This window comes from uncultured Desulfovibrio sp. (assembly GCF_944324525.1).
GTDB lineage: Bacteria > Desulfobacterota > Desulfovibrionia > Desulfovibrionales > Desulfovibrionaceae > Desulfovibrio.
The window spans coordinates 1-48900 of record NZ_CALUWS010000021.1; the positions used below are offsets into that span (position 1 = coordinate 1).

Genomic DNA, 48900 nt, shown 5'->3' on the forward strand with positions numbered 1-48900 from the left:
GTCTTCGCAAACAAATCCTAACCTGCTTGGCGAGCTGCTTCCATTTTTAAATGTGCGAAACTTTCTGTACGTTATCGGGGAGGCTCCCCTGACATGAACAAAACGGCAGCCGTCATCTCTGACGGCTGCCGTTTTCTTGCATGGTGGGCCCACCAGGCTTCGAACCTGGGACCTGCCGGTTATGAGCCGGAGGCTCTACCAACTGAGCTATAGGCCCGCGTGGCGCACTATAGCCGCAAGCCGGGCCGCGGGTCAAGCGCGCGATATGGCCTTACATGGCGTTGCCGCACTGCAGCAGACGGATCTGCTCGTCCATGGCCTTCCTGAGCGGCGCGGGCAGTCCCATGATGTCCACGTTGAGGAAGCCGCGTACGATGGTGGCCGCCGCTTCGTCTTCGTCCAGACCGCGGGCCATGAGGTACTCGATCTCTTCCTGCGCGATCTTGCCCACCGCCGCCTCGTGGGAGAGCTCCACGCCGTCCTGATTGCTGTCCAGCTCGGGGATGGCGTGCATGCGGCCGTTGCCGAGGATGAGGCCCTTGCATTCCAGATGGCCCTTGACGGGCGTGGCCCCCGCGCCGATGAAGCCGCGATTGATGATGGTGCCGCCCGTGGTCACCGCGCGGGAGATGATCTCGCCGCGCGTGTGCGGGGCATTGAGCTCGATGCGGTTGCCGCTGTCCACATGGGAGCCTTCGGGCGCCACGATGACCGAATCGAAGCGGGCCACGGCCCCTTCTCCGGCCAGGGTGATGCCGGGATACATCTGCAGATCCCCCACGGGCTTGAGCAGGATGTAATTGTTCTGGAAGACGCCCCCGGCTTCCACACGTCCGGCGGAGCGCGGCCGCACGGTGGTGCTCTCGCCCCAGTTGTGGATCATGGTGAAGGTCAGCTTGCCGCCCTTCTCCACATAATATTCCGTTATGCCGAGGTGGGCGGAGTGCTCCGCGTCATGGGCCGTGGCGCAGCCGCCCAGGACGTGCAGCTCCGCGCCTTCCTCCACGATGACGATGTTATGGATGCTCTGGCCCGCGCCGTGGCCCTTGATGAACATGCAGGACTGCACAGGCTCGGTCAGCTTGACGCCCTTGGTCACCCGCATGAAGTAGCCGCCGTTGCAGTGCTCGCGCGTGAGGCGGGTGAATTCGTCCTTTTCGGGATCGAGCAGACGCCAGTAGTGCTGGGGCAGGCCGTCGTACTTGGCGAGCGCGGCGCGGATGTCCATGAGTTCGAGGCCCTCATGGCGCGTGCCGCAATGCACGTCCGCATGGTTGAGCTGCATGAAGGTGCCGCTGACCTGCTTGTCCTGCACGTCGATGCCGGCAAGGACGAGGCGCTCGCGGTCCTGCGCGGACAGGGCCGTCAGGTCCTGGATGGGGGCGGCATGCTCGCCGCCGGTGAAGTTGAAGCGGGAAAGATCGACTGTGCTCATATCAGCGGGGCCTCCATGATCTTGCCGTAGCTGTCGCCGGCAAGGCAGCGCAGGCATTCCTGATAGCCGTGATTGGCGATGTGGTCGAGGATGACGCGCGGCCGGGCTTCGCAGCAGAGCTTGCCATGATACATGACCTGCCCGCGGTCGGCGTTGACGTACTCCAGAATGTGCCCGGTATGGGTGATGATGAGCCCGCTGGTGGTGCGGTTGCGGCTGCGCTCGCGCAGGGTGGCGCTACAGCAGGCGGGCACGCCGTCCAGCAGTTCGCGGACGGTATGGCCGACCAGCGCCATATTTTCCAGGTCCACGCCGGACTCCGGTTCGTCGAAGAGCAGCAGGCGCGGCTGCTGGGCCATGAGCTGGAGCAGTTCGGAACGCTTGATCTCGCCGCCGGAGAAGCCCGCGTTGACGTCACGGTCGAGGAAGGTGTCGAAGTGGACGCGTTTGGCCATCTGCGTGATGTCCATTTCCCGTCCGCGGCCGCAGAGCTCCACCATGCGGCGGGTGGGCAGGCCGTGGATGGTGGGCGGCCGCTGGAAGGACATGCCGATGCCCAGACGCGCCCGCTCGTGCATGGGGGCGTGGGTGATGTCCTTGCCGTCAAAGATGATGCTGCCCCGCGTCACTTCATAACCGGAAAAGCCCATGAGCGTCATGAGCAGGGTGGTCTTTCCCGAGCCGTTGGGGCCGAACAGGATAAAGGTTTCGCCGGATTCGATGGTCAGGTCGATGCCGCGCAGGACGGGCGTACCGTGCACCGAAACATGCAGATCTCGTATTTCGAGCATGTTCATCCTCAAGCTTGAGACGGGCGCCCGCAGGCGCTGTTGGCTGGCGGCAGTTCCGGCGAAGCGGCCGGGACGCGCCGGGAAAACGAAAGGTCTCCGGCCGGTGGCGGCGGGCAGCCGTCCATCCGGGCCAGGGGATGCCGATGCGCCACAGACGGCCATCGGGCCCGCGCATAATCGCAGACTTGTTCCGCGCTGTCCAGCCCGGCCGGACAATTTCCGCCGGGGCAAAGCTTGCGCCGGGCAGGGCAAGCGGCTAGTATCCCCCAGCAAGAGAACGCGCCGCGGCGCATGAGGAGGTTTGCATGTACATCATTACCGGGGGCGCGGGCTTCATCGGCAGCGCCATGCTGTGGCAGCTCAATCAGCAGGGCATCGACGACGTGGTGCTGGTGGATCATCTGGGCACGGACGACAAATGGCGCAATCTGGTCAAGCTGACCTATGCCGACTACATCCACCGGGAGCGTTTCCGCGACCTTCTCCTGCGTGATGCCCTGCCGTGGAAGGTGGAGGCCATCATCCACCTCGGCGCCTGCTCCGACACCACGGAGGCCGACGGCGACTTCCTCATGGAGAACAACTTCCAGTTCAGCCGGGACATCTGCCGTTATGCCCTGGCCAAGGGCGCGCGCTTCATCCATGCCAGTTCCGCCGCCACCTACGGCGACGGCTCGCTGGGTTTCAGCGACGATCCCGACCTGCTGCCGAAGCTGCGGCCGCTCAACCTCTATGCCTATTCCAAGCACCTGTTCGACCTCTGGCTGGTGCGCCACGGGCTGGAGAAGGAGGTGGCGAGCCTCAAGTTCTTCAATGTCTACGGCCCCAACGAATACCACAAGGGCGAGATGCGCAGCGTCGCCTGCAAGGCCTACAAGCAGATCACCAAGCATGGCGATCTGGAACTTTTCCGTTCCACCAGTCCGGATATCTCCGACGGCGAGCAGAAGCGGGACTTCGTCTACGTCAAGGACTGCACGGCCCTCATGAGCTGGCTGCTGGAGAACCGCCACGTCAACGGCATCCACAACGTGGGCAGCGGCCGGGCCCGCAGCTTCAACGATCTGGGCCGAGCCGTGTTCAGCGCCATGCAGCGCTCCTGCCGCATCACCTATGTGGACATGCCGCGCATGCTGCACGGCAAGTATCAGAACTTCACCCAGGCGGACATGAACTGGCTGGACAAGGTGGGCTGCCCCCTCAAGATGACCAGCCTCGAGGACGGCGTGACGGATTTCGTGCAGAATTACCTGTCGCAGCCCGACCCCTATCTTTAGGGCCTGTTGAAACGAATTTTACAAACAATTTTAATGGGTAAAAAAGAAAATCGTTCACGTTCCATTTGTCTTTGGGGCGGGGACGCCTCGTGTTCCTGACGCTTCCCACGGTAAAAGCACGCTGGGGAAGAGATGGAGGCTTGAGGGGAAGGATGACGAGAACGCCTTTTCTCGCTTCCTGCGAAAAGACTGGCCCCTCCCGTGCCGGCGGCGATCCGACGGGCGGCCGGAGGCCGTGTCCGTTAGGCGACGAAGGAGCCTTACGGACATCGACAGCAGAGCGCGACCGAAAGGCGGCCCGGAGGGCCGTGCCCGTTAAGGTCAGGACTCATTATCAGGCAATATGTTCTGACTGAGATATTTTTATAACTTGTTGTAAAATAAATACTTATTTTTATAATCTGAGGTTTTTTGTTTCCAATTACTTTTACCCAAGTAGCGGGTTTTGGGGAAGATGGGGGAGTGTGAGGGGGAAGAAACCCCTTTTTGCCGCGAGCAAAAGGGGTTTCTTCCCCCTCACAAAAGAGTAATGAGTCCTGAGCCTAGGCGACGAAGGAGCCTTACGGACATCGACAGCAGAGCGCGGGGGTCCCCTTCCCCCAACAAACAGCGAAGAGTGTCGACAGGCCGCATGGTTTGGAACGCTTGCCTTCCAAACCATGCGGCCTGTCGTTGTGCGGAAAAAGCGCCGTCACTCCGCTCATGTCGGGCCGGGCGACTTGTACCGCCGCCTCGTGTCCCGCCTTTTCACCGGCAAAACGTTCTATGCGTCCTTGCGGGCAACCACGGTCAGGGTCAGCCCTCTACCGAGACTTTCCGCCACCCTGTCGATGACGGGCGTAAAGAGGGTGCGGTCAAACCAGCAGACGGCTCGGGTCAATGCGGAAGGTCTGCCGCGCAGCATGCCGCAAAATTCGGGCCGGCGGCCGGGGGCTCTGTGCTGGGCGACGATATCGGCCAGCGGTTCGCCGGCAAGGCGTTTGAGCAGAAAGACCAGCAGCCCCCTGTGGCTGCCCGTGAAGATCTTCTGGTCGAAGCAGTGCCGGACAGGCTGCATGCCGTATTCCCGCAGCAGCCGGTCGAAGCTGCGGGGCGTGAAGAGGTTGAGGTGACGGGGGATGTCGTCCCCCTGCATATAACGGCCGGGGATGCTGTCAAAATTGGTGACAAGGGCGATGAAGATGCCGCCGGGCTTGAGCATGCGGGATATGTTGCGCATGGTGTCCCGCAGATCGTAGACATGCTCCATGACGGCCCAGGCCGTGATGACGTCAAAGGAGTTGTCGTCGTAGAGCCCGGCAAGGTCGCCGCCGTACTGGATGGGAAGGCCGCTCTGGTTGCTGAGCGATGTCGTCCAGTCGTATCCGTGGGCGGTCCAGCCCTGTTGCTGCGCATAAGCCACGAATTCCCCGCCGGCGCAGCCAAGGTCAAGCAGCCGTCCGCCCGCGGCCTGCCCCGCATGGGCGCGGACAAGCTCCATCTTGTGGCGCAGGGGGGCCTCCTGTCCCGAGCTGTCGTGGTTGGTGGCGTAGAAAGTGGGCGGATAGAAGGTACGCAGAGCGGCTTCCGTCGGTCTGTCCAGGATGTAGCCCATGCCGCACGTCCTGCAGCGGACGATGGTAAAGACATGCGGTGAGCAGCAGAACCGCAGATCGGGACGCCGGAAGGCGAGGGAATAGTCGTCGCTCCGGCAGACAGGGCAGAGGGCATGCTCCACGTTCAGGGGGGCTTCGCTCATCATGTCGGCTCCATGTCGTCCATGTCGTTTATTTTTTGTCAGCGCAAAGGTCTTGCGCCGTGTCCCGCTTCGCCCCGAATGGGGGAAACGACGAACGCCTGTCCTTAGAGCGTTTCCAGTTTGAAACGCTTTGCGTTCCAAACCCTACGACCCGTAGAGTGTCAACACAAATTTTACAAATGATTTTGATAGATAAACTAAATAAGCCATGCACGCTCCGCTTGCCTTTGGGACAGGGTTGCCTCGTGTCCCTGATCCTTCCCCCAAAAACAAGCAGCGAATAGTGTTAACAGGCCTAAAAAATCAAGCCGGCCCGTGTGGCTGAGGGGATGCACCGGCGATACCACTGGCAGCCGCGAACCATGCTGTTCCCCTGGTTGTACAGAGCAAGGCGCTGCGGGTCCTGCTCAGGGATAAACTGGCGGCTGAAGAAGGGATAGAAGAACAGCCGCATCTTGTTTTCTTCAGCTTCCGGATCGGCAAGATAATCCAGGATCTGCTGGCAGCGTTTGGCGGGGGAATACTGTTCCGCAAGATAGCGGGGGCCTTCGGCGGCAAGCTGGTTCCGGCGGCGCTGGTCGAGGATGAGCTGGGCCAGCGTTTCCGGAGCGCTTTCCGTCCGCAGGGTGACGACGGGCGCACTCATGAAGCCGTCGATATCGTTGTGCCGCCACCAGCGATCGCGCAATTCCTCGAAGCTGCCGGAAAAGCCCAGGAGGCGCATGGTCATGGCGGCGTAACGGTCAAAGAGCTTTCGCGCGTGCGTTATGCCGTAGTCGGCCACCACGCAGCCCGCCGCCAGGGCTTCGTATACGCTTCGGCCGCTGTACTGCATGGAGTTGCAAAAGATGTCCGCTGAAGCGAACTCTTTAGCCATTTCCCCGTGGGGGATGCCCTGGATCATCTTGAAGCCGAACTGTAGTCCCAGACTACGCAGCGCCTCAAGCGTTTGCAGGAGGGGGACGGTTCCTTTGGCGGCCGTTTTGGAAGGCGCATGCAGGATGACCGGGACCTGGCGTTGCGGAGGATGCGGCAGCGGATCTTCCGGCGCCGCATACAGCCAGCCGCCGGAAACCATGCTGGGGCGCAGGCCCATGCGGGCCACGCCGATGAGCAGGTCGGCATAGCGCTCGGCCATGCGGAGATAGTTCAAACGCTGCTGCAGACTTGCCAGGTCTTTCGCCAGATAGCCGGTGGCGGTGGCCATTTCATCTTCCTTGCCGGCCTGTTCTTCCACTTCCGGTTCACGGATCTCCGAGCCGCAAAAGCGAACGACGATCTTCTTGCCGAGCTTTTTCAGCTCGGGCAGGTCGCTGGCATCTTCCCGGAAACTGTTCCAGATGAACATGCAGACGTCGGCTTCCAGCGCCTTTTGCCAAGCGTGTCGCCGCACATTCGTCGCATAGGCTCTACGTTCCTGCTCCGTGGCCTGGCGGCGGGCGAAGCGGGTATTCACGACATGGGCGATGTTCAGGTCCACGGCGTCGCTCGTGATGGCGCTCGATGACTCCGTGACGCAAAAGACTTCGTGCCCCAATGCCCTGAAGCCGGCGCCGTAGTCGGACATCAGGCTGCCGGTATTCTGCATGCCGATAAATATTTTCATAAGCGAACTCCTGCGCTTCGGTAACTTCTGCGGATCTTGCGGAGCCTGCCGGCCCCGGCAGCGCGAAAACCGCCGCGCCTGCGGGCATCGGCCCTACGAGGTCTGTCCGCCGCGGGAGGTCGCCTCGATGAAGAAGGCCCCTACCTGCTGCAGGCCGCGCGGGTTGCCGCCGGCACGGATCCGGGCGTCAAGCTGCCGCATGAGCGAATGCGGCGCGAAAAAGCCGAGCAGGACACGGGCGCGCCTGCCTTCCTCCGGGTCGAGGGCGGCAAATGTCGTGACGGGGAGACCGTCGACGACCGTCTGCCCCAGGGCCGGGGAATCGTCGATGAAGCCGCGTACCGGCAGACCTTTGCCGGCAAGGATGGTGCGGATGTGCCTGCCGAGCCAGCCCGCTCCATAAATATAGATGGGCTCGCCCGCAGCCGCGGACATGTCCTGCCTGTCCAGGAAGGCAAAGAAGGCCTGGAGCTCTTCTTCGTTTTCCAGCGCGCACTTGATGGCGTTCTGTCCCTGTACGCCGGCCTTATGGCATTTCTGACAGAAGGGGAAGTCCTGCTTCAGGCGGTGGATCTCTTCGGCCGTCAGATCAAGAAAGTCGCCGACTTGGCCGAATGCGTGATAGGTGGCGAAATTGCAGCAATAGATCTTTGCCGCATAGTTGATGAAAAGGATGCTTTCCTGATTGTGGCAGACGCCCGAGGAGAAGGCCGGGGTGGGGACGACCCGCCAGAAGTCCCGCGTCAGCAGGCGCGACAGGAGGGGCGCGGCTTCGGCGGGCGGGGTGTATTCCCTGCCGGACGTGACGGCTTCCAGAATGTCCCCGTAGGGGAAATAGGTCGCGGGAAAGCTCCTGAACTGGAAGCCGAGGTTTTCGGCAAATTCCTGCATGAGCAGCTCTTCTTCCGCGTTGTCGTTATAGCGCAGGAACTTGACGTAAACCTTTCCGTCATGCCGCATTTCCGCCATGCGGCGCATGTTGCTTTTGACGATCTCCATATGGCCCCGGGCATGCCCCTTTATGTAGGTCTCCTGCGTAAAGGCGTCGAGGGAGATGTCCAGACGTTCCAGCGCCGGATGTTCGATGATGGGGGCAAGGTCCCGCTGCGTGTTGAGGTTCGTGCTGATCTCCACGGTCAGGCCCTGTTCCGCGGCGGCATCCAGCACGCCGGGCAGGTCGGGGTGCAACAGGGGCTCGCTGAGGCAATAGAGCGGTATGCGGGGATTGCCGTAATCTCTGGCGATCTTGGCAAAGACGCGGCGGCAGAAGTCCACAGGGGCATAGCGCAGCTTGCCTGTCCGGGAGATGTGTTCCGCCGGGCAGGACTGGCAACTCAGGTTGCATTGATCCACGATGGAAAAGGTGATCATATCATACGAAGGCATATCAGTTCCCCTGGTTTTTCAAGAAGGCGGCACGCTGCCGGATGCTTTTTTCCAGCCGGCTCACAAGATCGTCAAAGCCCAGATGTTTTGCCATGACGTTGGCCTTGATCAGGTTGAGCATCTTCATTTCCTGCACATGGACGCCGGGATGCCGCTGCTTGTAGGCGGCAACCGCATCCCGTACGCCGCCGCCCATGTAATGGGCAAGGGCCGCCCGTACGCGCGGGTGATGCGGAAGGAAATATTCCTGCTTGACGTACTCCCGGCCGTTGAGCGGAGAGACGTGCTGCGACGTCTGCGCCGGATAGCGGGGATTCATGAAGGCAAAGGAGCCGGGATAGGACTGGATGAACATGTTCATGACGGCGATGCCGTTCATTTCCTGCACGTCGACAAGCCGTTCGAGGTTCAGGCGCACGTCTTCGGGCTCGGCTTCCGGGACGCAGACCATGAAGTTGACGCCGGACTCGATATCCAGACTGTCGGCCGCTCGCAGCAAGTCCATGATGATGGGATCGTTATAGCCCTTTTTGTGCATGATGGGCGTCAGGAGCATGTTTTCCGAAAAGTTTTCCACGCCGAAACTGATCCGGTGGAAGCCGGCGGCCTTCATCAGGCGGAGGATCTCCATGTCCGGCCGCCGTGTCTTCAGATCGAGGAAATCCACGACGCGGGACTGGCAGAAAAAGGCCATCTGCTGCGGCAGCCTGCCGCGCTGTTTGAGATCGACGACCCGGCGGCAGAATTCCCGCGTGAAGCGCTTGGGGCTTGTGAAGTCGTCGTCATGGATATTGAAAAAGGAGATGCCGTATGTGGAGTGGTAAAAATCGACAAGGTCGATGACCTCATCCACGCTCAGGCCGAAGGAGGCGCAGCCCTTGCCGTACACCTGCTCAAGAAAGTTGGAGGAACTGCAGTAGCCGCAACGGTTGGGGCATTTGTGCGAGGTGAAGAGACGCCAGGCCTTGAAGGCCCGGTAGCGGGAGCTCTCCACGCCTTTTTCCGGCTCCTGCCCGGACAGGGAGGGCAGCCATGCCGCCGGGATGCCCATTTCCTTGGCCGAGGTATAGTTCAGTTCCCTGAAGAGTTCCGCGGTGAGCGGCTGCGCGGGATTTTCCTGTATGTTCGCGCCGTTGCGCCACGTCAGCCCCGGGACGTCCGTAAGGTCGGGGACGCCGCCCGCCGCCTTTTCGAGGCTTTGGGCAAGCTTGAGCATGGGAAGTTCGCCGTAGCCGCGGATAACGCCGTCAAAGCCCAGATCGAGCCAGAACGCGGCCGCGCGGCTGGGCGCCTGCCCCCCCGCGCAGGTGAAGGCCCCGCACGCGGCGGCGGCCTTCCAGTAGGGAAGGAAGGTCTGCAGCTCCTTCTCAAGGAAGACGTATGTGCTGCTCAAGCCGATAAGGGCGTATTCGCCGCGCTCCGCCCGGGCAAGATATTCCTTGTCGTCGTCAAGGCCGATCTCGCAGATGTCGCAGCGCACACCATGATGCCGCAGATAATGCGCGATTCTGTGCAGGCCCAGATTGCGGGACTGGGTCTCCACCTGTTCCTCATGGACAGCCAGCAAAAGGACAGCCATATTCATCTCACCTCATGTACGGGATATTCCCGTCGGAAAAAGCGGTCGGCGTGCGCGCCATGCCGGCGCAATGCCATGCCGCGTCCAGAGCAGGGTAAGATCTCCCCGCTTCCTCTGCAATATGTTCCGCGCCGTTACGCCGCCGCGGTTGCCCGTCGTTCCCGGCGAACGGGGACCGCCCGCGTCTCACGCTTCCCGCGCGGGGGCCGACGCATCCGCCCGACGGCCCGACAGGAGCCTCGTCCAGGCCCGCATGACGCCGTCCGCGGAAAACTCCCGGGGAAATACGCGCATATTTTCCCGAAATGCCCGCTGCACATCGGCATCAAGGATGCGCAGCATGGCGTCCGTCAGGGCCGTCTGATCATTGACGGGCACAAGAAAACCGTTCTGTCCCTGCCGGATGATCTCCGAGGGGCCGGTGAGGCAGTCTGTGGCGATCATCGGGCAGCGTTCCGCCAGAGCTTCGAGCAGAACATTGGGGAAACCTTCAAATTCGGATGGATGGACGATGGCGCGCGCCTGCCGCAGCCAGGGACGCACATCCGCCACATGCCCGAGGAACGTCGTCCGCTTTTCCAGGTGCAGCTGTCGGCAAAGCTCGCGAAGTGGCTGCTCCAGTTCGCCGCTTCCGGCAAGATAAAGATGGAGCCGCGGAAAGCGGGAGAGCGTTTCGGCAAAGGCGCGCAGCAGCATGTCATGGCGTTTTTCCGGAGCCAGCCGGCCGATGGCGAGAAAAAAATCCTGTCCTTCGGGAAGGGGGATGGCCTGGGGCGGAGCCGCCTGGGGGAGGCAGGCGTTGGGGAGGGCATGACATTTTGCCGGCCCCACCATGCCGTTTCCCCAGTGCTGCCGGGTGTATTCGGTCTGCACGACCAGCGCGTCCGCCAGAGGATAGCTTTGCCGGCGTAAGGCTTCGTCATGTTCGCCCAGAAAGAGGGCGGGCGGATAGGTGCGCTCGCTGATGACGACACGGCACGGCAGGCCCTGCGCGGCAAACAGACAGCGCATGTTCATGCGGGCCAGGAAACTGAGCACGGGCAGGCGTTCCACGCCTTCTTCACGCAGGATGCGCAGGAAAACCTGTCGCAGCGCGCCGACGTTACGGGACTCCTGCGGCCAGGGATCGAGCCGGGGAAAAGGCGCGTCCGGCACGTCGTCAAGCAGGGTGCGCCGGACGGCGGGGTGCAGGGGAAAGTCCCGGGGCGAGGCATGGAAGGTGACCAGATGGACATGGACGCCGCGCTCAGCCCACCAGCCCGCCATATGGGCCATGACCTTTTCGGCCCCTCCCTCGTACAGGCGGGGGATGCACAACGCTGCTGCCCGGGGCAGTTCGGAAGACGATCCCATGCCGGCCCCCTTATGCGGCATGACGCGTGCGGCCGCGCTCAAGCGGCGTCAGCCGTGCGCCCGGTTTGGGACGCTTTTCGAACGGGGACGGCCGCGCAGCCGTCGCGGCGTCAGGACGGCATTCCCGGCGTGCCAAGCGGATGACGGCCCTACGGGCTGTGGCGCAAGCCAGGGTAAACGGCTCTGGAGAAGGCGCGGAGCGATGGTACGGCATCCTGGCCCGCCTCATATCCGCTTCTCCGCCTGCCCGGCGACGGCGGGAGCGGCCTGTGGCGGCGTGTAGCCGGGGCTCTTTGCTTCTGTGAGGCCGGCAAGGGCGCTCCATTTTTCCATGACCCGATTTATATTGCAGTAGTCGCGCACCTTGAGGGCTTCCCTGCCGAGGGCGCTGGCCTTTTCGGGGTTGTCCAGCAGGAAGTTGAGCCGGCTTGTCAGCCCCGCGATCTCTCCCACAGGCAGCAGGATGCCGTTGACCCCGTCCTGGATGAGGTAGGCCGGGCCGGAAGGGCAGTCATAGCTGATGACCGGCCGGGCAAGGGACATGGCTTCGATGAGCGCGTTGGGAAAGCCCTCGAAGCGCGACGGCAGCACGAAAAGACTTGCCCTGCGGACGATGGCGTGCGGATTATGGATGAAGCCCGGCATGAAGACGCGCCCGGCAAGCCCCAGTTCTTCCGCCTGTCGGGTCAGGGCGGCGCGTTCCGGCCCTTCCCCGAGGATGACCAGTTTCACGTCGGGGTGGCGCGCAAAGACGGGAGGCAGCGCCTGAAAGAGCAGGTCGAACCCCTTCTGCCGGTGCAGGCGGCCCACGCAGCAGATGAATTTTTCAGGAAGCCAGTCCGGCAGGGGCGAATCGACCGCCAGCGGCAGGACCGGATTATGGATCACATGTATCTTGTGGGCGGGCATGAAACGTTCGGCCCACTGGGTCTTGACGTTTTCGGTCAGGACGGTCAGGGCGTCGGCCCACGGATAGCACAGGCGCATGCAGAAGCGGCGGATCAGGGAATAGTTCTGAGTGCGCGGATCGATGCGCTCGGCGATGATCACCCGCTTGCCCAGGCCGCGGGTGGCCAGCAGGATCGGCACGTTGCTGCGGTCCATAAAGCTGATGACGACATCGTGCCCCTGCTTGATGATGGCCCGGCGCAGACGGCGGATGCTCCACGGATAGCCGTTGCGGCTGAAGAGACTGTGCGGGCAGGCCAGCGTTATCCGGCGGACGCGGCCGTCCAGCGGATAGGCATCCAGCCGGGAAGGGACGGAAGTGATGATGCTGACCGCCACCCCTCGCTCCACCCAGAAGTTCGCCATGGTGGTAAGGACCCGTTCGGCGCCTCCACCCATAAGCGAGCGGATGACGCATGTGACACCTTTTGCCTGCATAACCCCTTCCACATCTGAAATATTCTGGTCAACGCGTCGGGTTGTAGTCAAAGAACGCGCCCGGCGTCAACCGGCGTCTTAACCCGAACAAGCATCCTGTCGGCGTTTCCCGCAAAAACATTAGGTCTGCAGAATTACGGCAGAAATATACGCAAGCCGGCATATCCCACCACATGCTCCATGTCGCCGGAAACGTCGTTTGGCTTTTCGTCAGCATGACGGCAGCGTAATTTTTGAAGAAAGGTATCGGGGATACCGTTCGCAATGGTACGGTATCCCCGCCCTGATGAAAGCATATGGGAGCAAGTATCGTTTAGGGGAAAAATGCTATTTGCCAATTGGAAGGAATGCAAAAAATATATGCTTATTTTCTGAGCTTGGCATCAATCGTTTCATAAAACTGCTGAACTAGCTCAGCGGTATGTGTATCATGGTCAAAAACGACCGGTTGGCAGAATTTATCTTCTTGTGTTACGATTTGAAGGGATAAGTTGTATTCATTATTCAATTCTTGAACTTCAGAAGTATAGTTTTGAAGTAGATAATGCACTACGGATTTATAAAAAGGCTTCAGCTTCTCTCTCTCTCTCTCTCTCTCTCTTGAATACATTCGTGGGAAATTGGTGAAAACTTTTGCCATATTCCCAATGATTTTTGCAAAAAAGAATTCCTGCTTTTCCGAGAAGTCGCAATGGGCATGGATCTTGTTCGTTATGCCTCGGACTATCTCTGTTTCAAAATAGCTGATCGATGCATTGACGCTTTGAGATATTTCCGAATGGCGAGTCCCCAATATCTGAGAGAACCTTTCAAGAAGTTTCTTTTTTAAGGCGTCATAATGGAGTACGGTTATTTCGATGCCTTTATTTTTTTTAAAATTTTTTAAGGCAAGAAATGGGCAGTTCAAAGAGAATTTGAAATCGCCAAATGTCGAGAATATGTTCAAATCCTTTTTCTCAATGACATATTCGGGAAAGCTGTATCTATATCCAAAATAAACGTTTTGCTTCCATAAGGAAAAGAAATAGTCATAAAGATTCCTAAATACAAGGATGACGTGCAGTTTGATATTGTTGCGCGAAAATGCGTCGCACAAAAAATTTATATGCTCAGGATAGCATTTTGTAAAAGCTTCATAACTGATAAACATCTTGTCGGCATTTGAAAATAAATTTTGTATGTAGCTATCAATGGCGGGTGAAAAATTATAGGTTAAACGCAGCAAATCAGCTCCATTTCCTGAGTAAGTATTCGATGTTTCAGAATACAAGCAATTGCTGAAAGGAGGAAATGCAAAACCAGCTTCGGCAAGAAAATGGGGATTCATGCCATACATGGTCTGGATCGCTGTGGTTCCTGTCTTTGGCGAGCCGATATGAAGATAAGCCGTTTTCATATGCACCTCTCACATCTTGTTTGGATTGTTATGTCTTATTTGGAAAAACCGTTGATTCTTTTGATGGACAAGAAGAAGATCTCAACGGCCAGTTACGGCAGAAATATGCGCAAGCCGGCATAGCCCACCACATGCTCCATGTCGCCGGAGATGCTGCCCGAGGTATCGTGCAGGGTCTGCTCCACCAGCGGCGGCGTCTTGCCCGTCAGCTGGCGGAGCGCGTAAAGGGCCAGCGCCAGCGGGGCCGCGCCGCACATGCTGATACCCTCCCGCTGCGTGATGTGCAGCAGGCCGTCGGGATCGCAGGCAAGGGCATGGCGCAGGGCCATGTCGTCCTTTTGCAGGGTGCGGTGCTGGTCCTCGTAATGGTTCATGTCCGAGCTCACCACGAGGGCGACCTGCGGCATATCGTCGCCATCCCCTTCAGGGGAAGCCGGCAGGAGGCGGCCGGCGAGCAGGCGGGCCAGATCGCGTCCGGCCTGATGGAGCACCTCCCGCTGCCGCGTGCCCACGCAGACCGGCACGATGCGGAAAGGCTCCGGTTGATGAACCTGCAGGAAGGGCAGGATCACCTCCAGCGCATGTTCACGCAGATGGGCATGGGTATCGGCTTCAAAGACGGTCGCTCCTTCGCAAAGGGCGGCGGCCAGACCGGCATCCACGGTGACCGGCCCCAGCGGCGTGAGCCAGGCGCCGTCCGGCCAGACGGACAGGGGTCGGCCCATGCCCGTATGGTTGGGACAGAGCAGGATGAGCGTACGGGGCAGGCGCATGCCCGCCAGCGTGGCCCCGATGATCTGCCCGCAGAAGGCATGCCCGGCGTGCGGCAGCATGAGCGCGACAGGCGTGGTGTGCCGGGGGGCGGGCAGGGCGCGTGCGCCGGCGTCCAGAAAATGGAGCACCTCCTGCCGCAGGTCCTCCGGGCCATCGGGATAAAAGCGGCCGGCGACCACCGGCTGACGGATATGCATGGGACCTCCCAGTGCGAAAAGCGCCTGGACAGGAGGTCGCGGCCCCCTGTCCGGGCTGTTCATAGGTGAGCGTTGTTTCCGTGTGGAGCGCTTCGCGCTCCACTCCGTTCGGCCTGGCGTTTCGCGGAAAAAAGCGATTTTTCCGTTTACGTTGGGCCGGGCGGCGCTGCGCGGCCGCCTCGCGTTATAAAGGCAAAACGCTCTACTTGTCGATGCCGCCCATGAGGAAGAGGTGGGTCTCCATGTAGTCGTTGAGGCCTTCGCGGCTGCCTTCGCGGCCCATGCCGCTGAATTTCACGCCGCCGAAGGGCGTTTCCGCGGCGGCAAGGGTCACGTCGTTGATGCCGACCATGCCGTACTGCAGGGACTCGGCCACGCGCCAGACGCGGCCCAGATCCCGGGAGAAGAGGTAGGAGGCCAGACCGAAGCAGGTGTCGTTGGCCAGGGAGATGGCTTCCTCTTCCGTGTCGAAGGGCATGATGGCGGCCACGGGGCCGAAGATCTCTTCCTTGAAGATGCGCATCTCACGGGTCAGGCCCGTAAGCAGGGTCGGCTCGTAGAAGCGCGGGCCCATGCTGTGCGGTTTGCCGCCGGCCAGCAGGGTGGCCCCCTTGCTCAGGGCGTCCTGCACAAGGCCGTCCACGCGGCGGACGGCTTCCTCATTGATGAGGGGGCCGATGGTCACGCCCGCGTCCAGACCGTTGCCCACGCGGAAGGCGTCCACCTTTTCCTTGAGGCCGCGCACGAAGGCGTCGTGGATGCCGCGCTGCACCAGAAAACGATTGGCGCAGATGCAGGTCTGGCCCGCATTGCGGAATTTGCTGCCCACAGCGCCGGCCACGGCGGCGTCCAGCTGCGCGTCGTCAAAGACGATGAAGGGCGCATTGCCGCCCAGCTCCAGCGAAAGACGCTTGAGGGTGGGCGCGCAGTCCGCGGCGAGCTGCTGGCCCACGGAGGTCGAGCCGGTGAAGCTCAGCTTGCGGACCACAGGGCTTTGCGTGATCTCCTTGCCGATGACGCCCGCATCGCCGGTGACCACGTTGATGACCCCGGCCGGGATGCCCGCCCGGCGGGAAAGTTCGGCCAGGGCCAGGGCGCAGTAGGGCGTTGCGCTGGCGGGCTTGACCACCAGGGTGCAGCCGGCGGCGATGGCCGGAGCGGCCTTGCGGGGCAGCATGGAGGAGGGGAAGTTCCAGGGCGTGATGACGCCCACCACGCCGATGGGCTGCTTTTGCGTCAGCGGCCGCACGCCGGCGCGCGGGGCGGGAACGACATCGCCGTAGGCGCGGCGGATCTCTTCGGCAAACCAGGGGAAATAGCTGGCCCCCTGCAGGATCTCCCCACGGGCCTCGGCCAGGGGTTTGCCCTGTTCCAGGGTCAGGATGCGGCAGAGGTCGTCGATGTGTTCCTCGATAAGCTCGCCCCAGCGGCGCAGTTTTGCCCCGCGTTCCTGCAGGGGCACCTTGCGCCAGACGGCAAAGGCGGCTTCCGCCGCGGCGATGGCGGCGCGGGCGTCGTTGGCCGTGCAGCGCGGCACGCTTCCCAGCTCTTCACCCGTAGCGGGGTTGATGACCGCCAGCGTGGCGCCGTTTTCGGCATCCTGCCACTGGCCGTTGATGTAGGCCTGGTGGCGCAACAGGTCGGGGTCCTTCAGATGTTTGGGCATATGGCCTCCTTTATGTGTTGTGCCGCCTGTGCGGCGAAAAATCGGGGCGGGAGGAAGTCGCGGGTTTTGCGGCGATGTAAAAGCCGTAGCTCACCGACGCGCCGTATTGCCGGAACAGGCTGATTTCCGCCCGCTCTTCCTCGACGATGTGGCGGGCTTCCGGTGAAGGGTGGGCGGCCAGGAATTCGGAAAAACGGGCTTCGAGCGGGTCGTAATAGTTTTCAGTCCAACATGATGCAGGCAGGGGGAAATAGCCGAGAGGCTCGTAACCAGCCGCTTCAAGGGTGCGCAATTTGTCCGCAGCCGTTCCCATCTCTCCATAGGCGGCATCCCAGTGGCGTTCAAGCGCTTCGGGCCGACACTCGTGCAGCCAGGTGATCTCGGAGACGGCTAGGATGCCGCCCGGCCTGAGCAGGGACAGCCACGTCCGTACGCCACTGGCAAAGCCCATGTTGTAGATGGCGCCTTCAGACCAGATCAGATCGAGCGAAGCCGGCGTAATGGGCGGGCAGTGCATATCAGCAAGGCAACGCCGTATACGGCGAGCCACGCCGAGGGCCTGCGCCCGCTCGCCAAGGCGTTGCAGGAAGGAGGGCAGAAAATCCAGCGCAAGGATGCTGGCCCGTGGTAGAGCCTGCGCCAGCACGAGCGTGGAGGCCCCAGTGCCGCAGCCTATATCGGCCACGCGCAGAGGGGCATCCGGAGACAGCCGGGTGAGGGAAAGAGCGAGCCGTGTGGCCTCCTCGCTGCCAGGTCCCTGTCGCTGGGCGTCCTGATGCAGTTCTGCCAGAAGGGCGAGTTCCGTCTTCATGGGACCAAGACTCCGCACCCCCTAAAACAACTGCACGCCGCCGCACCAGTGATGCCGGACGCGGCCCCGCATCTCTTCGCCGAGGAAGGGGGTGTTGGCGCTCTTGGAATGCAGGGTCTCCGGGCTCACCGTCCATGTCTCTTCAGGGTCGAAGAGGAAGAAGTCCGCCGGGTCTCCGGGCTCGAAGCGGTTGCAGGGCAGGCCGAAGATCTCGGCCGGGCCATAGCACCAGCGCTGATGCAGGAGGGCTTCGTCCCAGATGCCTTCACGCACCAGCCGCCAGGTCAGCGGCAGGGCAAGGTCGAGACCGGTAAAGCCCTTGGGGGCCTCGTCCAGCGTGCGTTCCTTTTCATGCAGGGCATGCGGGGCGTGGTCGGTGCTGAGCACGCCGAGGATGCCGTCCCGCACGGCCTGGCGCAGGGCCTCCCGGTCTTCGGGGCGGCGCAGGGGCGGGCTGACCTTGGCATTGGCGTTGTAGCCGCGCAGGGCGCTTTCATCGAGCATGAGATAATGCGGGCAGGTCTCGGCCGTCACCTTGACGCCGCGCGCCTGGGCCCAGCGGAGCACGTCCACGGAAAGGGCCGAGGAGACATGGGAGATGTGCACGGGGATGCCCAGATATTCCGACAGCATGACATCACGGGCGATCTGCACGGCCTCACCGGCGGCGGGCTGTCCCTTGACGCCGAGCTCGCCGCTGACTTCCCCTTCGTTCATGACCCAGCCGCGGGCCAGATCCGGATCTTCGCAATGGTCCATGACCACCATACCGAGGTCCGCGGCGTATTCCATGACGCGGCGCATCATCTCGGCGCTGCTCACCGGACAGCCGTCATTGGAGACGGCCACGCAGCCGGCTTCCTTCAGTTCGCCCAGCGGGGCCAGCTCCTGCCCGGCAAGCCCCACGGTGGCGGCGGCCACGGGATAGAGGCGCGGCCCGTGGGGCCAGGCGGCGCGGGCCTTTTCCAGCATGCAGCGGGTGACGGCGGCCGTATCGTTGACGGGGCGGGTGTTGGCCATGCACATGACCGCGCCGAAGCCGCCATGCGCGGCGGCGGCCAGCCCGGTCGTCACGTCTTCCTTGTATTCGTAGCCGGGGTCCCGGAAATGGGCATGGACATCGATAAAGCTCGGCATGAGCAGCAGGCCGCCGGCATCGAAGGTGTCGCAGCCGTCCGGGGGCGGCTGGTGTCCGGCGGGAGTCATGGTGAGTATGCGGCCGTCCCGGACGAGAAGGTCCACCGGGGCGTCAAGATGACGGGCATTTTTGAGGCAGAGGGTCATGACTAGTCTCCGTGCTTGGGGGCGGCGGCCCCTTCGTTGCGGGTGGCCAGAAGATAGAGCACGGCCATGCGGGTGGCCACGCCGGAGGATACCTGATCGAGAACGCGGCTGTGCGGGCCGTCCGCCACGGCGTCGGCGATCTCCAGTCCGCGGTTCATGGGGCCGGGATGGAGCACCAGCGCGTCCGGCCTGGCCTTGTCGAGCCGGGCGGGCGTCAGGCAGAAGCGGCGGGAATACTCGGTGAGATCCGGCAGCAGGCCGGCCTGCTGCCGTTCGAGCTGCAGGCGCAGGCACATGACGGCGTCGCTGTCGCGCACGGCGGCATCCGGATCGGCAACGACCTCCGCCGGCCAGTTGTGGACGCCCGCCGGCAGCAGGGTGCGCGGGGCGCAGAGGCGGACGCGCGCGCCCAGCAGGGTCAGCAACTGCACATTGGAGCGGGCCACGCGGCTGTGGGCGATGTCGCCGAGGATGGTCACCACGCGGCCGCTGAAGTCCGTGCCCCAGTGGCTGCGCAGGGTCAGGCTGTCCAGCAGGGCCTGGGTGGGATGAGCATGCCAGCCGTCGCCGCCGTTGACGATGCCGCAGGGCAGGCGCTCGGCGAGGAAGCGGGCCGCGCCGCTGCTGGGGTGGCGGATGACGATGACGTCCGGGCTCATGGCCTGCAGGGTGAGGGCCGTATCCTTGAGGCTTTCCCCCTTGTTGAGGCTGGAGCCGGACTTGGCAAGGGAGTAGGTGTCCGCGGAGAGGCGCTTGCCCGCCACGTCGAAGGAGGTCTTGGTGCGGGTGCTGTTCTCCACGAAAAAGAGGATCACGGTCTTTCCCTTGAGCGTGGGAACCTTTTTGACGGGACGCTGGTTGATCTCCTGAAAGCTGGCGGCCACATCGAGGATGTGGAGGACATCCTCACGGCTGAGCTGGGAGATGTCCAGCAGGTCCTTGTGCGTCCACTGATAGCGATTGTCGTTCATGGCAGTGTGGGGCTGAGGTCAAAAAAAGCCCCGCTCGCGCGGGGATGTGACAGATAAAAAGCAGGCGTTCCGTCAGGATGCGGACACGGGAAAATCAGCGAAAAAGGGACGGTCGCGCGCTTCATAGCGCAACGCTAGACCGGCGCGCCCGCTTTGTAAAGGAGAAAATGCCCGGTTGACGCTGACCCGCCCTTTGACTAGGGTCAGGCTGCGTGCTCACGCCATATGGGGAACGTCCTTCGCGGTGTGCCGCGGCTCTTCCCCTGACCCTGGAGACCTCATGAAACTTGTACAGACATATAATCGCAAACTGGCCGAATCCGTCTGGTGGAACCTGCTCTGGCTCACCGTCGGCGCGCTGCTGGTGACCATCTGCATCCAGTCCGTGGCCACGCCGCACAATTTCGTGGCCGGGGGCATCCTCGGCATGGCCTATCTGGTCTGGCACTGGACGGGCACGCTGGATCTGCTGCTCTGGTATCTGCTCCTGTCCGTGCCCATCTGGGTCTGGGGCTGGTTCTTCGTGGGACGGCGCTTCCTCCTCTATACGGCTTACGGCACCATCTGCACCACGGTCTTCGGCATGTTCCTCACCGTGCAGATCCCGCTGCAGACCGAAGTGTATGCGGCGGTCATCGCCGGCGTGCTGCACGGCGCGGGCATGGGCATCATGCTGCGCACCCTGGGCAGCAGCGGCGGTACGGACATCATCGCCGTGGCGCTCAAGCAGCGCTGGAACGTGCCTATCGGGCAATTCTCCTTCGGGGTCAACGCCGTGGTCTACCTGCTGGCGGGCTTCAGCCTGAACCTTGACCTTATCGTGGCCTCCGTGCTGATGATGTTCATCTCGGCCAACACGCTGGAGTATGTGCTCGGCATGTTCAACCGGCGCAAGCTCGTGCTCGTCATCTCCGAACGCGGCGAGGAGATCAGCGAGGCCATCCTGGTGACCGAACGTTTCGGCGTGACGCTCATGCGCGGCAAGGGGGCCTATTCCGGCGCGGACAAGGAGATTCTGCTGACCGTGACCAACAACGTGGTGCTCAAGCGGCTGGAAAACCTGGTGTACACCATCGACCCCGGCGCGCTCTTCATCGTGGAGAATACGTTCTATGTGTCCGGCGGGCAGTTTGCCCGGCGGGACAGATAAGGCGGGCATCGCCTGTGTGCCGGGAGCTGTCGGGCCGTTTCCCGCGTGTGCCGAAACCCTCTTGCCGGATCGCATGAGGAGGTTTTATGTCCGACTGCCTTGTTATCCGTGCGCGAACTCTCGTGAGCATGGCAGGGGAGGCCCCCGCGCGCGGCGAACAGCTTTTTGCGCCCCTGCGCAAGCTGGATGACGCGGCCCTCGTCCTTGCGGACGGCCGGGTGGAAGAGGTCGTGAGCTGGAAACGCTGCTCGCCGCCCGCCGGAGCCGTGGTGCGCGATCTGGGGGACGTCTGCCTGGCCCCGGCCGTCATCAATGCCCACTGCCATCTGCAGCTCTCGCATCTGGCCGGCAAGACGCGCTGGGGGGATGGCTTCAGCGCCTGGCTGGAAAGCCTCATCGCCCATTTGCGGGAACCGCTGTCCGTCGAAGCCGTCACCGAGGCCTGCGAGGACATGGCCGCGCGCGGCACGGGGCATGTGGGGGATTTTGCCGGAGAGGGACTGGCCCTCGTGGATGCCGCGGCCCGGCGGGCCGGTCTGGGCATCACGCACTTTTGCGAATGGTTCGGCATGGATGCGCCGTTCATCGACGCCGTACGCCCCTGGCCGCCGCGCTGCCGCGCCGCGCTGGAGCAGGATGACGACCGCCCGGTGGCGGATGTTTCCGTGCCGCTGGAGGCCCGTTGCGCCCCGGCGGGACATGCCCTGTATTCCACCGCGCCGGACGTGCTGCGCGATGCCCGGCAGTGGTGCGCGGCAAAGGGGCGGGTCTTTGCCCTGCATCTTGCCGAATCCCCCGAGGAGACGGAACTCCTGGTGAGCGGGAGCGGCCCGCTGGCCGAACTCTATGCGGGCATCGTGCTGCCGGATGACTGGCAGGCTCCGGGCATGCGGCCGCTGGCCTGCGCCATGAAGCTCGGCCTTCTGGGGCCGGGGACCCTGGCCGTGCACGGCGTCCAGCTCGATACGCAGGAGATGACGGTGCTGGCGGCCTCCGGGGCGGCGCTTTGCCTTTGCCCGCGCTCCAACAGGCATCTGGGCGTGGGCGAGTCGCCGTTTCTTTCCGCTGTGGAAAGCAATGCGCTGTGCTGTCTGGGGACCGACGGGCTGACCTCCAATACGGATCTGGATGTCCGCAGGGAGGCGGTCTTCCTGCGCGAGGCCTGCGACGCGCCGCCGGAAGCCCTGCTGCGCCTCCTGACGGTCAACGCGGCCGAAGCCCTGCGCCTGCCGTGCGGCGGACGGCTGGAACCGGGACAGCCCGGCGGCTTCTGCGTCCTGCCGGAGGCCCTGAGTTTTTAGAGACCGCCGACACGAATGTACAACTTCTTTCAGATTGATGAAGAGCGCGGATCGGGCATGGGCCGCATGTCGCCTGACGGACGTCCGTCGCAGGCCATGTCCGTCAGGGCCTGCTGCCGCTATGCGCTCGTGCGCCGGGGGGATCCCCACAACATGGACGGCGCATCGTGCCGGCGGAGCCCGGCGCAGGCGGCCGGGTCGGGAAAACATATGACGGCAAGAGCTGTTTGAGGAGGAAATATGGGAGAACATTTTCTGGATGTGAAGGAAGCCCTGCCCCGCGTGGGCGGGAATGAGGCCCTGTACCGCAGGCTGCTGGGCACGTTCATGGAAGACGAGCGGGAAACGGCCGTCCAGGTGGAGGGAGCCCTGCGCAACGATGACCGGGACACCGCCTGGAAGCTGGTGCACAACCTCAAGGGGGCGGCGGCCAACCTGGGCGCGAAACCGCTGGCCTCGGCGGCCTTCGAGCTGGAGATGGCCATCCGCGCCGGGGCCGACACCGCCGCGCTGCTGGGCCGGTTCAGCCGGACCCTGACCGATACGCTGGTGGCTATGGCCACCTACCGCTCGGCCTGAGAAGACAGGGCTTTTCCTTTGCGGCGTTTTGGGGTAGACTGCCCCTCTGCCAATTTTTTATCCTGCATCGGGGGTTCTATGAACATCTGGAAACGCATTCTGGCCGGAGGCGCACTGTGCGCCGTGGCCCTGGGGCTTGCGGCTCCGGCTCTTGCCGAGACCATCAAGCTGGGTCTCATGTGTCCGCTGACAGGCAAATGGGCCTCCGAAGGGCAGGACATGAAAAATATCGTCAGCCTGCTGGTGGACGAGACCAATGCCGCCGGCGGCATCAACGGCAAGAAGATCGAGCTGGTGGTGGAGGACGACGCCGGCGATCCGCGTACGGCGGCGCTGGCGGCCCAGAAGCTTGCCGGGGCCGGCGTCATCGCCGTCATCGGCACCTACGGCTCGGCCGTGACGGAAGCCAGCCAGAACATCATCGCCGAGTCCGGGCTCGTGCATGTGGGGACGGGCTCCACCAGCATCCGGCTCACCGAAAAGGGCCTGCCGCTCTTTTTCCGCACCTGCCCCCGCGATGACGCGCAGGGCGCGGCGGCGGCCGCCGCCATCGTCAAGGGCGGCTTCAAGAAGGTCGCCCTGCTGCACGACAAGTCTTCTTACGCCAAGGGCCTTGCCGACGAAAGCCGCAAGGCGCTGGAGAAGGCCGGCGTGGAGATCGTTTTTTATGACGCCCTGACGCCCGGCGAGCGCGACTACACGGCCATCCTCACCAAGCTCAAGGCCGCCGCGCCCGACGTGGTGTTCTTTACCGGCTACTACCCCGAGACCGGCATGCTCCTGCGTCAGAAGAAGGAAATGGGCTGGGACGTGCCCATGATGGGCGGCGATGCCGCCAACCATCAGGATCTCGTGAAGATCGCGGGAGCCGAGGCCGCCCGGGGATACTTCTTCATCAGCCCGCCCCTGCCGCAGGACATGGACACGCAGGAAGCCCGGCATTTCCTGGAAGCCTACAAGGCTCGTTACCAGACCGTCCCCGTCTCCGTGTGGGCCGTGGTGGCCGGCGATGCCTACAAGGTCATCGAGGCCGCCCTTGCCGCCGGCAAGACCGACCCGGAAGACATGGCCGAGTGGCTCAAGCAGCTCAAGGACATGCCCGGCCTGACCGGCAAGCTCGGTTTTGACGAGAAGGGCGACCGTGTGGGCGAATTCTACCGCTCCTACATGGTGGACGAGCAGGGGAAGTTCGTTCTTCTGCCGCAGCAGTAGAGCATGTTGCCTTTGAACAAGGTGAGATGCGAGGCGGCGGCACCGCGCCGCCCGGCCAAAGCCAAGCGGAAAAAACGCGTTTTTTCCGCGAAACGACAGGCCGCATGGTTTGGAACGCAAAGCGTTGCAAACTGAAGATGCTTTAGGAGAGGGCGCAGACGCCCTTTCCGTAACAGACTCTCTACATGCAAAAGGCGCCGCGCGCCCGGAACCGCCCCGCGGTGACGGGCCGCGGCGCACAAGTGCCCTATGGAACAATTTTTTCAGCAACTGCTCAACGGACTTGCCGTCGGCGGCATCTATGCGCTGGTCGCGCTGGGCTATACCATGGTCTACGGCGTGCTCAAGCTCATCAACTTCGCCCACGGCGACCTGTTCACCATCGGCGCGTATCTGGGGCTGACTCTGTTGGTGAGCTGCAATCTTTCCGGCATCCTGGGCCCCGCCGCCGCCGTGCTGGCCGTCTTCGTGATGGTGGCGCTGCTGGTGGCCCTTCTCGGCTGCCTGCTCGAACGCGCGGCCTACCGGCCCCTGCGCAAGGCCAACCGCCTCTCCGCCGTGGTTTCCGCCCTCGGGGCCTCCATCTTTTTCCAGAATGCGGTCATGCTCATCTACGGGGCCCGCTTCTACGTCTACCCCGACTATCTGCGCCCTGACTTCACGGTCAGCCTCTTCGGCATGGCCGTGCCCGGCGTGCGCCTGCTGGTCATTGCCGCCAGCGTTCTGCTCATGCTCGCGCTCTGGGCCTTCATCCAGCGCACCCGCACCGGCGCGGCCATCCGGGCCGTGGCCATCGACCAGGGGGCGGCCCGTCTCATGGGCATCAACGTCAACCGCGTCATCTCCCTCGTCTTCTTCATCGGGCCCGGGCTGGGCGGCGCGGCCGGCCTCATGGTCGGCATCTATTACGGGCAGATCGACTTCACCATGGGCTGGAGCTATGGCCTCAAGGCCTTTACCGCCGCCATCCTGGGCGGCATCGGCAACATCCCCGGGGCCATGCTGGGCGGTCTGCTGCTCGGCGTCATCGAGGCGCTTGCCGCGGGCTACATCGCCATCGCCTGGAAGGACGCCATCGCCTTCCTGGTGCTCATCCTCATCCTCATCATCCGGCCCACCGGAATCCTGGGCGAACGCACGGCGGACAAACTATGAACCTGCGAACCCTTGCCGGACTGCTGCTGGCCGTCTGCCTCGCCTTTCTGCCGCTGGTGGCCGGCCCCTACTGGATCTCGGTCTGCGTGAACGTCGGCCTTTACGCGCTGCTGGGCCTGTCCCTCAACGTCATCCTCGGGCAGGCGGGCATCTTCCATATGGGGCACGCGGCCTTTTACGCCGTGGGCGCGTATACCACGGCCATCCTGAACACCCTGTACCAGTGGCCCATATTCGCCGCCATGCCGCTGGCCGGAGCCGTGGCGGCGCTGGTGGCCGTGGCGGTGGCCCGTCCCATCATCCATCTGCGCGGGGACTATCTGCTCATCGTCACCATCGGCATCGTGGAGATCGTGCGCATCGCCCTGCTCAATGATGTGGGCGGCTATACCGGCGGCTCCAACGGCATCTTCGGCATCGGCCGTCCCAACTTCTTCGGCTTCAAGATCGTCAAGACCATACATTTTTACTATCTGGTCTGGGGAATGGTGGCGGTGAGCATCCTGCTCTTCTACGGCCTGTGGCGCTCCCGTTTCGGACGCGCGCTCAACTACATCAAGGAAGATGACGTGGCCGCCGAGGGCTGCGGCGTGCATGTGACCAGCTACAAGCTGTCCGCTTTTGTGCTGGGCGCTTTCTGGGCAGGCATGGCCGGCACGCTCTACGCGGCGCAAATGACGACCATCACTCCGGAATCCTTCAACTTCATGGAGTCCGTCATCATCTTTGCCGTGGTCATCCTTTCCGGCGGCAGCATGCTGGGCGTGCTTGTCAGCGCCTTCCTCTTCATCGGCCTGCCGGAACTGCTGCGCGAATTCTCCAACGCCCGTATGCTCATCTTCGGTCTGGCCATGATGCTCATGATGATCTGGCGGCCGCAGGGCCTGCTGCCGCCGCGTCCGCGCCGCTACCAGGCGGCGGAAGAGTTCTGCGGAGCGGGGAGCGCCCCGGGGAGAGATGCGGCATGAACCTGCTCGAACTGCACGAAGTCAGCAAGATTTTCGGTGGACTGGTGGCGCTGAACGAGCTCTCCTTTTCCGTTGAGGAGGGCAGCGTAGTGGGCCTCATCGGGCCCAACGGCGCAGGCAAGACCACGGTCTTCAACTGCATCACCGGCAACTACCGCCCCGAGCACGGGCGCATCTCCTTTGCCGGGCGCGACGTGACCGGCCTGCGGCCGCATGCGCTGGTCAAGCTCGGGATCGCCCGCACCTTCCAGAGCATCCGTCTCTTCGGACGGTTGCCGGTGCTGGAAAACGTGCTGGCCGGGCGGCACTGCCGCCTTAAATCGGGCCTGCTGGCCTCCATGCTGCACACACCGGCCCAGCGGCGCGAAGAACGCGAGGCCGTACGCCGCTGCATGGAAGAACTGGATTTCGTGGGGCTGGCCGCCCATCATGCCGAAGAGGCGGGCAGTCTCTCCTACGGCAATCAGCGTCTGCTGGAGATCGCCCGGGCACTGGCCTCGGATCCTCATCTGCTCATCCTGGACGAGCCCGCGGGCGGCATGAACGACCAGGAAACGGTGGCGCTCATCGACCTGATCGGCGCCATCCGGGACAGAGGCATTACCGTGCTGCTCATCGAGCACGACATGCGTCTGGTCATGCGTATCTGCGAGAAACTGGTCGTGCTGGAAAACGGCTGCCTGATCGCGCAGGGAGAACCGGCCGTCGTCCGGGCCAATCCCGCCGTCATCGAAGCCTATCTGGGCGCGGAATCGGAGGTCTGGTAATGGCGCTGCTGGAACTGAAGGGTATCCGTGTCCGCTACGGCAACGTGGAGGCCCTGCACGGCATCGATCTGTCCGTGGAAGAAGGCGAGATCGTTACCCTGCTGGGCGCCAACGGAGCGGGCAAGAGCACTACGCTCCTGACCATCAGCGGACTGGTACGCCCTTGCGCGGGCGACGTGCTTTTTGACGGCAGATCCCTCCTGCGCATCCCCGCGCACGACGTGGTACGGCAAGGTATCGCCCAGTCCCCGGAAGGGCGGCGGGTCTTCGGGACCATGACCGTGCTGGAGAACCTGCGGCTTGGCGCGTTTTCCGTGCGCGACAAGGACAAGTGCGAAAAAACGCTGGAGTGGATATTCGATCTTTTCCCCCGCCTTTTCGAACGTCGGGATCAGCTGGCCGGGACGCTCTCCGGCGGCGAGCAGCAGATGCTCGCCATCGGCCGCGCCCTCATGGCCCAGCCCCGTCTGCTCCTGCTGGATGAACCGTCCCTCGGCCTCGCGCCGCTCTTTGTCCGCTCCATCTTTGAGACCGTACGCAATATCAGCGCCAGCGGCGTGACCGTCCTCCTCGTGGAACAAAACGCCCGCGCCGCCCTCAAACTGGCTTCGCGTGGCTATGTCCTCGAAGTGGGTAACGTGGTCATGCACGACACCGCGCAAAATCTGCTGGCCGACCCCAGCGTCCGCGAAGCCTACCTCGGGGGTTAGCAGCGGGGTTTTTCCGCGGAACGGCGGGTCATATGGTTGGAAGCACAAAGCGTTTCAAGCTGAAAGTGTCCTAAAAAGAGCGTTTCCCCTTGCGGAGGAAACGCTCTTTTTTTCCATGCCGCCGGGAGACCATAGACCGAGGTCTGTCCGGCGGGGGCGCGTCGGCGTGTCACTTTTTCGAACAGTAGCCTGGGGAAGAAGAGGGCTTTTCTTCCGCTGGTGGCTTGTGTAGTCTGCAAGGAGCGAAGCCCCTTCCATGAAGGGACAAAGAGGAAGGGCGGGCGGCGCTGGGAAAGCACGATAACGCCGGTTTCCGGAGCACGACAGACGGCAAAAGGGAGGAGAGGTGATGGCATCCCGAGTGCGCAGCCTTGTGGAAGCGACACTTTCCTCGACATGGTTCAAGGTCGTGCTGTTTCTTGTGGCCGTGCCTCCTCCAGCTGGTCTTTCTGCATGCTCTTATGCCGTTAGCGAGTGGGTGCTGCCTGGTGCCGCTCTTGTGATCGGTTTTCTGGTGTGCAAGGCTATCGTCTGGAAAAAACGCCCACGCGAAGAAACGGCGGCGCATGATCCGTGGTTCATCATGGTGCTGCTTCTTGTCGCCAGTCATGGCATCATGATAAGCACGTTCATCTGCCTGGGCTTCTTCCTTCTCCTTGCCCCATACGGTTACACCCCGCCGCTGTACCTGGCGTTGGGCTTCATCATTTACCGGGCGGCGCTTCAAGCGGAGCCGGGTCCCGTAGAGCTGTTCCGTCCGAAAAATCCCTGGCTCGGGGTACTGCTGATCCTCATTGGCTTTCCTGCCGTGACGGTCTATCTCTCAGGCTTCATCATCTCTCAGGCCATTGTTTTGCCGCTGCATCTGACACTCTTTGCGCTGCTCTGTCTGTTCAGCGTCATCGTGTACATGGCTGGTCGCCGCCGGAGGAAAGAACGAGGAGATGGTGGAAAACGAGGGAAAAATGCGTGGCTTTCGCTCCTGCTGCACCTCATGATCTTTCTCCCGCTGCCTTTTGCAGAAATTTTTTTCCTTGACGGCAACCGTTTTCTCCGCCGCATATGGCCCCCTCTGGAGTTACTTCCCTTGCTTCTTGCTTTGATCTTCTGCGGCTACAAGGCCATGACCTGGAAGCAGCGTCAGCAGGCGGAAAGGTAACGTGTCCCCACGACCAGCAAATCAAAACCACCCGCATAGCGGGTGGTTTTCTGTTTCGCGCCCTGGGCGCTCTGGCTAACGCCATAATAAAAAAGCGTTTCCCTCCAGCGAAGGATACGCTTTTTTTGTCATGCCGTCGGGGGACCACCGACTGGGGGCTGGCCGATGGTGACGCGCCAGCGTGTCATCTTCCAAGGCAAGAGTTTTTGTGGGAGGAAAGGAGGCGCGGGGGAAAGGAGGGGGCTTTTTGCAAAAAGCCTCCTCCTTTCCCCCGCAAAAGAAAACGAACCCTTCACTCAGCGTGCGCCAAAGCCGGGGATGTAGAAGCGCTTTTCCAGCCAGCGGAGCAGCCAGGTGGCCAGGGTGACCATGACGAGATAGTAGGCGCCGACGGCAAGGAAGACCTCGGTAAAGCGGAAGGTATCCGACGCGACCACCTTCCCCTCGCCCATGAGTTCCATGCAGGTGACCAGATAGGCCAGGGAGCTGTACTTGATGAGGTAAATGATCTCATTGCCGCAGCCGGGCAGGGCGCGCCGGGCCGCCTGCGGGATGACGATCCAGACGATGGTCTGGAGCGAGTCCATGCCCAGGGCCTGCGCGGCCTTGATCTGCCCCTGTCGGATGGAGAGCAGCGCGCCGCGGATATACTCCGACTGATAGGCGGAATTGCAGAGGATGAAGCTGATGAGCGAAGCCCCGTAGGGCTCGAAGTAGATGCCTACCTTGGGCAGGGCGAAGTAGATCATCATGAGCTGCACGGCCAGGGGCACGCCGCGGATGATGGACGTGTAGGCATCGCCGAGGCGACGGGCCCAGGGGCTGCCGAAAGCGCGTACGCAGCCCAGCAGGATGCCGCCGATGAAGCCGAGCAGACCGGACGGGACGATGAGCGCGATGCTGACGAGCAGGCCCCGGTTGAGCGCGGGCAGAAGCTCCTGAGATACAAAGGCCGCATCAAACACGGCTAGGCTCCCATCTCCAGAAGGTGCTTGCAGAAATCCCGCGTACGGGTGGCGCTGCCTTCGGCCAGCAGCACGTCGGGCGCGCCCTGTTCGATGATGATGCCCTGTTCCATGAACAGTATCTCGTGAGCCAGGGCCCGGGCAAAATCCATCTGGTGGGTGGCCATGAGCATGGTCATGCCGCCGCGGGCAAGATCCTTGATGACGGCCAAGACTTCGCCCACAAGCTCGGGGTCGAGGGCCGAGGTGGGCTCGTCCAGCAGGATGACCTTGGGATCCATGGCCAGAGCGCGCGCGATGGCCACGCGCTGCTTTTGCCCGCCGGAAAGCTGGGCGGGGTACAGCCCGGCACGACGGCTCATGCCGACACGGCCGAGCTCTTCCTGCGCTCGGCGCTGCGCGTCCTGCCGGTTCATGCCGCGCACCTTGCGCAGGGCGATGGCCACGTTCTCTTCCGCGGTCAGGTGGTCGAAGAGGTTGAAATCCTGAAAGATCATCCCCACCTGTGCCCGGAAGGCGCAGAGGGCGCGCCTGTCGGCGACATTAAGTGCGCGGCCTTCCAGGAGAATCTTTCCCTCGTCCGGGGGGATAAGGCAGTTGATGCACTGGAGCAAGGTGCTTTTGCCGGCCCCCGAAGGGCCGATGAGTACCTTCAGCTCGCCCCGGTTCAGCGTCAGGGAGCAATCCTGCAGAATGGGCTTGCCGCCAAGCTTCTTGGAAAGGTGGGCCACCTGCAGGACCGGGCTCGCGCCGGTTTTCTTGGAAAGTTGGGCAACAGTTTCGCTCATGCTTACCCCGCCGCTCCCATGCCGACCGTGCCGCCGGTGGAATAACCGGGGATGTGGACCCGGTTTTCCAGAGCGCGCAGGAGCTTCAGCACCACGAGCGTGAGAATGAAGTAGATGACGCCCGCAAGGGCGAAAAGAGCAAGATGCTCATGGGTCCGCTGGGCCACGGCCGTGGCGCGGGACATGATCTCCTGCGTGCCGAGGACATAGCAGACGGCGGAATCCTTGAGAAGGATGGAAAATTCATTGGCCCAGCCGGGAAGCGAGAGGCGCAGCGCCTGCGGAAGGATGATGCAGGTTATGCTGCAGCCGTCGGTCATGCCGAGCGCGCGGGCGGCCCTGAGCTGGCCCTGGGGCAGGCTTTCGATGGCGCCGCGAAAGATCTGAGACTGGTAGGCCGTGCTGATGCAGCCCATGACGAGACAGGAGGCGAGAAAGGGCGGTACGGCAAGTCCGAGACTCATGCACAGGCCGTAGCTGAGGAAGAGCAGCACCAGGATGGGGACGCCGCGGAAAAACCAGACATACAGCCCGACGGCGGCCCGAACCAGCGTTCCGCCGTAGACCTGTCCCACGGCCAGAGGGATGCCGAGCACGAGCCCCATGCCGAGGGCCAGCGCCACGGCGCTGACGGTGGTCAGCGTTCCGCCGAGGATGAAGGGCAGGGCATCCCAGATGACTTGCAGTGAATTCATGTCGTCCAAATGGTTGATGGGAGAGACAGGGGCAAGGCCGCCACATCTGTGGCGGCCTTGCCGTCGTCAGCACAGGCGGGCCGCTGGCCCGGGCCTGGACTTACTTGCGCAGATACTTGTCCTGCAGTTCCTTCCAGTACGGATCGGCCTGGAGCTTGCGGAAACCTTCGTCGATAAGGGCGCGAAGTTCGGTATCGCCCTTGCGGATGGCCACGCCGAATTCGTCCGGCGCGCCGTGGGTGCCGGCCTTCTTGACGGCCTTGCCCTTGGCGATGGAATCCTCGGCCGGGAGCTGGTCCATGAGGGCGGCGTCGATGCGGCCGTTGAGCAGGTCTTCCACGGCCAGGGGGCAGGATTCATAGAAACGCAGCTCGAAGGGATAGCCCTTTTCCTTCTGTTCCTGCTTGATGGCGTCGGCTTCAGAGGTGCCGCGCTGCACGCCCAGCTTGATGGGCTTGGACAGGATGTCCGCAGGCGTGAGGGAGGAATCCTTCTTCACCAGGAACACGCGGGAGACCGTCCAGTAGGGATCGGAGAAATCCACCATCTTGCGGCGCTTTTCCGTGATGCTCATGCCGGAGCAGATCATGTCGATCTGCTTGTTGGCAAGGGCGGGGACGATGCCGTCCCAGGCCATGGCCTTGTGGGTGACCGTGAAGCCCATGGCCTTGGCGATCCAGTTCATGGCGTCCACGTCAAAGCCGGCGGGCTTGCCCGTTTTTTCGTCAATGTAGGCAAAGGGCGGATAGTTGGCGTCGATGCCGTTGACGTAGGTTTTGGCAAAGGCAGGCACAGCGGCCAGCAGCCCCAGCAGCAAGGTGCAAAGAAAGATTTTTTTCATGGTTGTCCCCGATTTCTGAAAAACAGCCGCAGGCACGGCAGAACGGGATTTTTCTAGCAGATGGCGACCTTGGGCGCAAGCCCGCAGCCTTTCCCTTGAGTTGTCCCGAGGATGGGTGTATGGAACAGGGATTCCCCATGATGGATACGACATGCTGCTGAACGCTTCCCTCGCTGACTTTCTGCGCCGGGTGGGATTCCCCCCCCAACAGCTTGTACTGTGCCTTGGCGACACGCTTACCCTGCTTCTGGTTTCCGCGCTGGTCTTGCTGGTGCGCAACCTGTTCGGTGGCGTGAACCTGGAACAGTACAGCTGGATGGTGCTCTTCATCATCGTGCTCATGCCGATCATCGGCTTTCTTTTCGGCCTGTACCAGACGCTGCCCCTGCCGCCCCATCGTGAGTTGCGCTCCCTTGTGCTGGCAGGCAGCATGGTGTTCGCCATGCTGCTGCTTTTCCTCTTTGCGGGCAAGAGCAGCATAAGCTATTCGCGGCTGGCTCTGCTGGGGTCCTGGGGGCTGAGCTGCGCGGCTCTGCCGTGCTGGCGCTTTCTGGCCCGGCGCTGGTGGGCCCGGCGGCGCTGGTGGGGGGCCCCGCTCATCATCCTCGACCGCAGCCAGCGGGGCAGGGCCTTCTGGCATTATCTCAAGCGCAATCCCCAGTACGGCCTGCTGCCCTGCGACATCATGTCGCTTCCCGATGACCGGGAAGCGCTGACGGCCAGTCTGGAAAGGTGCGTGCGGCGCTATCCGGACGCCACCGCGCTGCTGCTGCTCGACGCCGCGCAAACGGTCGACGGGGGGTATCTTTCGCTGGTCAGCCGCCATTTCAGCAAGACGCTGGTGGTGCCCCGCTTTGATGCCGGGATGCAACATTTCTGGCTGACGCCCTGCGACCTTGGGCTGCATACGGGCCTGCTGGTCAAGCAGAACCTGCGCAGCCGCTGGCGCTGCCATTTGAAGCGCTTGCTGGATCTGGGCATCTGCCTGCCGCTGGCGGTGCTCCTGCTGGTGCCGGGCCTGTGCATCGCGCTGGCTATCCGGCTGGACAGCCGGGGACCGGCCATCTACCGGCAGCGCCGCCTTGGGCAGGGCGGGAAGGAGATCCGCATCTGCAAGTTCAGGACCATGATCGTCAATGCCGATGCGGCGCTTGCTCGCTATCTGGATGAACGGCCGGAACTGCGCGCCGAGTGGGAGCGTGACCACAAGCTCAAGCATGATCCGCGGGTGACGCGGGTGGGGGCCTTCCTCCGCAAGACCAGCCTTGACGAACTGCCGCAGCTCATCAATGTGCTGCTGGGGGACATGAGCCTTGTGGGGCCGCGTCCCATCGTCGAAGGGGAAAGGAAAAAGTACGGACTGGTCTACGAGAACTACTGCCGGGTACGGCCCGGCGTCACCGGTCTCTGGCAGGTCTCCGGCCGCAACAACACCTCGTATGAGGAACGGGTGGCCCTGGATAACTACTATGTGACCAACTGGTCGGTCTGGATGGATCTCTGGATCCTGGGCAAGACGCCCTTTGTGGTTGTGACCGGGTACGGGGCGTACTAGGGCCTGGCAAGACAAGCTTTATAAATAATTTCAGCGGATAGCGGATAATCAGAGCGAGTCGTGCACGCCGCGCAGGCATTTGGGCGGGTTTGCCTCGTGTCCCCGACTCTTCCCCAGCACGCTTTTGGAGCGTGCGATCTTTGAAAAAGATAATACGCGCTGCGGCGACACAGCGCCGCACAACGCCTTTTGGGGGCAGGTCTGAGAGCGCGTCGAAAGAGGCGGGAGCCCCTCCGGCGCGCCAAAGCCTGCCACCCCTGACCGGGCCTATCTGCCTAGTTCCGCGAACCCCTGTTCGACTTCGGCCTTGAAGGCCTCGGCAAAGCGGGCTTCCGAAAATAGCTCGGCATGCGCATGCAGGACTGCCGGGGAAAAGCCGTCTTCCTGCGTCTCGAAGCGTTCGATGGCCGCTTGCAGGCTGTCCGCGCTCTGCTCCTCGAAGAGCAGGCCGGTCACGCCGTCCTGCACGGTCTCACGCGCGCCGCCGCGTCCGTAGGCGATGACGGGCACCCCGGCGGACATGGCTTCCACGGGGATGATGCCGAAATCTTCCTCGCCGGGGAACAGCAGGGCCCGGCTCTTGCGGAGCAGCTCCCGTACCGCATCGTCGTCAAGACGTCCCAGAAAGCGCACCGTCGGCCCGGCCTGGGCTTCCAGCCGTTGCCATTCCTCGCCGTCCCCGATGATCAGCAGCGGACGGCCCAGCCGGTTGCAGGCCTGGATGGCCAGATCCACCCGTTTGTAATGCGTCAGGCGTCCGAAGCAAAGATAGTGCTCGCCGCCTGTCCGTTCACGGGCGGTGTAGGCCTGGGTATCCACCGGCGGATGCACCACATGGGCTTCACGCCGCCAGTATTTGCGGACACGGCGGGCCACATGGCGGGAGTTGGCCACGATGCGATCCACCCGCATGGCGCTGAGCACGTCCCATTGCCGCAGGCGCGGCAGCAGCAGACGCGAGCAGAGGCGGGTGACGCGGCCCGCGTTTTCCTGATAGACGGGCCAGTTGTCCCAGAGGTAGCGCATGGGGGAATGGCAGTAGCAGAGATGCAGGGCATCCGGCCGGGTGATGACGCCCTTGGCCGGCCCGGACTCGCTGGAGATGACAAGGTCATACCCCGTCAGATCCAGCTGTTCCAGAGCCAGCGGCATGAGCGGCAGGTACTTCTGATAGTGCCGCGCGCTGCCGGGCAGGGCGTTGATGAAGGTCGTACGGATTCGATGACGCCTCAGCTCCGGCAGAAGGTTCTCTTCGCGCAGCACATGCGTATAGATGTCGGCCTCGGGATACAGGCGGCAGATGGCTTCGAGCACCTTTTCTCCGCCGCCCATGACGGAGAGCCAGTAATGAACCAGGGCGACGCGCATCAGGCAGCGGGGCGGTCGCCGATGGCGGCGGTTATCTGGGCTTCGGCGGCCAGCTTGCCGTCCACAAAGGCCTTGGCGTCCATCTTGCACATGCGCAGCTTCATGCGCAGATTGCTGCACTCGAGATCAAGGCGGTCGCCGGGGACAACTTGCCGCCGGAACTTGACGCCGTCCAGTCCGGTGAAGAGGAAAAGCTTGTCCGACAGGTCGCCCATGCCCGAGGCGGCCAGCAGACCGCCCGTCTGCGCCAGGGCTTCAAGGATGAGCACGCCGGGCATGATGGGCACCCCGGGGAAATGGCCCTGGAAGAAAGGCTCGTTCATGGTGACGTTTTTGTAGGCGCGGATATGGGAACCGGGGACGCACTCCACCACCCGGTCCACCAGAAGGAAGGGGTAGCGGTGGGGAAGTATGGCCTGGATGCGTTGTATATCCATGCTGATGGGCGTTTCCTGACTCATGCGGACTCCTTTCAGTAGAGCAGTTTCCGTTTGAAACGCTGCGCGTTCCAAACCATACGGCCTGTCGTTTCGCGGAAAAAACGCGGTTTTTCCGCTCACGTTGGGCCGGGCGGCGCTATGCCGCCGCCGCGCGTTTTCCCTTTTTCAAAGCGAAAACGTTCTAGGGTCGATTTTTCCCAGTTTAGCGTGTGACGTGCCGGGGCACAAGGGCTGCCTTGCCGTCACCCACAAAAAAACCCGGCGCGAGGCCGGGTCCTTTTCTTTTCTGGCGGTGGGGACTTACTTCTTGTCGCCCTTTTCCTTGAAGATCTTGTTGACTTCAGCCAGCACGTCGGGGGTCAGATCCATGCTCTGGTCGGCATAGAGGACGCCGCCGGCCGTGATGTCCACCACGAAGGTGAAGCCCTTGCGCTTGGCCACTTCATAGGTGGCGTTGAAGACCATGGTCACCATGTCCTGACGCAGCTTCACTTCTTCCTGTTCGACCTTGCGCATGAAATTGCGGGTCTTCTGGTCCAGTTCCTGCTTGGACTTGATGAACGCGAGCTTCTTTTCTTCGCTCGCCTTGGGGCCCTTGAGGCCTTCGGCCTTTTTCTTCAGAGCTTCGCCCTGCTTTTCCAGGGACTCACGCTCCTTGCCGAACTGCTTTTCCATCTTTTCCTTGGCGGCCTTGGCGGGTTCGCTCTGGGTAGCCACGGCCTGCATGTCCACCACGCCGATCTTGGGCGTCAGCGAGGCGGCGGCATCGGCGGCAAAGGCGGAACCAACCAGCATCAGGCTCAGGGCAAGGGTCAGGAACAGGACTTTACGCATGGGAAACACTCCATTTCAGTAAATCGATCGTGGTGAATGTGTCAAAGCGCAGCAACGCTTTCAGGCATGGTCAGCGGAACGGAAAGAGCTGGCTGGCTGCTTCGTTCAACGCGCCTATCACATAGCACCAGACGTGGCGTCCGTCAATGAATTCTGTGCGGTACGGCGCTTGGAGAGCCGGTCACGATAGGCAAGGATGCCTTCCGCCAGTCCTTCCGCCAGCGCGTGCCGGTACTTGGCATCCAGAAGGCGCTTCGCTTCCTGTCCGTGCGTGCAATAGCCCACTTCCACCAGTACGGCCGGCATGTTGGCGCCCAGCAGCACATGGAAGGGCGCGGACTTGGTGCCGTTGTTGCGTACCTCATAGCCCCGCCGCTTGAGGCGGAAGAGGGAGAGCCGCTGGATGTCCGACGCCAGACGGCGCGACTCGTCCACCCGTGCCGAGAGCATCACTTCCGCCAGCATGCTCTGCATATTGCCGAGCCGCCGCTCGCTGCGGGCGTTTTCCAGCGCGGCCACGCGGGCGGCGTGCTGGTTGCTCGCAAAGTCGAGATAATAGGTCTCAAAGCCCTGTACCGAGCGGTCTTCATTGGCGTTCACATGGATGGAGACGAAGAGATCGCACTCCTTGCGGTTGGCCGCCACCGTGCGCTGGCTCAGGCCCACGGCACGGTCATCCCTGCGGCTGTAGACCACATCCAGCCCGTTGGCTTCCAGCAGACGGCCGAGGCGCAGGGCGATGTCCAGCGTGATGATGCGTTCCACCACCTTGTTGTGGCTGGTGCCCGGGTCCCTGCCGCCGTGTCCGGCGTCGATGAACACCCGCTGCACGCTCAGGCCGAGCTGGCTCGCCATATCGGCCACCTGACGCGCACTGACGCGGCGACTCCGCCGGGGAGCCTCGGCGACGTCGATGTCGCCCTTTTCCGCTCGGGGCAGGCGGTTCTTGCCCGCGGTCACGCGCACGATGATGCGGCTGGGGTCCTCTTCCGAATCGGTGTCGAAGCGGGCGACTTCCCGGAACGACAACTCGACCTGCGCATCCTTCTTGAGCTTCTTGACCGCGATATTCTGGAGCAGGCTGCCATTGACCTTGACGCCCTTGCGCACCTCGTCGGCAACGGCCGTATTCTTGAGGCGCAGGACCAGGCGGTCGGGCTGCGACTTGTTGCCCCGCACCAGCCGGGTATCGTAATTGGTGGTGGTGTTGAGCTCAAGCACGACTTCGACGCTGTTCTTTCCCGGCGAATCCCAGGAAAGCATCTGCAGCTCAGGCGCAACGGGACGCGCCGCCGCGCGTACGCTCTCGTTTTTGGGCGCGCCGCCGTCCAGTTCGGCCATGAGCTGCCGTCCCTTGGGGGCCATGTCGCCCTTGGCGTAGTTCTTCAATTGTTCGCCGAGGAAGCGCCGGGCCTGTCCGGCATCCTTCAGCTCTTGAGTCGAAAGCACAGCAGCCTGATAGAGCGCGTCATCCGCCAGAGCGCTGCGCGGGTATTCCTGCTGGACCGCGGCATACAGATCGATGGCTTCCTTGAATTCCCTGTCGAGATGCGAGCAGCGGGCCAGCGCTTCGCGGCAGACCGCGGCACGGTAGAGCGCCCCCGCGCCTATGGCCGCCGAAGGCTTGGCGGCGTGCACGGAAAGGAATCGCTGTTCGAGCTTTTCCCAGGGCTCTCGCCAGCAGGCGCGCTTCTTGTCCTTGCGCAACGCGTCCATGTCCGCCTTGGCCTGCTGGTAGACGGCCTGCGGGCGCTGGGCCGGCCGGACTTCGGGCAAGGCGGCTTCCGGGGCCGCTTGTTGCTCGGCCGCCGGCGCGGCAGGCGTGGCCACCGCATCGGTCAGGCTGGCGGTGAGATTGCGCCGCAGCTCGCGGGCCTGAGGACGCATGTCCCCACGCGGGTACTGCCGTTCGAGCCGGTCCAGCAGGCTCAGCGCCGCCTTGTCGTCCTTGAGGTAGGAGGCCGTCAGCAGGGCGGCCCGGAACAGGGCGTCGTCGGCAAGGCGGCTGTCCGCGTGCTTGAGGGCCACTTCCTCGTAACAGTCCACGGCCCGCTGTGCGTCCTTGCGGGTAAACGAGCGGCGCGCCAGCTGTTCCAGGCTTTCGCCGGCCTTGAAGAGGGCAGCGGCGCGGTTGGGCCAGTCCGCATCGCTGCGGTAGATATCGTTGAATTCCTTGGCAAGGTTTTCCCACGGCTCACGCTGCATGGAACGTTTTTCATCCAGCTTGAGTCGTTCGACCCCGGCCTTGGCATCGGCATAGCGCTTTTCTGTGGGAGGGAGCGCCGAGTATCCGGCATCATAGCAGAGCACGACCAATACAAAGAGCGCCAGCATGAACGCCAGCGGGGGAGCAAGGCGTCTCAGGGCGCCTGTGCCGTATCCCGTCTTTTCGGAAGGCTTAGTTCGCTTTGCCATAGTGTTTCCCGCCGGGCCCGCGCAGCAGGCAGGCCGCCATGTCTCCCCGTGTGCCTTGTGATGCGCGGAGCAGGGGGGATGACAAGGCTCAGGAGTACTCTATGATTTCTTTCTTATCCTACTCGTAGTCTGTCACGATAGGTTTGGCAAGCGATTTTTTTTTAGAGATGCTCTAAAAAATTTTTATATCATGAGCGAATTTGTTCATAGTTCATATAACATGTGTGTTCTTTTCTGCAGTAGCTTGTCTGTCAAATGGCTTTTTGCAGAAAAAGAATGTCGCTGTACTTTAGAAATAAAAAAGGCGCTCCGAAGTGGAGCGCCTTTTTTGCAGTGCATTGGGTTGGATCAGAAGAACTGGCCCATGCTGAACTCAAGCCGTCCGGGCTCGCGTTCATTATCGTAGTCCTTGCTGAGCGGGATGCCGTAAGCTATGCGCAGATCGCCCATGGGCGAGCGCCAGCGCAGCTCCAGACCGGCGGAGTAGACGATCTTGTCGTAGAGCTCGTCAGACTGGGTCCTGGAGTCGATGTTGAAACCGGCATCCAGGAAGGGGACGAGAGCAAGGCCCATATCCTTCTGGAAGGTCCAGACATACTCAAGGTTGAGCACGCCCATGCGGTCGCCGCCGATCTGGTCGCCGCCGTACTTGTAGTCGCGGGGCGAGAGGTCGGAGTAGGAATACCCGCGGATGGTTTCCATGCCGCCCACCCAGAAGCGTTCAAAGACCGGGACGCGCTTGTCCGTATTCTGGAAGACGCCGCCCAGGCGGGCCCGGACATGGACGGTGTTCTCGGGATTGAACGACCAGAATCCCTGCCAGTCGGCCACAGCCTTGATGAAGTTGTCCGTACCGCCCAGACCGCCGCCGCCGTATTCGGCCCAGAGCCGGGCGATGGTCCCCTTGGTGGGTCTGTCGCGGGCGTCCGTGGTGTCGCGCAGGATGCGGGCGTTGATGGCGCTGGTCCAGTTGTAGCCCTTGTAATCGGTGATGTAGGGAGAAGCGTTATCCCCCACATCGGAGAGATAGTAGCGCTCCAGGCGGTAGCCTACGCCCACGGAGGTGTATTCGCCCAGCGGGTAGGAGAAGTTGATGGTGTCGCCCAGCGTTTCCTTGGTGAAGTCGTCCCAGTAGTCGCGGATATAGTACAGATCGTTGCCGATGCTGAGATCCGTGTCGTACACACGGGGATTGGTGAAGGACAGGATGCCCGACGTGCGCCGCCAGGAGAAGAAGCCCTGCAGCTGCAGCCAGTAGCCGCGGCCGAAGAGGTTGCGCTCCATGATGGAGGCGGACACGCCCACGTCGTAATAGGTGGAGTAGCCGATACCGCCCATGAGCGCGCCGGTATTGGTCTCGTTGACCTTGACCTTGAGGTCCACCTCATCTTCCTTGCCGGTGGGCACGAGCTCCGTATCCACGGCGGAGAAGTAGCGCAGGCGGTTGAGGCGCTCGGTGGAGCGGCGCAGCTTGGCGCCGTCGTACATGTCGCCGTCGCCAAGGCGCATCTCGCGAAGAATGACGTTGTCGCGCGTCTTGACGTTGCCTTCGACGATAAGGCGGCGAATGAAGACCTTCTGCTTCTTGCTGATCTGGTAGCCCACGTCCACCAGGGGCTCTTCGCCCTCCACCTTGAGGATGCGGGTATCCACTTCGGCAAAGGCATAGCCCTGGTCGGCGTAGTAGTTGGTCAGGCGTTTGGTGTCCTCCTGCATGACGGTAACGGAGAAGTAGTCGTTCTCGTCACGCCAGTTGTCCATCTCCACCTGAGCGAGCATGGCCTGCTCGTCGTCGATGACGTCCCCGGCGAACTTGACGTCGCGCACCTTGTAGCGGGGGCCTTCGCTGACGAGGAAGGTGATGTAGATGCCGTCATCCTTGTACTGGATGTCGGGAGCGGAGACCTGGATGTCCACGAAGCCCTGGCTCAGGCCGTACGCGGCGATGGCGTTGGTGTCGCGCTCGATGTACTCGTCCTTGAGCACGCCGGTGCCGGTGAACCAGGAGAGGATGGTGCGCGGACGCAGGGCCAGATATTTGTCCAGACCGTCGCGATCCAGGTCCTTGATGCCGTCGATCTTGACTTCCTTGATGTAAAGCTTGTTGCCTTCTTCCACGGAAATGATCAGGACGGCCCCCTTGCCGCCCTGCCGGGATTCCAGCCGGTAGGAAGCCTTGGCCAGATAGTAGCCCTCCTTGCGGTAGAGCTCGTTGATCTTCTGGAGGTCGTCTGAAATGAGCTGTTCGTTGAGCACGTTCCCGCTGCGCGTGCCCATGGCCGCCAGGACGTCGTCGGCGTCCACGGCGTCGGAGCCTTCGACGATGATGTTTTCGATGCGGGGCTTCTCGGTGACGGTAAAGACGAGCACATTGCCTTCCAGCGTGGCCTGCACGTCGTTGAAATAGCCCATCTCCCAGATGCGCTTGACTTCTTCGTTGATGGCGTCGGCATCCGGGCTGTCGCCACGGCGGATGGTCAGGCGGGTCAGCACCACATCAGGATCCATGACCTGCAGGCCGCGCACCTGCACATCGGCAAGCCCCTTGGCGGCTCCCTGCATGGGGACGAAGCTGGGCGCGCGGTCGGCAGCGGGAGCGGCAAGGGGCGCGGCGGCAGGCGTCGGGGCTCCCGCGCCCATGACGCTGGCGGCGCGTCCGGCCAGATCGCCGGCGCATTCGGACAGCGCAAGGAGCGAATCCCGCTCGAAGCGGGCGGGCACGGCCTGTCCTTCTTCCACAGGCACAAGGCGGGTATCCATGCTGAAGCCCGCCCCCACCTGACTGAAGCTGCCGTAGACGACCATATCAGCCCCGGCCATACGGCCAAGACGCCGGGCTTCGGCAAGGTCCACGCTGCCGTTGCCGCCACGGGCCAGCAGGCCGCGGGCCTTGTCCATGGGGATGGGGCTGAGTCCATTCTGCGCAAGCTGGTCACAGATAAGCTGGGGCACATCCTGCGAGGCATTGGGCATTTCCGCGCCGGCCGTGGCCTGGAAGGGCAGCACGAGCACCGTCCGCCCGGCCGCGTCCGCCACCGTGACGGCGCACAACAGCAGCAGCGCCGGCAAAATGAAGAGGGAGGAGAGCCTACGCAAACACTTTTTCATACAATATCCCCGCTCTGAGTTCCAAACTGCGATGCATGATGGCGGCCAGTTCCCTGTTGTGGGTGACGACCACAAGCGTCATGCCCAGTTCCTTGTTCAGCTCCGTCAGCAGTTCGCCCACCTGCGCCCCGGTATGCTCGTCGAGGTTGCCTGTGGGCTCGTCGGCCAGCAGGACCCGCGGGCGCATGAGGATGGCGCGCGCTATGGCCACGCGTTGCCGCTCGCCGCCGGACATGGTGGCTACCGAGCTCTCGATGCGATGCGAAAGCCCGACCCTGTCCAGCATCTCACGCGCAAGGGGCAGGACGTCGGCAGGGCGACGCCCTGCCACGAAGGCGGGCATCGCCACATTTTCCACCGCCGTGAATTCCGGCAGCAGATGATGGAATTGAAAGACGAAGCCCAGCGACACATTGCGGAAATGCGCTTTTTCATCCGCGTTCATGCTGGCCAGGTCTTTACCGTCGAACAGGATACGTCCTGATGAGGGAGTATCAAGAGCTCCCATAAGATGCAAGAGGGTCGACTTGCCCGAACCGGAGGCCCCTACAATGGCCAGGGACTCTCCTTCATCAATTACCATATTGATATTCTTGAAAATCTCTAGATTTTCAGGGCCGTCGAAATGTTTGCTCACATCGAGAAATCGGTACAGTTCGGACATGGCGTTTATTCGTAGCGCAGAGCTTCGGCCGGAACGAGCCGGGCGGCCTGCCGTGCCGGGTAGAGAGTGGCCAGAAAGCAGAGCAGCATGGCGCTGGCGCCCACGATGACCACATCCTGGACAGTGATGATGATGGGGAGATGATCGAGGGTATAGACGTTTTCCGGCAGCTTGATGAAGCGGTACTTGCGCAGGGCCCAGCCCAGGGTGAGCCCCATGCCGTAGCCCAGCAGCGTGCCGACAAGGCCGATGATGGTGCCCTGGAGCATGAAGATGTTGCGGATCATGCGGCTGGTGGCCCCCATGGACATCATGATGGCGATATCGCGCGTCTTCTCCATGACCAGCATGACCAGGGAGGTCACGATGGAAAAGGAGCCGATGAGCACCACCATGGCCAGCAGGATGAACATGCCGACCTTTTCCAGCTTGAGCGCCGCAAAGAGGTTGGCGTTCATCTCCATCCAGTGCCGGACGTAGAAGGGACTGCCCAGCTCCCCGGCCAGCTCGTTGGCGATGACGTCGGCCCGGAAGAGGTCGTCCACGGTGATCTCGATGCCGGTCAGGTAGCCGTCCGGCAGGCCCAGCACGTTGCGGGCCACGTCCAGCGCCACGAAGGCCAGCGAGGAATCGTATTCGAACATGCCGGTCTTGAAGGTGCCCACCACCACGAAGGGCCGGACGTCGGGCTGGTAGCCGGCCGCGCCCTTTTTGCCCGACGGGGTGAGCAGGTTCACCCGGCTGCCGAGCACCACGCCGAGGCGGCGGGCCAGTTCATCGCCGATGATGATGCCCGGCAGGCCTTCGCGCACCAGATCGCCCACCGCGCCCTGGCGCAGCCTGGCCAGCATGGTGACCACCTCCGGCGCCGTGGCCGGATCCACGCCGCGCAGCACGATGCCCTTGACGCTGCCGTTGGCGGAGACCATGCATTCGGTATAGATGAAGGGCGTAGCCCCGGTGACGTGGGGGACCTTGAGCGTCCGCTCCCGCAAGTCGGGCATGCGCTGGAAGGCCGCCGGCTGATAGGACATGACGATGCCGTGCGCGTTGGCGCCCAGGATCTTGTCCCGCATGTCGGTGGTCAGACCGTTGTAGACCCCCAGCACGACCACCAGCGCGCCGACCCCCAGAGCCACGCCCAGGATGGACATGAGCGAGATGACCGAGATGAAGGTCTGCTTGCGGCGCGAAAAGAGATAGCGCCGGGCCACGAAGAGGGCGAAGGAGGATCGGCCCACCTAATACTCCGGCCGCAGCAGCGGGAAGAGGATGACCTCACGGATGGAGGCCGAATCCGTCAACAGCATGACCAGACGGTCGATGCCGACGCCCTGTCCGGCGGCGGGAGGCATGCCGTATTCCAGCGCGCGGAGGTAGTCCTCGTCCATGCAATGGGCTTCGTCGTCCCCGGCTTCCTTTTCGCGCACCTGCGCCTCGAAGCGGTTGCGCTGATCCATGGGATCGTTGAGTTCCGAGAAGGCATTGGCCATTTCCCGTCCCGTCATGAAGAGCTCGAAACGGTCCGTGATGTCCGGGTTCGCGTCGTTGCGCCGGGAAAGCGGCGAGATGGCCGTGGGGTAGTGGTAGATGAAATGGGGCTGGATGAGCTTTTCTTCCACATCCAGATCAAAGAGCTTGGCCTGCATCTTGCCCAGCTCCTCGCCGTCCGCCACCTTTTCTCCCCGTTCCTTGAGGTAGGCCTTGACCTTGTTGTAGTCGGTGTAGAACGACGGCGCGTGCCCGCCGACCTGCTCCAGCGACTCATGGAAGGTCATCCGCTTCCAGTGGCCGGGCGTCAGGTCGATCTCCTGTCCCTGATAGGTGATGACGGTGCTCCCGCACACCTTCTGGGCCAGCCGGGCAAAGAGCTCTTCGGTCAGGTCCATGAGGTCGCGGAAAGTGGCGTAGGCCCAGTAGAATTCACACATGGTGAATTCGGGATTGTGGCGGGTGTCGATGCCTTCGTTACGGAAATTGCGGTTGAGCTCGAAGACCTTTTCAAAGCCGCCCACCAGCAGGCGCTTGAGGTAGAGCTCCGGCGCGATGCGCATGTAGAGCTGCAGGTCGAGCGCATTGTGATGCGTGATGAAGGGGCGGGCCGTGGCCCCGCCGGCAAGGGGCTGCATCATGGGGGTCTCCACCTCCATGAAGCCCTTTTCCTGCAGGAAGGAGCGGAACTCGCTCACGATGAGGCTGCGCTTGCGGAAGATGTCCCGCGCGCGCTCATTGACCGTCAGGTCGACATAACGCTGGCGGTAACGCGTCTCCATATCCTTCAGGCCATGATACTTTTCCGGCAGGGGACGCATGGAACGCGTGATGAGCTTGAGGCTGCGGCAGGCGATGGTCAGTTCATTGGTCTTGGTGCGGAACAGATGCCCGGACACGCCGACGATATCCCCCACGTCCAGCTTCTTCACCACCGCAAAGACGTCTTCGGGCAGCTCGTCGCGACTGGCGTAGCACTGGATGCGGCCGCTCTGATCCATGAGGTGGAAGAACAGCACCTTGCCGAAACTGCGCAGCGACACGATGCGCCCGGCCAGGGCAAAGACATCCCCGGCCTGCTCCAGCGCCTCGCCTTCCAGTTCCCCGAACTGCTCGAGCACTTCGCCGATGGCATGCTCCTTGCGGAAGTCGTTGGGGAAGAGCGGCACGCCGGCGTCCAGCAGGTCACAGGCCTTGACCACGCGATTCTTGACCACCTCGTTGAGGTCGTCGCGTTTGGCAAGCCCTTCCAGCATGGGCATGAAGTAGGCGGCATGGGCGGACTTGGTGTTCAGTTTCACCCTGGGCTTCTGCGGACTCTTTTCCCGATCTTCCACAATACATCTCCTCGCGGCGTACGCGCCAATAATTGCTGGAGCAGCCTAGTCCAAGCCTCGGCGGCAGTCAAGAACCCGGCCCGCGCGGGAGGGCGTTTCTTCCCCCGGTGTCTTCTCCCTGTGCGGGACGGCGAGCGATCGAGCGTGATGTGCCTTCCTTCTGCTTTCTTCTCCCGGCACGAGGGACGGCGACTTGTCTTTCTTGGCGCGATACGCCATAGTGCACCCCTTGGTGTCCTATTACAAACGAGGCGCAGATGAAAAAACTGAGTATTTCCTTTCTGGGGCGGGACTGCCCCGGAGCCGTGTCCACTGTGAGCCAGATCCTCGGCCAGAGCGGCTGCAACATCGTGGAGGTGACGCAGACCATCCTGGCCGGCGAGTTTGCCGCCATTTTTATTGTGCAGGCCCCCGACTCGCTGGAGCAGGAAGAGTTGCGGCGGTTGCTGCTGACCGGGCTGGAGGCCGCAGGGCAGGATCTGTCCGTCCTGGTGCGCCCGGCCGTGGAAGGCCAGTGGGGCACGGGGCTCGTCTGCGAGCCCTTCGTGGTGACGGCCGACGGGCCGGACCATACCGGGCAGATCGCGGCCATGAGCCGCATATTCGCCCAGCACAGCATCAATATCGAAAGCCTCAAGGCCATCCTGGGCGAAGGCGGGCCCAACCATGCGCTCTTCGTGTTCGAAGTCATGGTGCCGGAGGATGTGGACCTCGGCCGCCTGCGCCGTGAACTCATGGTGGAAGGCAAGAAGCATGACCTGCGCGTGAGCGTGCAGCATCGAGACATTTTCGAGGCGGTGCACCGCGTGGCCTCGTTCTGAGGGACCGGCCATGCGAAGCGCCGCGCTGCTTTTGCTGGCTGTCTGGCTCGCCTGTCCCACGCTTGCGGCTGCCGCCGCGCCGGGCGAGACCGCGGAAGGAGGGCAGGCCGCCGCGCCGGCGGCCTCGCTGGAGGTCAGCCCTCCCGAGGGCTGGACGGCGTCAGGCGAAGCGCCCGAGGGCGTGTTCGCGGGCTGCCGGAGCTATTCGCGCACGGACCAACTGTTCGCCCTCATGGCCTGCGCCGAAGACATCGACCTGTCCACCAGCACGGAAGAAGGCTACCGCCGCCTGGGGGATGCCCTCGTCCGCAGCAGTGAGGAAGGGCTCCTCCTGCTTGCTCCCCGCAAGCAGGGAAAGGGGGCCGGGCTTTTCGTCCTGCTCGGACAGCCGGAATCCATCTGGCGGCGGCAGGAGGCCGCCCCCATGCTGGCCGCATTCGCGGGCGCCTATGCCGTGCCGGGAGAGTTGCTGGCCCCGCCCGCCGATCCGATCCGTTATCTGGGGACCTTTTCCCCCGAGGATCAGGGCCGGGAGGAGGAACTCGGCTGTACGGTCTATGTGCGCTCGCTGCCGGGCGCTGCCGAGGGCAAACTGCTGGCGGCCATCCTGCCCTATTCCGCCGCCTGGCTGGAAAAGCCGGAACTGCTGGCGGCCCTGGAAGCCTTCTGGGGAGAGCTTGCGCCGGAAGGCGCGCACTGGACGGCCGGGCCGAAACGCCATGCCGCCCTTTCCTCTGACGGGCGGGCGCTCTGTCTGCTCATGGCCGCCGCCGAGGAAACGACGGACACGACCGAGGCGATGCGGCAGGCCATGCGCGATCTCTCCGCTTTTGTCTGGTAGCCGCCCCCGTACGCCGCTCCATAACGCAACAGCAATCAACGGCGTCCCTGTGGCGCTCTTTCTGGAGATACCCTATGCTTTCCGAACGCGAAGTCACCAGTACCCTGAACATGCTCCGCAACGAACACCTTGACGTGCGCACCGTCACGCTCGGCGTCAGCCTTTTCGATTGCGTGAGCCATGACCTGCAACTGTTCACCGACAACGTGCGGGCCAAGATCCGCCGTTATGCCTCGCAGCTCGTGAGCGTCTGCGATGAAGTGGGCGACAAGTACGGCATCCCCGTGGTCAACAAACGCATCAGCGTCAGCCCCATCGCCGTGGTGGGCGCTCCCTTCGGCCCGGACGGCATGGTGCGCGTCTGCCGTGCCCTGGACGAGGCCGCCAAGGAGGCGGGCGTGGACTTTCTGGGCGGTTTTTCCGCCCTCGTGGAAAAAGGCTTCGCCAAGGGTGACCGCGCACTCATCGAAGCCCTGCCCGAAGCGCTGGCCTCCACGGACCGCATCTGCTCCTCCATCAACGTGGCCTCCTCGCGCAGCGGCATCAATATGGACGCCGTGGCCCTCATGGGCCGCCAGATCCTCAAGGTGGCCGAAGCCACGCGCGACCGGGGCGGCCTCGGCTGCGCCAAGCTCGTGGTCTTTGCCAACATCCCGCAGGACGTGCCCTTCATGGCCGGGGCCTACCTCGGCGTGGGCGAGCCGGACGTGGTCATCAACGTGGGCGTCTCCGGGCCCGGCGTGGTGAAAAAGGCCATCGACCGCGCCCTTGAGACCGGCCGCAACGACCGCGGCCAGCCCATGACCCTGCTGGACGTTGCCGAAGTCATCAAGCGCACCGCCTACAAGGTCACCCGCGTGGGCGAGATGATCGGTACCGAGGTGGCCCACCGTCTCGGCCTGCCCTTCGGCGTGGCCGACCTCTCGCTGGCCCCCACCCCCGCCGTGGGCGACAGCGTGGGCGAGATCTTCCAGTCCGTGGGCCTGTCCAGCATCGGCGCGCCCGGCACCACCGCCGTGCTCGCCATGCTCAATGACGCCGTGAAAAAGGGCGGCGCGTTCGCCTCCTCTTCCGTGGGCGGGCTCTCCGGGGCCTTCATCCCCGTCTCCGAAGACTCCAGCATCGAGGCCGCCGCCACTTCCGGCATGCTCAGCCTCGAAAAGCTCGAAGCCATGACCAGCGTCTGTTCCGTGGGCCTCGACATGATCGCCATCCCCGGCGATACCCCCGCCAGCAGCATTTCCGGCATCATCGCCGATGAAATGGCCATCGGCATGATCAACCACAAGACCACCGCCGTGCGCGTCATCCCCGTTCCCGGCAAGGGCGTGGGCGAGGAAGTCTCCTTCGGCGGCCTGCTCGGCAAGGCCGCCATCATCCCCGTCCCCCGCGGCGACGCCTCCGGCTTCATCAGCCTCGGCGGACGTATCCCCGCGCCTATCCATAGCCTGAAGAACTAGTCTGCTTTCTTGCAGGGACTGCATTGTGGGGGGAAGGGGACCCCGCGCCTCGCGCGGGCGGTGTCCCCTTCCCCCCACGCCCCCCATCCCTCCCCCGCGCGCTTTATCCAGGCAATGGTGCGCTGTCGTATCGTCCCGGCTTTCCTTCATTGACATCAAGCGTAACGCAACAACTGCTCTCGCCGTCGTTTCGGCCGTCTTTCGGAGCTTCCCTGCTTCCTGTCTTTCCAGTTACGCCGCCGGGAGACCGGCGGACAAAGTGGCGGCAGGCGCGTTGCGAAAGCTTGGAGCGACCAGAGTAAAGTTTTCGAGGGGAGGGGGACCTCTCCTCTTTTTTTCTGCCGCCATCCGGCGTAGCTTTTTTCCCTGCCTTTTTGTCATGTCGCCGGGGGACCGGCAGGCAAAGTGGCGGCAGGCGCGTTACGAAAGCTTGGAGCGACCAGAGTAAAGTTTTCGAGGGGAGGGGGATCTCTCCTCTTTTTTTCTGCCGCCATCCGGCGTAGCTTTTTTTCCTGCCTTTTTGCCATGCCGCCGGGGGACCGGCGGACAAAGTGGCGGCAGGCGCGTTACGAAAGCTTGGAGCGACCAGAGTAAAGTTTTCGAGGGGAGGGGGCGCGGGGGAGGGG

Annotated in this window: 40 protein-coding genes and 1 tRNA gene; 14 read left to right on the forward strand and 27 right to left on the reverse strand. The window is 62.9% G+C overall.

Going from position 1 to position 48900, the window contains the following annotated elements; genetic code table 11:
• Nucleotides 1-141 precede the first annotated feature (141 nt).
• The 3 genes from Q0K12_RS06880 to Q0K12_RS06890 form a co-directional block, all read right to left on the reverse strand.
• Nucleotides 142-217, reverse strand: a tRNA-Ile gene (locus tag Q0K12_RS06880).
• 54 nt (nt 218-271) lie between these two features.
• Entirely contained in the window at nt 272-1435 is a 1164-nt protein-coding gene (locus Q0K12_RS06885; RefSeq protein ID WP_297261359.1) for a SufD family Fe-S cluster assembly protein, read from the reverse strand.
• Nucleotides 1432-2226, reverse strand: a complete 795-nt coding sequence (locus Q0K12_RS06890) for an ABC transporter ATP-binding protein (protein WP_297261361.1) — start codon at nt 2224-2226, stop codon at nt 1432-1434. The genes Q0K12_RS06885 and Q0K12_RS06890 overlap by 4 nt, the downstream gene beginning before the upstream one ends.
• Before the next feature lie 305 nt (nt 2227-2531).
• Here Q0K12_RS06890 and rfaD point away from each other — a divergent pair, with 305 nt between their 5' ends.
• The gene (rfaD, locus tag Q0K12_RS06895; RefSeq protein ID WP_297261363.1) at nt 2532-3503 is read left to right on the forward strand and encodes an ADP-glyceromanno-heptose 6-epimerase; all 972 of its coding nucleotides are present in this window, start codon (nt 2532-2534) and stop codon (nt 3501-3503) included.
• 763 nt (nt 3504-4266) lie between these two features.
• On the opposite strand, the gene Q0K12_RS06900 is transcribed toward rfaD, so the two are convergent.
• The 12 genes from Q0K12_RS06900 to Q0K12_RS06955 all read right to left on the reverse strand — a co-directional run bounded on the left by Q0K12_RS06900 (nt 4267) and on the right by Q0K12_RS06955 (nt 19650).
• Nucleotides 4267-5244 carry a class I SAM-dependent methyltransferase gene (locus Q0K12_RS06900; RefSeq protein WP_297261365.1) on the reverse strand — a complete coding sequence of 326 codons (978 nt, stop codon included), beginning with the start codon at nt 5242-5244 and terminating at the stop codon, nt 4267-4269.
• Nucleotides 5245-5536: 292 nt separating this feature from the next.
• On the reverse strand, nt 5537-6847 hold the full coding sequence (locus Q0K12_RS06905; protein ID WP_297261367.1) for a hypothetical protein: 1311 nt from the start codon (nt 6845-6847) through the stop codon (nt 5537-5539).
• A gap of 93 nt (nt 6848-6940) precedes the next feature.
• On the reverse strand, nt 6941-8233 hold the full coding sequence (locus tag Q0K12_RS06910; RefSeq protein WP_297261369.1) for a radical SAM protein: 1293 nt from the start codon (nt 8231-8233) through the stop codon (nt 6941-6943).
• Between the two features lies 1 nt (nt 8234).
• On the reverse strand, nt 8235-9812 hold the full coding sequence (locus tag Q0K12_RS06915) for a radical SAM protein (RefSeq protein ID WP_297261371.1): 1578 nt from the start codon (nt 9810-9812) through the stop codon (nt 8235-8237).
• Nucleotides 9813-9998: 186 nt separating this feature from the next.
• Nucleotides 9999-11165: a glycosyltransferase gene (locus Q0K12_RS06920; protein ID WP_297261373.1), complete on the reverse strand. Its 1167-nt coding sequence runs from the start codon at nt 11163-11165 to the stop codon at nt 9999-10001.
• Between the two features lie 225 nt (nt 11166-11390).
• Nucleotides 11391-12551, reverse strand: coding sequence for a glycosyltransferase family 4 protein (locus tag Q0K12_RS06925; protein ID WP_297261375.1), 1161 nt, complete (start codon nt 12549-12551; stop codon nt 11391-11393).
• A 364-nt stretch (nt 12552-12915) separates the two neighbouring features.
• Nucleotides 12916-13947, reverse strand: coding sequence for a hypothetical protein (locus Q0K12_RS06930; RefSeq protein ID WP_297261377.1), 1032 nt, complete (start codon nt 13945-13947; stop codon nt 12916-12918).
• 92 nt (nt 13948-14039) lie between these two features.
• Nucleotides 14040-14918, reverse strand: coding sequence for an AmmeMemoRadiSam system protein B (gene amrB / locus Q0K12_RS06935; RefSeq protein ID WP_297261379.1), 879 nt, complete (start codon nt 14916-14918; stop codon nt 14040-14042).
• A gap of 202 nt (nt 14919-15120) precedes the next feature.
• The gene (locus tag Q0K12_RS06940) at nt 15121-16584 is read right to left on the reverse strand and encodes an NAD-dependent succinate-semialdehyde dehydrogenase (protein WP_297261381.1); all 1464 of its coding nucleotides are present in this window, start codon (nt 16582-16584) and stop codon (nt 15121-15123) included.
• 10 nt (nt 16585-16594) lie between these two features.
• Nucleotides 16595-17395, reverse strand: coding sequence for a class I SAM-dependent methyltransferase (locus tag Q0K12_RS06945; RefSeq protein WP_297261383.1), 801 nt, complete (start codon nt 17393-17395; stop codon nt 16595-16597).
• 21 nt (nt 17396-17416) lie between these two features.
• Nucleotides 17417-18679: a dihydroorotase gene (locus tag Q0K12_RS06950; RefSeq protein ID WP_297261385.1), complete on the reverse strand. Its 1263-nt coding sequence runs from the start codon at nt 18677-18679 to the stop codon at nt 17417-17419.
• Nucleotides 18680-18681: 2 nt separating this feature from the next.
• Nucleotides 18682-19650, reverse strand: coding sequence for an aspartate carbamoyltransferase catalytic subunit (locus Q0K12_RS06955; protein ID WP_297261388.1), 969 nt, complete (start codon nt 19648-19650; stop codon nt 18682-18684).
• Nucleotides 19651-19930: 280 nt separating this feature from the next.
• Here Q0K12_RS06955 and Q0K12_RS06960 point away from each other — a divergent pair, with 280 nt between their 5' ends.
• The 9 genes from Q0K12_RS06960 (at nt 19931) to Q0K12_RS07000 (ending at nt 28651) form a co-directional block, all read left to right on the forward strand.
• Nucleotides 19931-20800, forward strand: a complete 870-nt coding sequence (locus tag Q0K12_RS06960; RefSeq protein WP_297261390.1) for a YitT family protein — start codon at nt 19931-19933, stop codon at nt 20798-20800.
• A gap of 86 nt (nt 20801-20886) precedes the next feature.
• A complete protein-coding gene (locus Q0K12_RS06965; protein WP_297261392.1) occupies nt 20887-22101 on the forward strand; it encodes an amidohydrolase family protein in 1215 nt (404 codons plus the stop codon).
• A gap of 240 nt (nt 22102-22341) precedes the next feature.
• Nucleotides 22342-22680 carry an Hpt domain-containing protein gene (locus tag Q0K12_RS06970; protein WP_297261394.1) on the forward strand — a complete coding sequence of 113 codons (339 nt, stop codon included), beginning with the start codon at nt 22342-22344 and terminating at the stop codon, nt 22678-22680.
• A 78-nt stretch (nt 22681-22758) separates the two neighbouring features.
• The gene (locus Q0K12_RS06975) at nt 22759-23892 is read left to right on the forward strand and encodes a branched-chain amino acid ABC transporter substrate-binding protein (RefSeq protein ID WP_297261396.1); all 1134 of its coding nucleotides are present in this window, start codon (nt 22759-22761) and stop codon (nt 23890-23892) included.
• Nucleotides 23893-24141: 249 nt separating this feature from the next.
• A complete protein-coding gene (locus Q0K12_RS06980; RefSeq protein ID WP_297261397.1) occupies nt 24142-25047 on the forward strand; it encodes a branched-chain amino acid ABC transporter permease in 906 nt (301 codons plus the stop codon).
• Nucleotides 25044-26015, forward strand: coding sequence for a branched-chain amino acid ABC transporter permease (locus Q0K12_RS06985; RefSeq protein ID WP_297261399.1), 972 nt, complete (start codon nt 25044-25046; stop codon nt 26013-26015). The genes Q0K12_RS06980 and Q0K12_RS06985 overlap by 4 nt, the downstream gene beginning before the upstream one ends.
• The gene (locus Q0K12_RS06990) at nt 26012-26782 is read left to right on the forward strand and encodes an ABC transporter ATP-binding protein (RefSeq protein ID WP_297261401.1); all 771 of its coding nucleotides are present in this window, start codon (nt 26012-26014) and stop codon (nt 26780-26782) included. Before Q0K12_RS06985 ends, Q0K12_RS06990 begins: the two co-directional genes overlap by 4 nt.
• Nucleotides 26782-27492: an ABC transporter ATP-binding protein gene (locus Q0K12_RS06995; protein ID WP_297261403.1), complete on the forward strand. Its 711-nt coding sequence runs from the start codon at nt 26782-26784 to the stop codon at nt 27490-27492. Before Q0K12_RS06990 ends, Q0K12_RS06995 begins: the two co-directional genes overlap by 1 nt.
• Before the next feature lie 349 nt (nt 27493-27841).
• Nucleotides 27842-28651 (forward strand): hypothetical protein, encoded by an 810-nt coding sequence (locus Q0K12_RS07000; protein ID WP_297261405.1) that lies wholly within the window; start codon nt 27842-27844, stop codon nt 28649-28651.
• A 296-nt stretch (nt 28652-28947) separates the two neighbouring features.
• On the opposite strand, the gene Q0K12_RS07005 is transcribed toward Q0K12_RS07000, so the two are convergent.
• From Q0K12_RS07005 to Q0K12_RS07020, 4 genes are all read right to left on the reverse strand, one after another.
• Complete coding sequence (locus Q0K12_RS07005; protein ID WP_297261407.1) at nt 28948-29616, reverse strand: amino acid ABC transporter permease; 669 nt, start codon at nt 29614-29616, stop codon at nt 28948-28950.
• A gap of 2 nt (nt 29617-29618) precedes the next feature.
• Nucleotides 29619-30404, reverse strand: a complete 786-nt coding sequence (locus Q0K12_RS07010) for an amino acid ABC transporter ATP-binding protein (RefSeq protein WP_297261409.1) — start codon at nt 30402-30404, stop codon at nt 29619-29621.
• Between the two features lie 2 nt (nt 30405-30406).
• The gene (locus Q0K12_RS07015) at nt 30407-31099 is read right to left on the reverse strand and encodes an amino acid ABC transporter permease (protein ID WP_297261411.1); all 693 of its coding nucleotides are present in this window, start codon (nt 31097-31099) and stop codon (nt 30407-30409) included.
• A 100-nt stretch (nt 31100-31199) separates the two neighbouring features.
• Nucleotides 31200-31940 carry an ABC transporter substrate-binding protein gene (locus Q0K12_RS07020; protein ID WP_297261413.1) on the reverse strand — a complete coding sequence of 247 codons (741 nt, stop codon included), beginning with the start codon at nt 31938-31940 and terminating at the stop codon, nt 31200-31202.
• Nucleotides 31941-32091: 151 nt separating this feature from the next.
• Between Q0K12_RS07020 and wbaP the strand changes: the two genes are divergently transcribed.
• A complete protein-coding gene (gene wbaP, locus Q0K12_RS07025) occupies nt 32092-33495 on the forward strand; it encodes an undecaprenyl-phosphate galactose phosphotransferase WbaP (RefSeq protein WP_297261415.1) in 1404 nt (467 codons plus the stop codon).
• 267 nt (nt 33496-33762) lie between these two features.
• Here the strand turns inward: wbaP and Q0K12_RS07030 are convergent, their stop codons facing one another.
• The 8 genes from Q0K12_RS07030 to lysS form a co-directional block, all read right to left on the reverse strand.
• A complete protein-coding gene (locus Q0K12_RS07030; RefSeq protein ID WP_297261417.1) occupies nt 33763-34863 on the reverse strand; it encodes a glycosyltransferase in 1101 nt (366 codons plus the stop codon).
• Nucleotides 34863-35324 carry a 3-hydroxyacyl-ACP dehydratase FabZ gene (gene fabZ, locus Q0K12_RS07035; protein ID WP_297261419.1) on the reverse strand — a complete coding sequence of 154 codons (462 nt, stop codon included), beginning with the start codon at nt 35322-35324 and terminating at the stop codon, nt 34863-34865. Before fabZ ends, Q0K12_RS07030 begins: the two co-directional genes overlap by 1 nt.
• Nucleotides 35325-35603: 279 nt before the next feature.
• Entirely contained in the window at nt 35604-36137 is a 534-nt protein-coding gene (locus Q0K12_RS07040; RefSeq protein ID WP_297261421.1) for an OmpH family outer membrane protein, read from the reverse strand.
• A 117-nt stretch (nt 36138-36254) separates the two neighbouring features.
• Entirely contained in the window at nt 36255-38552 is a 2298-nt protein-coding gene (locus tag Q0K12_RS07045; RefSeq protein WP_297261423.1) for an N-acetylmuramoyl-L-alanine amidase, read from the reverse strand.
• Between the two features lie 348 nt (nt 38553-38900).
• On the reverse strand, nt 38901-41660 hold the full coding sequence (gene bamA, locus Q0K12_RS07050) for an outer membrane protein assembly factor BamA (protein ID WP_297261426.1): 2760 nt from the start codon (nt 41658-41660) through the stop codon (nt 38901-38903).
• Nucleotides 41641-42324, reverse strand: a complete 684-nt coding sequence (locus tag Q0K12_RS07055; RefSeq protein ID WP_297261428.1) for an ABC transporter ATP-binding protein — start codon at nt 42322-42324, stop codon at nt 41641-41643. Before Q0K12_RS07055 ends, bamA begins: the two co-directional genes overlap by 20 nt.
• 5 nt (nt 42325-42329) lie before the next feature.
• Entirely contained in the window at nt 42330-43565 is a 1236-nt protein-coding gene (locus Q0K12_RS07060; protein ID WP_297261430.1) for a lipoprotein-releasing ABC transporter permease subunit, read from the reverse strand.
• Nucleotides 43566-45071, reverse strand: a complete 1506-nt coding sequence (gene lysS / locus Q0K12_RS07065; protein ID WP_297261438.1) for a lysine--tRNA ligase — start codon at nt 45069-45071, stop codon at nt 43566-43568.
• Nucleotides 45072-45409: 338 nt separating this feature from the next.
• Between lysS and Q0K12_RS07070 the strand changes: the two genes are divergently transcribed.
• From Q0K12_RS07070 to Q0K12_RS07080, 3 genes are all read left to right on the forward strand, one after another.
• A complete protein-coding gene (locus tag Q0K12_RS07070; RefSeq protein WP_297261432.1) occupies nt 45410-45973 on the forward strand; it encodes an ACT domain-containing protein in 564 nt (187 codons plus the stop codon).
• Nucleotides 45974-45983: 10 nt separating this feature from the next.
• The gene (locus Q0K12_RS07075) at nt 45984-46814 is read left to right on the forward strand and encodes a hypothetical protein (protein ID WP_297261434.1); all 831 of its coding nucleotides are present in this window, start codon (nt 45984-45986) and stop codon (nt 46812-46814) included.
• 74 nt (nt 46815-46888) lie between these two features.
• The gene (locus Q0K12_RS07080) at nt 46889-48274 is read left to right on the forward strand and encodes a PFL family protein (RefSeq protein ID WP_297261436.1); all 1386 of its coding nucleotides are present in this window, start codon (nt 46889-46891) and stop codon (nt 48272-48274) included.
• Nucleotides 48275-48900: the final 626 nt, after the last annotated feature.

What these genes read in the sequence shown, in the direction of transcription:
- Q0K12_RS06885 (WP_297261359.1), bottom strand. Translation starts at nt 1,435, where the DNA reads ATGAGCACAGTCGATCTTTCCCGCTTCAACTTCACCGGCGGCGAGCAT.
- Q0K12_RS06890 (WP_297261361.1), bottom strand. Translation starts at nt 2,226, where the DNA reads ATGCTCGAAATACGAGATCTGCATGTTTCGGTGCACGGTACGCCCGTC.
- rfaD (WP_297261363.1), top strand. Translation starts at nt 2,532, where the DNA reads ATGTACATCATTACCGGGGGCGCGGGCTTCATCGGCAGCGCCATGCTG.
- Q0K12_RS06900 (WP_297261365.1), bottom strand. Translation starts at nt 5,244, where the DNA reads ATGATGAGCGAAGCCCCCCTGAACGTGGAGCATGCCCTCTGCCCTGTC.
- Q0K12_RS06905 (WP_297261367.1), bottom strand. Translation starts at nt 6,847, where the DNA reads ATGAAAATATTTATCGGCATGCAGAATACCGGCAGCCTGATGTCCGAC.
- Q0K12_RS06910 (WP_297261369.1), bottom strand. Translation starts at nt 8,233, where the DNA reads ATGCCTTCGTATGATATGATCACCTTTTCCATCGTGGATCAATGCAAC.
- Q0K12_RS06915 (WP_297261371.1), bottom strand. Translation starts at nt 9,812, where the DNA reads ATGGCTGTCCTTTTGCTGGCTGTCCATGAGGAACAGGTGGAGACCCAG.
- Q0K12_RS06920 (WP_297261373.1), bottom strand. Translation starts at nt 11,165, where the DNA reads ATGGGATCGTCTTCCGAACTGCCCCGGGCAGCAGCGTTGTGCATCCCC.
- Q0K12_RS06925 (WP_297261375.1), bottom strand. Translation starts at nt 12,551, where the DNA reads ATGCAGGCAAAAGGTGTCACATGCGTCATCCGCTCGCTTATGGGTGGA.
- Q0K12_RS06930 (WP_297261377.1), bottom strand. Translation starts at nt 13,947, where the DNA reads ATGAAAACGGCTTATCTTCATATCGGCTCGCCAAAGACAGGAACCACA.
- amrB (WP_297261379.1), bottom strand. Translation starts at nt 14,918, where the DNA reads ATGCATATCCGTCAGCCGGTGGTCGCCGGCCGCTTTTATCCCGATGGC.
- Q0K12_RS06940 (WP_297261381.1), bottom strand. Translation starts at nt 16,584, where the DNA reads ATGCCCAAACATCTGAAGGACCCCGACCTGTTGCGCCACCAGGCCTAC.
- Q0K12_RS06945 (WP_297261383.1), bottom strand. Translation starts at nt 17,395, where the DNA reads ATGAAGACGGAACTCGCCCTTCTGGCAGAACTGCATCAGGACGCCCAG.
- Q0K12_RS06950 (WP_297261385.1), bottom strand. Translation starts at nt 18,679, where the DNA reads ATGACCCTCTGCCTCAAAAATGCCCGTCATCTTGACGCCCCGGTGGAC.
- Q0K12_RS06955 (WP_297261388.1), bottom strand. Translation starts at nt 19,650, where the DNA reads ATGAACGACAATCGCTATCAGTGGACGCACAAGGACCTGCTGGACATC.
- Q0K12_RS06960 (WP_297261390.1), top strand. Translation starts at nt 19,931, where the DNA reads ATGAAACTTGTACAGACATATAATCGCAAACTGGCCGAATCCGTCTGG.
- Q0K12_RS06965 (WP_297261392.1), top strand. Translation starts at nt 20,887, where the DNA reads ATGTCCGACTGCCTTGTTATCCGTGCGCGAACTCTCGTGAGCATGGCA.
- Q0K12_RS06970 (WP_297261394.1), top strand. Translation starts at nt 22,342, where the DNA reads ATGGGAGAACATTTTCTGGATGTGAAGGAAGCCCTGCCCCGCGTGGGC.
- Q0K12_RS06975 (WP_297261396.1), top strand. Translation starts at nt 22,759, where the DNA reads ATGAACATCTGGAAACGCATTCTGGCCGGAGGCGCACTGTGCGCCGTG.
- Q0K12_RS06980 (WP_297261397.1), top strand. Translation starts at nt 24,142, where the DNA reads ATGGAACAATTTTTTCAGCAACTGCTCAACGGACTTGCCGTCGGCGGC.
- Q0K12_RS06985 (WP_297261399.1), top strand. Translation starts at nt 25,044, where the DNA reads ATGAACCTGCGAACCCTTGCCGGACTGCTGCTGGCCGTCTGCCTCGCC.
- Q0K12_RS06990 (WP_297261401.1), top strand. Translation starts at nt 26,012, where the DNA reads ATGAACCTGCTCGAACTGCACGAAGTCAGCAAGATTTTCGGTGGACTG.
- Q0K12_RS06995 (WP_297261403.1), top strand. Translation starts at nt 26,782, where the DNA reads ATGGCGCTGCTGGAACTGAAGGGTATCCGTGTCCGCTACGGCAACGTG.
- Q0K12_RS07000 (WP_297261405.1), top strand. Translation starts at nt 27,842, where the DNA reads ATGGCATCCCGAGTGCGCAGCCTTGTGGAAGCGACACTTTCCTCGACA.
- Q0K12_RS07010 (WP_297261409.1), bottom strand. Translation starts at nt 30,404, where the DNA reads ATGAGCGAAACTGTTGCCCAACTTTCCAAGAAAACCGGCGCGAGCCCG.
- Q0K12_RS07015 (WP_297261411.1), bottom strand. Translation starts at nt 31,099, where the DNA reads ATGAATTCACTGCAAGTCATCTGGGATGCCCTGCCCTTCATCCTCGGC.
- Q0K12_RS07020 (WP_297261413.1), bottom strand. Translation starts at nt 31,940, where the DNA reads ATGAAAAAAATCTTTCTTTGCACCTTGCTGCTGGGGCTGCTGGCCGCT.
- wbaP (WP_297261415.1), top strand. Translation starts at nt 32,092, where the DNA reads ATGCTGCTGAACGCTTCCCTCGCTGACTTTCTGCGCCGGGTGGGATTC.
- Q0K12_RS07030 (WP_297261417.1), bottom strand. Translation starts at nt 34,863, where the DNA reads ATGCGCGTCGCCCTGGTTCATTACTGGCTCTCCGTCATGGGCGGCGGA.
- fabZ (WP_297261419.1), bottom strand. Translation starts at nt 35,324, where the DNA reads ATGAGTCAGGAAACGCCCATCAGCATGGATATACAACGCATCCAGGCC.
- Q0K12_RS07040 (WP_297261421.1), bottom strand. Translation starts at nt 36,137, where the DNA reads ATGCGTAAAGTCCTGTTCCTGACCCTTGCCCTGAGCCTGATGCTGGTT.
- Q0K12_RS07045 (WP_297261423.1), bottom strand. Translation starts at nt 38,552, where the DNA reads ATGGCAAAGCGAACTAAGCCTTCCGAAAAGACGGGATACGGCACAGGC.
- bamA (WP_297261426.1), bottom strand. Translation starts at nt 41,660, where the DNA reads ATGAAAAAGTGTTTGCGTAGGCTCTCCTCCCTCTTCATTTTGCCGGCG.
- Q0K12_RS07055 (WP_297261428.1), bottom strand. Translation starts at nt 42,324, where the DNA reads ATGTCCGAACTGTACCGATTTCTCGATGTGAGCAAACATTTCGACGGC.
- lysS (WP_297261438.1), bottom strand. Translation starts at nt 45,071, where the DNA reads ATGCTGGAAGGGCTTGCCAAACGCGACGACCTCAACGAGGTGGTCAAG.
- Q0K12_RS07070 (WP_297261432.1), top strand. Translation starts at nt 45,410, where the DNA reads ATGAAAAAACTGAGTATTTCCTTTCTGGGGCGGGACTGCCCCGGAGCC.
- Q0K12_RS07075 (WP_297261434.1), top strand. Translation starts at nt 45,984, where the DNA reads ATGCGAAGCGCCGCGCTGCTTTTGCTGGCTGTCTGGCTCGCCTGTCCC.
- Q0K12_RS07080 (WP_297261436.1), top strand. Translation starts at nt 46,889, where the DNA reads ATGCTTTCCGAACGCGAAGTCACCAGTACCCTGAACATGCTCCGCAAC.